56 protein-coding genes, 1 tRNA gene and 2 pseudogenes (1 of these 59 cut by a window edge) are annotated in these 55,083 nt (G+C 54.9%); 39 read left to right on the top strand and 20 right to left on the bottom strand.

The window, feature by feature from the left end; translation table 11 throughout:
* Positions 1 to 118 precede the first annotated feature (118 nt).
* Both ipdC and glk read left to right on the top strand, forming a co-directional pair.
* The gene (gene ipdC, locus ACMGGP_RS12390) at positions 119 to 1,771 is read left to right on the top strand and encodes an indolepyruvate decarboxylase (RefSeq protein WP_167430177.1); all 1,653 of its coding nucleotides are present in this window, start codon (positions 119 to 121) and stop codon (positions 1,769 to 1,771) included.
* A gap of 160 nt (positions 1,772 to 1,931) precedes the next feature.
* The gene (glk, locus tag ACMGGP_RS12385) at positions 1,932 to 2,897 is read left to right on the top strand and encodes a glucokinase (RefSeq protein WP_498798484.1); all 966 of its coding nucleotides are present in this window, start codon (positions 1,932 to 1,934) and stop codon (positions 2,895 to 2,897) included.
* Between the two features lie 159 nt (positions 2,898 to 3,056).
* On the opposite strand, the gene ACMGGP_RS12380 is transcribed toward glk, so the two are convergent.
* Both ACMGGP_RS12380 and ACMGGP_RS12375 read right to left on the bottom strand, forming a co-directional pair.
* Positions 3,057 to 3,785 carry a LytR/AlgR family response regulator transcription factor gene (locus ACMGGP_RS12380; protein WP_003848909.1) on the bottom strand — a complete coding sequence of 243 codons (729 nt, stop codon included), beginning with the start codon at positions 3,783 to 3,785 and terminating at the stop codon, positions 3,057 to 3,059.
* Positions 3,782 to 5,470 (bottom strand): LytS/YhcK type 5TM receptor domain-containing protein, encoded by a 1,689-nt coding sequence (locus ACMGGP_RS12375; protein ID WP_498798483.1) that lies wholly within the window; start codon positions 5,468 to 5,470, stop codon positions 3,782 to 3,784. The genes ACMGGP_RS12380 and ACMGGP_RS12375 overlap by 4 nt, the downstream gene beginning before the upstream one ends.
* 260 nt (positions 5,471 to 5,730) lie before the next feature.
* Between ACMGGP_RS12375 and ACMGGP_RS12370 the strand changes: the two genes are divergently transcribed.
* Positions 5,731 to 6,255 (top strand): GNAT family N-acetyltransferase, encoded by a 525-nt coding sequence (locus ACMGGP_RS12370; RefSeq protein ID WP_031292218.1) that lies wholly within the window; start codon positions 5,731 to 5,733, stop codon positions 6,253 to 6,255.
* Positions 6,256 to 6,372: 117 nt separating this feature from the next.
* On the top strand, positions 6,373 to 7,605 hold the full coding sequence (alaC, locus tag ACMGGP_RS12365; RefSeq protein WP_498798482.1) for an alanine transaminase: 1,233 nt from the start codon (positions 6,373 to 6,375) through the stop codon (positions 7,603 to 7,605).
* A 51-nt stretch (positions 7,606 to 7,656) separates the two neighbouring features.
* On the opposite strand, the gene ypdK is transcribed toward alaC, so the two are convergent.
* The 3 genes from ypdK to ACMGGP_RS12350 all read right to left on the bottom strand — a co-directional run bounded on the left by ypdK (position 7,657) and on the right by ACMGGP_RS12350 (position 10,563).
* The gene (ypdK, locus tag ACMGGP_RS12360; RefSeq protein WP_099257831.1) at positions 7,657 to 7,731 is read right to left on the bottom strand and encodes a membrane protein YpdK; all 75 of its coding nucleotides are present in this window, start codon (positions 7,729 to 7,731) and stop codon (positions 7,657 to 7,659) included.
* A gap of 202 nt (positions 7,732 to 7,933) precedes the next feature.
* On the bottom strand, positions 7,934 to 8,962 hold the full coding sequence (locus ACMGGP_RS12355) for an HlyD family secretion protein (RefSeq protein WP_010257869.1): 1,029 nt from the start codon (positions 8,960 to 8,962) through the stop codon (positions 7,934 to 7,936).
* Between the two features lie 2 nt (positions 8,963 to 8,964).
* Positions 8,965 to 10,563, bottom strand: a complete 1,599-nt coding sequence (locus ACMGGP_RS12350) for an MFS transporter (protein ID WP_498798481.1) — start codon at positions 10,561 to 10,563, stop codon at positions 8,965 to 8,967.
* Positions 10,564 to 10,712: 149 nt separating this feature from the next.
* On the opposite strand from ACMGGP_RS12350, the gene ACMGGP_RS12345 reads away from it, so the two are divergent.
* The 5 genes from ACMGGP_RS12345 to ACMGGP_RS12325 all read left to right on the top strand — a co-directional run bounded on the left by ACMGGP_RS12345 (position 10,713) and on the right by ACMGGP_RS12325 (position 14,718).
* Complete coding sequence (locus ACMGGP_RS12345; RefSeq protein ID WP_010257875.1) at positions 10,713 to 11,498, top strand: IclR family transcriptional regulator; 786 nt, start codon at positions 10,713 to 10,715, stop codon at positions 11,496 to 11,498.
* Positions 11,499 to 11,505: 7 nt separating this feature from the next.
* A complete protein-coding gene (locus ACMGGP_RS12340) occupies positions 11,506 to 11,958 on the top strand; it encodes a universal stress protein (protein ID WP_010257878.1) in 453 nt (150 codons plus the stop codon).
* 9 nt (positions 11,959 to 11,967) lie between these two features.
* Positions 11,968 to 12,774 (top strand): hypothetical protein, encoded by an 807-nt coding sequence (locus ACMGGP_RS12335; protein WP_010257881.1) that lies wholly within the window; start codon positions 11,968 to 11,970, stop codon positions 12,772 to 12,774.
* A gap of 274 nt (positions 12,775 to 13,048) precedes the next feature.
* Positions 13,049 to 13,330 carry a putative periplasmic lipoprotein gene (locus ACMGGP_RS12330; RefSeq protein ID WP_033758553.1) on the top strand — a complete coding sequence of 94 codons (282 nt, stop codon included), beginning with the start codon at positions 13,049 to 13,051 and terminating at the stop codon, positions 13,328 to 13,330.
* Between the two features lie 512 nt (positions 13,331 to 13,842).
* The gene (locus ACMGGP_RS12325; protein WP_187506597.1) at positions 13,843 to 14,718 is read left to right on the top strand and encodes an SMP-30/gluconolactonase/LRE family protein; all 876 of its coding nucleotides are present in this window, start codon (positions 13,843 to 13,845) and stop codon (positions 14,716 to 14,718) included.
* A gap of 38 nt (positions 14,719 to 14,756) precedes the next feature.
* On the opposite strand, the gene ACMGGP_RS12320 is transcribed toward ACMGGP_RS12325, so the two are convergent.
* Complete coding sequence (locus ACMGGP_RS12320; protein WP_498798480.1) at positions 14,757 to 15,983, bottom strand: L-lactate MFS transporter; 1,227 nt, start codon at positions 15,981 to 15,983, stop codon at positions 14,757 to 14,759.
* A gap of 285 nt (positions 15,984 to 16,268) precedes the next feature.
* Here ACMGGP_RS12320 and ACMGGP_RS12315 point away from each other — a divergent pair, with 285 nt between their 5' ends.
* Positions 16,269 to 16,502, top strand: a complete 234-nt coding sequence (locus ACMGGP_RS12315; protein WP_010257893.1) for a hypothetical protein — start codon at positions 16,269 to 16,271, stop codon at positions 16,500 to 16,502.
* 36 nt (positions 16,503 to 16,538) lie between these two features.
* On the opposite strand, the gene ACMGGP_RS12310 is transcribed toward ACMGGP_RS12315, so the two are convergent.
* Entirely contained in the window at positions 16,539 to 17,438 is a 900-nt protein-coding gene (locus tag ACMGGP_RS12310; protein WP_498798479.1) for a DMT family transporter, read from the bottom strand.
* Positions 17,439 to 17,615: 177 nt separating this feature from the next.
* On the opposite strand from ACMGGP_RS12310, the gene ACMGGP_RS12305 reads away from it, so the two are divergent.
* The gene (locus tag ACMGGP_RS12305) at positions 17,616 to 18,485 is read left to right on the top strand and encodes a helix-turn-helix domain-containing protein (RefSeq protein ID WP_498798478.1); all 870 of its coding nucleotides are present in this window, start codon (positions 17,616 to 17,618) and stop codon (positions 18,483 to 18,485) included.
* A gap of 311 nt (positions 18,486 to 18,796) precedes the next feature.
* Here ACMGGP_RS12305 and ACMGGP_RS12300 read toward each other — a convergent pair whose 3' ends face one another.
* Positions 18,797 to 19,279 (bottom strand): Hcp family type VI secretion system effector, encoded by a 483-nt coding sequence (locus tag ACMGGP_RS12300; RefSeq protein WP_086906201.1) that lies wholly within the window; start codon positions 19,277 to 19,279, stop codon positions 18,797 to 18,799.
* Positions 19,280 to 19,361: 82 nt separating this feature from the next.
* Here ACMGGP_RS12300 and ACMGGP_RS12295 point away from each other — a divergent pair, with 82 nt between their 5' ends.
* Positions 19,362 to 20,150: a DUF4225 domain-containing protein gene (locus ACMGGP_RS12295; protein WP_498798477.1), complete on the top strand. Its 789-nt coding sequence runs from the start codon at positions 19,362 to 19,364 to the stop codon at positions 20,148 to 20,150.
* A 1-nt stretch (position 20,151) separates the two neighbouring features.
* Here ACMGGP_RS12295 and ACMGGP_RS12290 read toward each other — a convergent pair whose 3' ends face one another.
* Positions 20,152 to 20,466, bottom strand: coding sequence for a hypothetical protein (locus tag ACMGGP_RS12290; RefSeq protein WP_033778703.1), 315 nt, complete (start codon positions 20,464 to 20,466; stop codon positions 20,152 to 20,154).
* Positions 20,467 to 20,851: 385 nt separating this feature from the next.
* Between ACMGGP_RS12290 and ACMGGP_RS12285 the strand changes: the two genes are divergently transcribed.
* The 3 genes from ACMGGP_RS12285 to ACMGGP_RS12275 all read left to right on the top strand — a co-directional run bounded on the left by ACMGGP_RS12285 (position 20,852) and on the right by ACMGGP_RS12275 (position 23,676).
* Positions 20,852 to 21,040, top strand: a complete 189-nt coding sequence (locus ACMGGP_RS12285; RefSeq protein WP_321166637.1) for an ogr/Delta-like zinc finger family protein — start codon at positions 20,852 to 20,854, stop codon at positions 21,038 to 21,040.
* Positions 21,041 to 21,749: 709 nt separating this feature from the next.
* Positions 21,750 to 22,745 carry a retron St85 family effector protein gene (locus tag ACMGGP_RS12280; protein ID WP_498798476.1) on the top strand — a complete coding sequence of 332 codons (996 nt, stop codon included), beginning with the start codon at positions 21,750 to 21,752 and terminating at the stop codon, positions 22,743 to 22,745.
* 1 nt (position 22,746) lies between these two features.
* Positions 22,747 to 23,676 (top strand): retron St85 family RNA-directed DNA polymerase, encoded by a 930-nt coding sequence (locus ACMGGP_RS12275; protein WP_498798475.1) that lies wholly within the window; start codon positions 22,747 to 22,749, stop codon positions 23,674 to 23,676.
* Here ACMGGP_RS12275 and ACMGGP_RS12270 read toward each other — a convergent pair.
* The 5 genes and pseudogenes from ACMGGP_RS12270 to ACMGGP_RS12250 form a co-directional block, all read right to left on the bottom strand.
* Positions 23,666 to 24,040, bottom strand: a complete 375-nt coding sequence (locus tag ACMGGP_RS12270; protein WP_498798474.1) for a tyrosine-type recombinase/integrase — start codon at positions 24,038 to 24,040, stop codon at positions 23,666 to 23,668. The two genes, ACMGGP_RS12275 and ACMGGP_RS12270, sit on opposite strands and share 11 nt — an antisense overlap.
* Positions 24,041 to 24,460 (bottom strand): annotated as a pseudogene (locus ACMGGP_RS12265) (tyrosine-type recombinase/integrase); the annotation flags it as partial.
* 230 nt (positions 24,461 to 24,690) lie between these two features.
* Positions 24,691 to 24,783: pseudogene (locus ACMGGP_RS12260) on the bottom strand (Arm DNA-binding domain-containing protein); the annotation flags it as partial.
* 216 nt (positions 24,784 to 24,999) lie between these two features.
* Positions 25,000 to 25,071 (bottom strand) — tRNA-Arg (locus ACMGGP_RS12255).
* Between the two features lie 304 nt (positions 25,072 to 25,375).
* Positions 25,376 to 26,311 (bottom strand): formate/nitrite transporter family protein, encoded by a 936-nt coding sequence (locus tag ACMGGP_RS12250; protein WP_010671426.1) that lies wholly within the window; start codon positions 26,309 to 26,311, stop codon positions 25,376 to 25,378.
* A 242-nt stretch (positions 26,312 to 26,553) separates the two neighbouring features.
* On the opposite strand from ACMGGP_RS12250, the gene ccmA reads away from it, so the two are divergent.
* The 10 genes from ccmA to mlaA all read left to right on the top strand — a co-directional run bounded on the left by ccmA (position 26,554) and on the right by mlaA (position 34,432).
* Positions 26,554 to 27,171 (top strand): cytochrome c biogenesis heme-transporting ATPase CcmA, encoded by a 618-nt coding sequence (gene ccmA / locus ACMGGP_RS12245; RefSeq protein ID WP_022625094.1) that lies wholly within the window; start codon positions 26,554 to 26,556, stop codon positions 27,169 to 27,171.
* Positions 27,171 to 27,830: a heme exporter protein CcmB gene (gene ccmB / locus ACMGGP_RS12240; RefSeq protein WP_010671428.1), complete on the top strand. Its 660-nt coding sequence runs from the start codon at positions 27,171 to 27,173 to the stop codon at positions 27,828 to 27,830. The genes ccmA and ccmB overlap by 1 nt, the downstream gene beginning before the upstream one ends.
* Positions 27,831 to 27,898: 68 nt before the next feature.
* Positions 27,899 to 28,639 carry a heme ABC transporter permease gene (locus ACMGGP_RS12235; protein WP_010257913.1) on the top strand — a complete coding sequence of 247 codons (741 nt, stop codon included), beginning with the start codon at positions 27,899 to 27,901 and terminating at the stop codon, positions 28,637 to 28,639.
* Complete coding sequence (ccmD, locus tag ACMGGP_RS12230; protein WP_010257916.1) at positions 28,636 to 28,869, top strand: heme exporter protein CcmD; 234 nt, start codon at positions 28,636 to 28,638, stop codon at positions 28,867 to 28,869. The genes ACMGGP_RS12235 and ccmD overlap by 4 nt, the downstream gene beginning before the upstream one ends.
* Positions 28,866 to 29,351 (top strand): cytochrome c maturation protein CcmE, encoded by a 486-nt coding sequence (ccmE, locus tag ACMGGP_RS12225; RefSeq protein WP_010671430.1) that lies wholly within the window; start codon positions 28,866 to 28,868, stop codon positions 29,349 to 29,351. The genes ccmD and ccmE overlap by 4 nt, the downstream gene beginning before the upstream one ends.
* Positions 29,348 to 31,306 (top strand): heme lyase CcmF/NrfE family subunit, encoded by a 1,959-nt coding sequence (locus tag ACMGGP_RS12220; protein ID WP_167430173.1) that lies wholly within the window; start codon positions 29,348 to 29,350, stop codon positions 31,304 to 31,306. Before ccmE ends, ACMGGP_RS12220 begins: the two co-directional genes overlap by 4 nt.
* Positions 31,303 to 31,860 (top strand): DsbE family thiol:disulfide interchange protein, encoded by a 558-nt coding sequence (locus ACMGGP_RS12215; protein ID WP_010257920.1) that lies wholly within the window; start codon positions 31,303 to 31,305, stop codon positions 31,858 to 31,860. Before ACMGGP_RS12220 ends, ACMGGP_RS12215 begins: the two co-directional genes overlap by 4 nt.
* Positions 31,857 to 32,309 carry a cytochrome c-type biogenesis protein gene (locus ACMGGP_RS12210; protein ID WP_031590568.1) on the top strand — a complete coding sequence of 151 codons (453 nt, stop codon included), beginning with the start codon at positions 31,857 to 31,859 and terminating at the stop codon, positions 32,307 to 32,309. The genes ACMGGP_RS12215 and ACMGGP_RS12210 overlap by 4 nt, the downstream gene beginning before the upstream one ends.
* Positions 32,309 to 33,517, top strand: a complete 1,209-nt coding sequence (gene ccmI / locus ACMGGP_RS12205) for a c-type cytochrome biogenesis protein CcmI (RefSeq protein WP_498798473.1) — start codon at positions 32,309 to 32,311, stop codon at positions 33,515 to 33,517. Before ACMGGP_RS12210 ends, ccmI begins: the two co-directional genes overlap by 1 nt.
* A 150-nt stretch (positions 33,518 to 33,667) precedes the next feature.
* The gene (gene mlaA, locus ACMGGP_RS12200) at positions 33,668 to 34,432 is read left to right on the top strand and encodes a phospholipid-binding lipoprotein MlaA (protein WP_022625091.1); all 765 of its coding nucleotides are present in this window, start codon (positions 33,668 to 33,670) and stop codon (positions 34,430 to 34,432) included.
* Between the two features lie 136 nt (positions 34,433 to 34,568).
* On the opposite strand, the gene fadL is transcribed toward mlaA, so the two are convergent.
* Positions 34,569 to 35,852, bottom strand: a complete 1,284-nt coding sequence (gene fadL / locus ACMGGP_RS12195; protein WP_010671434.1) for a long-chain fatty acid transporter FadL — start codon at positions 35,850 to 35,852, stop codon at positions 34,569 to 34,571.
* A gap of 358 nt (positions 35,853 to 36,210) precedes the next feature.
* On the opposite strand from fadL, the gene ACMGGP_RS12190 reads away from it, so the two are divergent.
* The 4 genes from ACMGGP_RS12190 to sixA all read left to right on the top strand — a co-directional run bounded on the left by ACMGGP_RS12190 (position 36,211) and on the right by sixA (position 40,779).
* Positions 36,211 to 36,507, top strand: coding sequence for a YfcZ/YiiS family protein (locus ACMGGP_RS12190; protein WP_010671435.1), 297 nt, complete (start codon positions 36,211 to 36,213; stop codon positions 36,505 to 36,507).
* Positions 36,508 to 36,665: 158 nt separating this feature from the next.
* Positions 36,666 to 37,976 (top strand): acetyl-CoA C-acyltransferase FadI, encoded by a 1,311-nt coding sequence (gene fadI, locus ACMGGP_RS12185; protein ID WP_311978326.1) that lies wholly within the window; start codon positions 36,666 to 36,668, stop codon positions 37,974 to 37,976.
* A complete protein-coding gene (gene fadJ / locus ACMGGP_RS12180; protein WP_311978327.1) occupies positions 37,976 to 40,072 on the top strand; it encodes a fatty acid oxidation complex subunit alpha FadJ in 2,097 nt (698 codons plus the stop codon). The genes fadI and fadJ overlap by 1 nt, the downstream gene beginning before the upstream one ends.
* A gap of 224 nt (positions 40,073 to 40,296) precedes the next feature.
* Positions 40,297 to 40,779, top strand: coding sequence for a phosphohistidine phosphatase SixA (gene sixA / locus ACMGGP_RS12175; protein ID WP_010257941.1), 483 nt, complete (start codon positions 40,297 to 40,299; stop codon positions 40,777 to 40,779).
* A 29-nt stretch (positions 40,780 to 40,808) separates the two neighbouring features.
* On the opposite strand, the gene smrB is transcribed toward sixA, so the two are convergent.
* On the bottom strand, positions 40,809 to 41,357 hold the full coding sequence (smrB, locus tag ACMGGP_RS12170) for an endonuclease SmrB (protein WP_311978328.1): 549 nt from the start codon (positions 41,355 to 41,357) through the stop codon (positions 40,809 to 40,811).
* A gap of 159 nt (positions 41,358 to 41,516) precedes the next feature.
* Between smrB and prmB the strand changes: the two genes are divergently transcribed.
* From prmB to ACMGGP_RS12140, 6 genes are read left to right on the top strand one after another with little or no spacing between them, the layout of a single operon-like run.
* The gene (gene prmB, locus ACMGGP_RS12165) at positions 41,517 to 42,449 is read left to right on the top strand and encodes a 50S ribosomal protein L3 N(5)-glutamine methyltransferase (RefSeq protein WP_010257947.1); all 933 of its coding nucleotides are present in this window, start codon (positions 41,517 to 41,519) and stop codon (positions 42,447 to 42,449) included.
* Positions 42,450 to 42,494: 45 nt separating this feature from the next.
* A complete protein-coding gene (gene aroC / locus ACMGGP_RS12160) occupies positions 42,495 to 43,580 on the top strand; it encodes a chorismate synthase (protein ID WP_010257950.1) in 1,086 nt (361 codons plus the stop codon).
* A gap of 4 nt (positions 43,581 to 43,584) precedes the next feature.
* Positions 43,585 to 44,409, top strand: coding sequence for a penicillin-insensitive murein endopeptidase (gene mepA / locus ACMGGP_RS12155; protein WP_010257953.1), 825 nt, complete (start codon positions 43,585 to 43,587; stop codon positions 44,407 to 44,409).
* Between the two features lie 8 nt (positions 44,410 to 44,417).
* Positions 44,418 to 45,221 carry a sulfite exporter TauE/SafE family protein gene (locus tag ACMGGP_RS12150; protein WP_033767494.1) on the top strand — a complete coding sequence of 268 codons (804 nt, stop codon included), beginning with the start codon at positions 44,418 to 44,420 and terminating at the stop codon, positions 45,219 to 45,221.
* Positions 45,222 to 45,240: 19 nt separating this feature from the next.
* Positions 45,241 to 45,786: an elongation factor P hydroxylase gene (locus ACMGGP_RS12145; protein ID WP_003854284.1), complete on the top strand. Its 546-nt coding sequence runs from the start codon at positions 45,241 to 45,243 to the stop codon at positions 45,784 to 45,786.
* A 32-nt stretch (positions 45,787 to 45,818) separates the two neighbouring features.
* A complete protein-coding gene (locus ACMGGP_RS12140) occupies positions 45,819 to 46,103 on the top strand; it encodes a YfcL family protein (RefSeq protein ID WP_010257960.1) in 285 nt (94 codons plus the stop codon).
* A gap of 33 nt (positions 46,104 to 46,136) precedes the next feature.
* On the opposite strand, the gene mnmC is transcribed toward ACMGGP_RS12140, so the two are convergent.
* Complete coding sequence (gene mnmC / locus ACMGGP_RS12135) at positions 46,137 to 48,143, bottom strand: bifunctional tRNA (5-methylaminomethyl-2-thiouridine)(34)-methyltransferase MnmC2/FAD-dependent 5-carboxymethylaminomethyl-2-thiouridine(34) oxidoreductase MnmC1 (protein WP_250488633.1); 2,007 nt, start codon at positions 48,141 to 48,143, stop codon at positions 46,137 to 46,139.
* Positions 48,144 to 48,297: 154 nt separating this feature from the next.
* Here mnmC and fabB point away from each other — a divergent pair, with 154 nt between their 5' ends.
* A complete protein-coding gene (fabB, locus tag ACMGGP_RS12130) occupies positions 48,298 to 49,518 on the top strand; it encodes a beta-ketoacyl-ACP synthase I (protein ID WP_010257968.1) in 1,221 nt (406 codons plus the stop codon).
* Positions 49,519 to 49,603: 85 nt separating this feature from the next.
* Here fabB and pdxR read toward each other — a convergent pair whose 3' ends face one another.
* Entirely contained in the window at positions 49,604 to 51,028 is a 1,425-nt protein-coding gene (gene pdxR, locus ACMGGP_RS12125) for a MocR-like pyridoxine biosynthesis transcription factor PdxR (RefSeq protein ID WP_163639990.1), read from the bottom strand.
* 87 nt (positions 51,029 to 51,115) lie between these two features.
* On the opposite strand from pdxR, the gene ACMGGP_RS12120 reads away from it, so the two are divergent.
* Positions 51,116 to 51,559 (top strand): rhodanese-like domain-containing protein, encoded by a 444-nt coding sequence (locus ACMGGP_RS12120; RefSeq protein ID WP_050679676.1) that lies wholly within the window; start codon positions 51,116 to 51,118, stop codon positions 51,557 to 51,559.
* Between the two features lies 1 nt (position 51,560).
* Here the strand turns inward: ACMGGP_RS12120 and flk are convergent, their stop codons facing one another.
* Together flk and ACMGGP_RS12110 are read right to left on the bottom strand one after the other, a co-directional pair.
* Positions 51,561 to 52,610, bottom strand: coding sequence for a flagella biosynthesis regulator Flk (gene flk / locus ACMGGP_RS12115; protein WP_010671443.1), 1,050 nt, complete (start codon positions 52,608 to 52,610; stop codon positions 51,561 to 51,563).
* Positions 52,611 to 52,792: 182 nt separating this feature from the next.
* Positions 52,793 to 53,692, bottom strand: a complete 900-nt coding sequence (locus ACMGGP_RS12110) for a DMT family transporter (RefSeq protein WP_010257979.1) — start codon at positions 53,690 to 53,692, stop codon at positions 52,793 to 52,795.
* A 97-nt stretch (positions 53,693 to 53,789) separates the two neighbouring features.
* Here ACMGGP_RS12110 and ACMGGP_RS12105 point away from each other — a divergent pair, with 97 nt between their 5' ends.
* On the top strand, positions 53,790 to 54,569 hold the full coding sequence (locus ACMGGP_RS12105; RefSeq protein WP_346438770.1) for an AraC family transcriptional regulator: 780 nt from the start codon (positions 53,790 to 53,792) through the stop codon (positions 54,567 to 54,569).
* 55 nt (positions 54,570 to 54,624) lie between these two features.
* A protein-coding gene (pdxB, locus tag ACMGGP_RS12100) for a 4-phosphoerythronate dehydrogenase PdxB (RefSeq protein WP_033778724.1) crosses the window boundary here: on the top strand, positions 54,625 to 55,083 show its 5' end (the start). Its footprint extends 675 nt past the window's final position; only the first 459 of its 1,134 coding nucleotides appear in the window; it begins with the start codon at positions 54,625 to 54,627; the stop codon falls past the right edge of the window.

Raw genomic sequence — 55,083 nt, 5'->3', positions numbered from 1 at the left:
TTCCGCCAGCGTAACGTCGCCTTTCCAGCCATTGCGGCTGGCTAAAATAGCGGCACGCCTCGCTAATTTCATCCTGTGTCAGATACTTAACCCGACTCTTCCCTGAAAGGAATGCGCAATGTCCACGTTCACTGTTGGAGATTACCTGCTGACCCGTCTGCAGGAGATTGGTGTAAAGCATCTGTTTGGCGTGCCGGGCGACTATAACCTGCAATTTCTTGACCACGTCATCGCCCATCCGGCCATCAGCTGGGTAGGCTGCGCTAATGAGCTTAACGCAGCCTATGCGGCAGACGGTTATGCACGCTGCAACGGCGCGGGAGCGCTTTTGACCACCTTTGGTGTGGGCGAGCTCAGCGCGATTAATGGCATTGCGGGCAGTTATGCCGAGTATCTGCCGGTGATCCATATCGTTGGCGCGCCTGCGACGCAGGCCCAGTTGCAGGGGGATTGTGTTCATCATTCGCTGGGCGATGGCGATTTCCAGCATTTTATTCGCATGGCCACAGAAGTCAGTGCGGCAACGGCACAGCTTACCGCCGACAACGCCACGGCTGAGATTGATCGGGTGATCGTCAGTGCGCTGCAGGCCCGTCGTCCCGGCTATTTGTCGCTGGCCGTCGACGTGGCGGCCATGGAGGTGCAGCCACCCGCGCAGCCCCTGAACAGTCATCAATCCTCTTCGCCCGCTGCGCGTCGCGCTTTCAGCGATGCGGCGGAACGTTTGCTGGCACCGGCGCAGCGGGTTTCACTGCTGGCCGATTTTCTTGCGCTGCGCTGGCAGCAGCAGTCCGCACTGGCCGCGCTGCGTGAACAGTGTGCGATTCCCTGTGCCAGCCTGCTGATGGGCAAGGGGGTTCTGGATGAACAGCAGCCGGGTTACGTCGGTACCTATGCCGGTGAGGCCAGCGCAGGTCAGGTGTGCGAACAGATCGAGCAGGTGGATGTGGCGATCTGCGTCGGGGTGCGATTTACCGACACCATTACTGCAGGCTTCACGCAGCAGTTTAACCCTGAGCGACTGATTGATCTGCAGCCCTTCAGCGCCAGCGTGGGCGGTGAAAATTTTGCGCCGCTGTCGATGGCGGATGCGCTGAGCGAGCTGCTGCCGCTGTTTGAACGCTATGGCCAGCAGTGGCAACCCGGCGCCACGCCGCCCGCCGCGCAGCCTGCAGAACCGGCGGCAGCGATCAGCCAGCAGGCGTTCTGGCAGGCGATGCAGGCATTCCTGCAACCCGGCGACCTTATTCTGGCCGAGCAGGGGACAGCCGCCTTTGGGGCCGCCGCGTTAAGATTGCCCTCGCAGGCGCAGCTGGTGGTTCAGCCATTATGGGGATCAATCGGCTATACTCTTCCGGCAGCATTTGGCGCGCAGACTGCCGATCCTGATCGCCGGGTTATCCTGATCATCGGAGACGGTTCGGCGCAGCTGACAATTCAGGAACTGGGTTCGATGCTGCGCGACCAGCAGCGGCTGATACTCTTTTTGCTGAATAATGAAGGCTATACCGTTGAACGGGCGATTCATGGCGCAACACAACGTTACAATGATATTGCCCAATGGAACTGGACGGCCTTACCGCACGCCCTTAGCCTGCAGGGCCAGGCGCAGAGCTGGCGTATCAGTGAAACGGTGCAGTTAGAGGAAGTGATGGCGCGACTCTCAGAGCCGAAGTGGCTCTCTCTGGTTGAAGTCGTCATGCAGAAAGAGGATTTGCCGCCACTGCTACGAAAAGTCACCGCCTGCCTGAATCAACGCAACGGCGGCTAAGATTCAGATAGTTGCCGCTGTGCAGGGTGGACTATCGCGGTTAGGCTGTAGCACACCTGAGTAAGACGCTCACCAATCGCACCGGTGAGCGTTGTTGTTTTATGGGCAGAATTTTATAGTGTCCTCCAACTCTTAAGACCCCAAGCGGAGCAACAGAAGAATGACAACCTATGCCTTGGTCGGCGATGTCGGCGGTACTAACGCACGCCTCGCCCTGTGTGAGGTGGAAAGCGGCAGCATCACCCAGGCCAAAACATTCTCAACATCAGAATACGACAGCCTCGAAGCCGTCATCCGCCACTATCTTGATGAACAACAGCAGGACGTTAAAGATGGCTGTATTGCCATTGCCTGCCCGATTACCGATGACTGGGTTGAAATGACCAACCATGACTGGGCGTTTTCCACGCGCAAGCTCAAAGAGAACATCGGTTTTGAACACCTGGAAATCATTAACGACTTCACTGCGGTATCCATGGCGATCCCGATGCTGACCGCCGAAAACGTGATTCAGTTTGGCGGTACAGAGCCAGTCAAAGATAAACCTATCGCGATTTATGGTGCCGGCACCGGATTAGGCGTCAGCCATCTGGTGCATGTGGACAAGCGCTGGGTCAGCCTGCCAGGTGAGGGCGGTCATGTCGACTTCGCTGCCAACAGCGAAGAAGAAGATCAGATCCTGGAAGTGCTGCGCGAAGAGCTGGGCCATGTTTCAGCGGAACGTGTGCTGTCAGGTGCCGGTCTGGTTAACCTCTATCGTGCGATTGTTAAAGTGGATAATCGCGTGCCGGAAAAACTGAAGCCGAAAGATGTCAGCCAGCGTGCGCTGGATGACAGCTGCACCGACTGCCGTCGCGCGCTGTCAATGTTCTGCGTCATCATGGGCCGTTTCGGCGGCAACCTGGCGCTGAATCTTGGCACCTTTGGTGGTGTCTATATTGCCGGTGGCATCGTGCCACGCTTCCTGGAGTTCTTTAAGTCGTCGGGTTTCCGTGCGGCGTTTGAAGATAAAGGCCGCTTCCGCGACTATGTTGCCAGCATCCCGGTTTATATGATTACGCACGACCAGCCTGGCCTGCTGGGCGCGGGCGCGCATCTGCGCCAGACGCTGGGTCGCGAAATCTGATTCTGCTTTACCTCGCGCGCGTACTGCCATTCTGCGCGCGAGCGATTTTCCCGATCGGCCTGCTTCAGCGGGGCAGGATCGGGAAAACCCCCCGGATTTTTTGCTGCTGCTCTCCTGCTTCGCCCCCCCCTTTCTGAACAGGCCTTTAACCCTCCTGCGCTACAGGCGCATCAGCTGTCGAAACTGCTTCACCTTACTGCGGCTGACCGGCACCTGAAACTCCAGATCGCGCAGCTTCAGCAGATAGGTATTGTTAAACCACGGCTCGATTTCACGAATCTTGCTGAGGCTGACGCAGTAAGAGCGGTGGCAGCGGAAAAATTGCTGTTCCGGCAGGCGTGAACAGAACTCGGTAATATTCATCGACATCACGTAGGATTCGCGCCGGGTATAAACAAACGTCAGCTTCTCATGCGCCTCAACGTAGTAAATATCATTCACGTCAGTGACGATAATGCGCTCATCTTTGATCAGGTTGACCGTCTGCGGCGCGGGCGTGGCGCTGAGATGGCTGACCGCCTGCTGCGCCTGCGCTGTGGCTTCGAGCTTGTTCAGCATGGTAACAATCCGCGACTCCTGGTAGGGCTTGAGAATGTAGTCAAACGCCTCCAGCTCAAACGCTTCTACCGCATGCTCTTTCCACGCGGTAATAAAGACAATCAGTGGCTTGTGGGCAAACTGATGGATATTCTGTGCCAGCAGCATGCCATCCAGTGAGGGGATGTTGATATCGAGGAAAATCACATCAACCCGATGCTGTTGCAGGTACTTCAGCACGTCCAGACCATCGTCAAAACAGGCTTCAATCTCGATTTTGCTGTGATGCTGAATCATCCAGCTCAGCTCCTGCTGCGCCAGGAATTCATCTTCCACAATAATGGCTTTCATAACAGATTCTCCGCCAGGCGCTGGCCATTCTTACTCAGCGTAAAGGAAATCTCGGTGCCCGGCTGATGCCGCACGATATTCAATCCCTGACCCGACAAAAGTTTTACCCGATGATGCACATTGAGCAGGCCGATTTTATTACCGGGCATTTCGTTACGCGCCACCCGTGCTATCACTTCGTCACTGATGCCCTGACCGGTGTCCCGCACCGAGATCCGTACCTGATCGCCCAGATCACGGACGCTCAGCGTCACCACGCCTTTGCCTTTACAGGGCTGGATGCCATGGACAATGGCATTCTCCACCAGAGGCTGGATCAGCAGACTCGGCAGCAGAAAATGGAGATCCTCATCGACGTCATAGATCATCGTCAGCTTATCGCCAAACCGGGCCTGCTCGATGGCGATGTAATCTTTCACCTGCCACAGCTCTTTACGGATGTCGATTAGCTCATCGTCGTTCAGTTCCAGGTTGTAGCGCAGATAGCGTGACAGATTTATCACCAGCTGACGGGCGGTATCGGGATTGAGCCGGATAGAAGAGGAGATAGCATTCAGGGCGTTGAACAGGAAATGAGGATTTATTTTACTTTGCAGCGCACGCAGTTCCGCTTTATTAGCCATCTCGCGTAACTGCTCGGCACGCGATACTTCAAGCTGGGTTGAGATGATTTGTGACAGGCCGATCGCCATCTCCTTCAGCGAGCCGGTAATACGGTGTGCGCGGCGATAGTAGATTTTCAGCGTGCCGGTGACTTTGCCTTTCTCCCACAGCGGGATCACGATCATGGAGTGAATATCTTTGGTGCGATGCGCTTCATCGTTGTTCTTAATGATAATTTTACCGCTGGCGATCGACTGCGCCGTGGTGGGGCTGATGCCATCATCCCCATGTTTATAATTATGTTCGCCATAGCCGACGTAGGCCAGAATCTGTTTTTTATCGGTCATCGCCACCGCATCGGCTTTGATCTCCCGTCGGATAATGTCACAGATGTTGCGCAGCGAGTCGCTGTTCACCTGACGGAACAGCGGCAGGGTTTTATTGGCGATCTCCAGCGCCAGCTTGGCCTGGCGGGCGGCAATCGCCTCTTTTTCCCCCTCGACGCTCTGCACCAGCAGCACAATGATGCCGATACTGGAGGCACCGAGGATCATCGGCAGAGCAATTTCTGACACAATCGCCAGCCCGAGTGAGGTGGGGTGCGCCCACACAACAATCAACAACATCGTCAGGGCTTCACAGAGCATGCCGCCGACGATACCGGCACGCCAGCGGTGCTCTTTCAGTACCCGGCGATTAATACCGCCCGCAACGATACCGGCAATGATGCTGGTAATCAGGCAGGGCACGGAGGTTACGCCGTGAATATCGATCAGAAAACGGTGCAGACCGGCAATAACCCCGGTGGCGATCCCGACCCAGGGACCAAACAGAATGCCACCCGCCATCACGGCGATGACCCGCACATTCAGCAGTGAACCATCGACATCGACACCCGACCAGGTACTGAACAGCGCAAACAGGGAAAAGATGGCAGTAACCGCCACTTTCTCCGCACGGGTGTGTTCATCTTTTTGCAGCAGCTGACGAAACGGGCGGGTGCGTGTCAGGAAGAACAGGCAGATCAGCATCAGGGCGGCGCGGTCAAATACTGCCAGTAACATCGTGAAGTGGGAGGACACAGGCGACTCGTCGGCAATGGAAAGTGCCTCTATGATAAAAAATGTGATCGCGAACCGCTAGCGTCCCGATCAATCACGGTGGGAGTTAGTGCTTCAGATCAATTTTTACGGCATATGGGCAAAAAGAGGAAAGGTTGAGTGCATTAAAGGGGAACAGTTTTTCGCCCTGCAGAGGCTGGTCGCTAAGGTGCCGTTTTGCTATGTTGCGCGATGAGGTGCGCCAGTGACCGCTGGAAAACCGCGCCCATCGGGAGCAGCAGATGCAACTAGTCACCGCCAGATTAACCCTGAGTAAATTACAGCCAGAAGACTGGCAACTGTTTCGTGCCGTCCATGAAGATCGCGACACCATGACCTGGGTGAGCGAAATCCCCGATGAAGCGGATATCCGCCAGCGCTTCACCGAGCGTCTGGCCCCCTGGCAGGCGAGCAGTTTTCATATGCTCTGCCTGGTTGCGCGACGTCGTGACAACGGTGAGCCGATTGGCCTGTTTGGCTGCAGCCCCGAATGGGAGCCATACCGTCAGGCGGAGGTGGGCTATATGCTGCTGCATCGTCACTGCGGTCAGGGGTATGGCAGCGAAGCCCTGGCGGCGCTGTGTCAGTTTTTGCTTGAAGCCGATTTCCACAAACTCAAAGCGATGGTGATTGAAGGGAACTGGGCGTCACGCCGTATTCTGGAGAAAAACGGCTTTCAGCTGGAGGGCACGCTACGGGATAATTATCTGCTGAACGGCTGCTGGGTGAACGATTGGCTGCTGGGGCGGCTGAATCCGCAAAAATAAAAATATTTTCCGCCACTCTCGACAAAATGATCCTCGCCACGTTATGTTCGTAACGGGTCACCACAGTGACCCGCGTCGCTCGGACGGTCCGGGCGCTTACGTAATCCAGAGGACATCATGGCTGATAACAGCACACCCCGTCGTTTCTCGCGTATCGAACGTTTACCCCCTTACGTTTTCAACATCACCGCTGAACTGAAGATGGCTGCGCGTCGGCGCGGCGAAGATATCATCGACTTTTCAATGGGCAACCCGGATGGTCCGACTCCGCCACACATCGTCGAAAAGTTATGCCAGGTGGCGCAGCGTGACGATACCCACGGTTATTCCACTTCTCGCGGTATTCCGCGCCTGCGCCGGGCGATCTCGCGCTGGTACGCCGATCGCTATCAGGTTGAGATCAATCCTGAATCAGAGGCGATTGTCACCATCGGTTCCAAAGAGGGGCTGGCGCACCTGATGCTGGCGACGCTGGATCACGGTGATACCGTGCTGGTGCCCAATCCCAGCTATCCGATCCATATCTACGGTGCGGTGATTGCCGGGGCGCAGGTACGCTCGGTGCCGCTGGTGGCGGGTGTCGACTTCTTCAATGAGCTGGAACGCGCCATTCGCGAGAGCTATCCCAAGCCAAAAATGATGATCCTCGGCTTCCCGTCCAACCCCACCGCACAGTGTGTGGAGCTCGACTTTTTCGAACGGGTGATTGCGCTGGCGAAGCAGTACAACGTGCTGGTGATCCACGATCTGGCCTATGCCGACATCGTCTACGATGGCTGGAAAGCGCCATCGATTATGCAGGTGCCGGGCGCGCGTGATGTCGCCGTCGAATTCTTTACCCTGTCAAAAAGCTACAACATGGCGGGCTGGCGTATCGGTTTCATGGTGGGCAACAAAGAGCTGGTCGCCGCGCTGGCGCGAATCAAAAGTTATCATGACTACGGCACCTTTACGCCACTGCAGGTGGCGGCGATTGCGGCGCTGGAAGGGGATCAACAGTGCGTGCGCGACATCGCAGAGCAGTACAAACGCCGCCGTGATGTGCTGGTCAAAGGATTGCATGAAGCGGGCTGGATGGTGGATAACCCGAAAGCCTCAATGTACGTCTGGGCAAAAATACCGGATCATTACGCACATCTTGGGTCGCTGGAGTTCGCTAAGCAACTGCTGCAGGAGGCGAAAGTCTGTGTCTCGCCCGGTATCGGGTTTGGCGACTATGGCGACACGCACGTGCGTTTTGCGCTGATAGAGAACAGCGATCGTATTCGTCAGGCGGTACGGGGAATTAAAGCGATGTTTCGTGCCGATGGCATATTGCCAGGCAGCATAAAAATGGAAGAAGAACGCTGACAGCCAGCAGGGGCGACTCAAGGGTCGCCCCGTGGCGGCACTGTCACGCCATTACTTCAGCAGCAGAACAAAGGTTCCGAACCAAAGTAACGCGAAAAAAGATATTCCCATCAAGGCATATTTCACAAAGCAACTCCTCTGAGCGGTTACGATGATGGCGATCCCAAACCAGTGCAACGCGAACAGATGTGGAAAAGAGATCGCCATTTACAGTCATGGTCTGCTCTTTTCCGGGTTGATCTGAATAACTCAGAACAGGATCGAGCGCTAATTTACGCGTAATCCTCCCCAAATGAAATAGGTCCGTTCTGAGATATTGCTCACAATTTTACGGCACTTCGATTTCAGGGATCGCCGACATGCCTACACGTAACTGAGCCAGATGCTGTTGGTCGCCATCCAGCACAATTTTCACCGGCAGACGTTGAACGACTTTAGTGTAGTTGCCGGTGGCGTTATCGGGAGAGATCGCCGAAAAAGTTGCGCCGGTGGCCGGTGCGATGCTGTCCACATGACCGGTAAAGGTCTCGCCCGGCAGGGCGTCCACCCGGATCCGCACCCGCTGGCCGGGACGCACATCGCTTAACTGCGTCTCAAGATAGTTAGCGGTAATGTAGGTTTGCTGCAGTGGCACCACCGCCAGCAGACGGGTGCCGGCTGATACGTACGCGCCGGTCCGCACCGAGCGCTGACCTACCATGCCGTCAACGGGCGCAGTAATGCGCGTGTAGGAGAGATTCAGCCTGGCCTGATCGACGCTGGCCTTCGCCGCTGCAACATCCGCTTCCGCAGAACGCACCGCCGCCTGTAACACCCCCACCTGTTTTACTGCCGACGCCAGCGCGGCCTGACTCTGATGCACGGCTGCCAGCGCCGAGCGCTGGTTTGAGCTGGCTTTCTGCTGATCGTCGGCTGCCACGGTACCGCTTTTATAGAGGCGGTTATAACGATCGGCGCTCTGACCGGCATACTGCGCAGAGGCTTCGCTGGCCGCGACGCTGGCTTTCTGTTGATCAATCACCGACTGCTGCTGCTCCAGCTGTGCCTGACTGCTCAGCAGTTTCGCCTGGCTCACCTGCAGGTCAGCCTCCGCACTTTCCAGCGCCACACGATAGTCACGATCGTCCAGCGTCGCCAGCAGCTGACCCGCTTTGACCTGCTGATTATCCTGCACCTGCACGTGGCTGATGTAGCCCGAGACTTTCGGTGCCACCAGGGTGTAGTCCGCATTGACGTAAGCGTCGTTGGTGCGGTGATCGTTGCCGGTCATCAGTGACCAGACCACAAAAGCGATGGCCAGTAACACCAGCAGCAACAGACTCAGCAGCAGGGTTCTTTTCATTTCGAAAGCACGCATATTCAGTTATTCCGGGAAGGGTTTTGAATCAAAGTTTGAGGCGGCCACACCCGTTTTGGCAGGATGGCGGTAAGCAATAACAGGCAGGCGGCAAAGCCGGTCAGCATCAGCCAGCTGTCGCTCAGACCAAGGATCGTGGCCTGATGCCTGACCAGGGAAGCGAATCCGCTGAGATTATCGGCGGCGCTGATGCTGCCATCCGGCAACAGCGGCAAGCTGCTGCTGGCCTGACTGGCCGTCGGCGCTGTCATCAGCCAGCTGCGACTGGCCGCCTGATTAATCAGCACACTGGAGTGAAACTGCTCACGATGCGAAAGGAAAACCTCAACCAGCGTAGAGGCAGCGATGCTGGAAAAGCCGCGCACCGTATTAAACATTGCCGAGGCAAACGGGCCTTCTGGCGGGGCCACAACGCTGGTGGCGCTCATCAGTATCGGCAAAATGATCATCGGTTGTCCGAACGCCTGCAGGATCTGCAGCAGCCAGAAATTCTGTCTTGCCCAGTCACTGGTGATCTGTGTGCCCAGCAGACAGGAGGTCACCAGCAAGCCGACGCCCGCCGTCAGCATCCAGCGGCAGTCGATCCAGCGGATATTCAGCAGGGCTGCAATCAGCGGTGCGATCAGCAGTTGCGGCAGACCCACCGCCAGCGCCAGCGGGGCAAACTCAAGGGTGCGAAAGCCGCTGACCTGAGCAAAATAGGCCGAAGGCAGCGCGGAGCCAGAAAGCCCAAGGATGAGCACGCAGGCCAGGCCCAGCAAGCCATGCGCCAGATTTGGCCGTCGGAGCATCTGCAATTTAAACAGCGGCAGCGGGTGAAACCACTCATTAATCAGGAAAACCAGCAGCAGCGGCAGCGCGGTGAGCAACATACCGGTAATCAGTGGCGAGTTCAGCCAGTCGAGGCGCTCACCCTGGGTCAGCACCAGAATCAGCAGCGCAACACCACTGCAGCCGGTCACCATGCCGAACAGATCGATCTGCTGAAAGCGTTCCGGTCGCAGCGGATCCTGGGGCAATCCCCATCCTGTCAGCAGCATAGCGATCAGCATCAACGGCACGACCTGCCAGAACACCATCATCCAGTTGACGTGATCGGTCCACAACGAGGCCAGCGAGGCCGCCATATTGGGACCAAACGTCGCAGTCAGGGCATAGCCCGCCAGGCCAAAAAGTTTAAAGGGCGGCGGCAGAAAGCGCAGGGCGACCGTCATCAGCATTGGCGGTAAGGCGCCGCCAAACAGGCCCTGCAATACGCGCAGGCTGATAAACAGCGTCGGATCCCGCACCAGCGGCAGCAGAATGCCGGTCAGCATAAATCCCGCCGACACGCCTAACGTAAAACGCCGCAGCGACAGGGTGACGGCAAACCAGGGCGCAATCATCATGGCGGCCACTTCTGCCGCCTGATAGCCAGAGATAATCCAGCTACCCTGATCGTAACTGATGCCGATCGCGGCACGGATATCGGCCAGCGCGATATCACTGACGCGATCGTTCAGCCCGGAGGTCAGGGCGGCGATGAGCACGCCGACTAATCCCAGTGCCAGTTGCAGTGTAAAAGGATGAGGGGCCGGCGCGGCGGCAGGCTTAGCGTTCATTGCAGGCGATCTCGTTATTATGATGCAGTGTACTGCGATGTGATACAGGTCGTAATATTACATCCCGGTATACTGTATTGCAATGTGGTACAGGCTGTAAAAAGTGCGGCATTCGCGCTACAGTAAGGCAGCTCAAACAGGACGACGCTATGGCACATCAACCCTCCAGCCGCGAGGATGAAAAAACGGGCGGTATACAGGTCATCGCCCGTGCGGCAAAAATTCTTAATGCGCTTGGCGAACAGCCCGGCGGCATGAGCCTCGGTGAGATCGCTCAGGCGGTCGAACTGCCGCGCTCAACGGTGCAGCGTATTGTTGCCGCGCTCGACAGCGCAGAGCTGGTGCGCAGCAGCGGGGCGGGCGGATTGCGTCTGGGGCCGGCGCTGTTAAAACTGATCTCCAGCGTACATACCGATGTGGTTGATCTGGTCAGTCCGCTGCTGGAAAAACTCTCTTCCGACACCAATGAAACCGTCTCGCTGGCGCGCGCCAGCGGCAGTCAGCTGGCGATTATTCACCACGTGGTGGCGTCGCGTGAGCTTCGGGTGGTTCCGCATATGGGACTCAATCTGCCGCTCTACAGCACCTCCGGTGGACGGGCGTTGCTGGCGCTGGAGTGTGAAAAAGATGTACGGACGATTGTTGGCGACGCCTGGCAGGAGTTAACCGATATGACGGTGAAAACGCTGCCTCAGTTGCTGCAACTTATCAGGGAAGTGCGCGAAACCGGTATCGCCGTGGATCGCGGTGAAACGCTGGAAGGTATCTCTACCATGGCGTTTGCGCTGGATACGCTGTTTGGTCGTTTTTCTGTCTCTTTGCTGGTGCCTTCTGCACGTTTTCTGCGACACGAAGCCCGTTTTCGTGACGAGATGCTGAAGTGTAAAGAGGCACTGGTGCGTGAAATCGGCAAAGTCGCCGCGATAGAAGGATAAGCATTCGATGAAAACCCTGCTGATGGCCATTGATCACTCTCCGGTAGCGGAAAAAGTGGTCGCCTTAACCATTGAAGAAGCGCTGGCGCATCGCGCCGAGGTGGTCGTGCTGTGCTGCGTCGATCCCGCTTACTCCTCCTGTAATCAGCCAATGGAAATTGATGCGGGTGAAGATCCGGCCGATTTTGTGGCTGCGCAGGATGAGCAGAATACGGCAGAAATGGTGGTGCGCCATGCACTGGCTCCGTTACTGCGTGCGGGCATTAATGCGCGGGGCATGATTCTGGCGGGTGACGCGGCAGATACTATCGTTGCCCAGTCGCAACAGCTTAAGGCCAGCATGATTATCATGGGACGTCGCCATCTCTCCTCTTTGAATCGGCTGTTAAAAGGCTCAGTCAGCGCATCGGTTATTGAGCGCGCTCACTGTCCTGTGCTGATCGATGTGCGTAAGGATTAATCCCGCCGCATGAATGCTCTGCTTTTTATTACGCTGGCCGCGTTTGCGCTGCTGGCGCTGATTGTAATTGTGCTGATCAAAACCACCCGGCTGCGTTTGTGGCAGGGGCTGATCATCTTTCTGCTGCCCCTGATACTGGCGAATCTGCTCTGGTTCAGCTGGGTTGCGCCGCATCAGTTGCAGGCCAGTCAGCGTGAGCAGGCGGTAAATCAACTGGCAAAGATGCCGGGTTATCGGGTGCTGCAGACTCAGGAACCGGCGTTATGGCTGTTGCTGACCCAGGAGTTGACCCGGCGCATCCGGGCGGGGGAACCAGCTGAGAAGGCGACGGGCGAGCTACGTGGCTGGCTGATTGAGGTGATTAATCAGCGTCTGATGCGCGGAACTGATGCGGCGGTCGTCAACTATATCAGCGTCTCGGTTGAAGAGATGCGGGCGCTGAACCAAATCGATCCGGGCCTCTGCTTCCGTTATCTCTATCCGCAGGTGAGTGGCGGCATCAATCTGCTGACCACACTGCCGCCGTCGCTGAATCGCAAAGAGGCGGATGCCATGGAGCAGCTGCTGCTGAACAGTCCATTGCCCGATCAGCCACTGGATAAGGCGCTGGCGCAGGATGATCTGCAAAAAATTGTCGCCCGGCTCTATCAGCAGTGGGGGGATAAGCTGCAGCAGCTGAATATGCCTGCCGACACGGCGGTTGATCGCTCATCGCTGTGTGCCATGTCGATTGATCTCTACAGCGCGATTCTGGCATTACCTGACAAGCGCGCCGCTAACCTGTTACGTAGAATGATTGCACTGACTGGCCAGTAAGCGGCAGCGGAGCAGCGGAATGGCGGGCGAAAAAAAGCCCGCTAAGCGCGGGCAGGGAAGAGAGGAACAGATTTTTATTTTTGGCATTTCCTGGTGTGGTGCAGTCTTCGTTTTGTCTGAATGCATCTTGTCACGCCGTGCATGATAGTGATAGCCGTTTAATCGTATTACATTAATCGGTAAAAGCTTCTCAAGTTTTGAACTTTCGCGCATTAATCCTATGGATGCGCGGCATGCTGCGTCATAAACTGCGCGGCAACGTGAGGATAACTAAATGAAAAAACTAATAACCGGCGCACTGGCGCTGATTTTGCTGAGTGGATGTACTGCCAGCAAACCCGGGGCATTTGAACGTGTAGATGAAGATCCAGGCTCAAATACCGTGCAGTACCGTTTTGACCCGGTAAAGGTCAATCGTGATGCAATGAATATTGATCTGGCGAATTACTGCAGTAATAAAGGCTTTGATAAAGTCGAGGCGTTACCTGCGCAGGAGAGTCATATTCCGGGACTGCAGAAAGCGTGGTTCCAGTGTAATTATGCTGTGAAAAGCTAAATAAAACGGGCGGGATAATTATCCCGCCCTTAAAGTTTAATGCTTTTATTTTATGCTGTGTGACATCTTTGCCCGTTAGCGGCGATGGTGACCGCCATGATACCCACCGTGATAACCTCCATAGTAGCCTCCATGATATCCGCCGCCACCCCCGCGGTGCCAGCCATTGTCGTGTCTGGGGCTGATGATACAACCACTTAATAAGGTCATCAGCGCAACCACCGAAGCGACTTTAATTAATCTCTTCATCGGAAGCTTCTCCTCTTTTCCAATGACTATGACACTACGCTGGAAAAGTGGAGTGAAGATGCAGGCTTTGTAGAGTTATTTAAGAAGGTATGACGGAATATTTCAGAGTGCTGTCGTTTACAGCGGAGAATAATAAAGAAATAAGAATGAACTGAATAGTAAATACTATCAAAGAGAATAGTCTCAAAATCAAGCGAAAATAATTCTCATTTGAAAGTTTTTACAACTACATTATTAGCATGTCAGTTCAACGGGAGAGAAACATGGTGCATGACGTTAAAAATATTCTGGCTTTACAGGCTGAACTGGGCGAATGCCCGCTCTGGTCAGTGGAAGAACAGGTGCTGTACTGTGTCGATATTCTGGCACCCGCCATTCACCGTTTTGATCCGGTCAGCGGTGAACTGCAAACCTTCCCGCAGGCGGAAGAGGTGGGATGCATCGGTCTGCGTGAGCAGGGCGGTCTGATAGCAGCATTACGTGGCGGTGTCTGGCTGCTGGATGCGCAGGGTAAGCAAGAGAGAAAGATCGCAGAGAATCCCGGTGTGGCTGCGCAAAGTCGCTTTAATGATGGCCGCGTTGATCCCTGGGGGAATTTCTGGTGCGGCAGCCTGTGGGAACCGCAGGACAAAAATGGCGGGCTGCTGTGCCGCGTGACGCCTGACATGAAGCTGGAGGTCAAGGCGCGTGACATTAAAATTTCCAACGGACTGGCCTTCTCTCCCGACCGGCGCTGGATGTATCACAGTGACACGCCGAATGAAGCGCTCTATCGCTATCCATTAAACGCGCAGGGCGAACCGGGCGAACGCACCCTGTTCCGCCGTTTCGACGCGAAAGGTGGATTGCCGGATGGTGCCGCAGTGGATAGCGAAGGATTTTACTGGTCCGCACAGTTTGATGGCGGTCGCGTAGTACGCATCGATCCCCAGAGCAGCGAAATCGTCGATGAGATCCTGCTGCCGGTGAAGTGGCCAACCATGGTGGCCTTTGGTGGCGCCGATCTTAAAACGCTGTTTATTACCAGTTCACGGGAAGATCGCACCGAAGAGGAGCTGGCGCGCTATCCGCAGTCAGGCGATATCTTTGCGGTGGACGTCTCTGTGGCGGGCATGGCAGAGCCACGATTCCGCGGCTAAACGTGAACGGGCCGCTCTGGCGCGGCCCGTCGTGATGGTTAATGACGTTGCAATACAGGTGTTGCTGTAACAGAACTCTGTGGTAAGCGGATGGTGAGTGACAGGAACAGGGAGATGACCAGCAGCGTCATAATCAGGCTGAAGGTGACGGTGAACCCGCCAAACAGCGAGGCGACCAGTGAGCCCAGCACGCTTCCGATACCAAATCCGAGATAGAGCAGACCATAGTTTTTTGTCAGGTTGTTAAGGCCGAAAAAGTCACTGACCAGCGACGGGAATACCGTGATGGTACCGCCAAAGCTGAAGGCTACACAGGCGAGTGACAGGAAGAAGGTGATCTCATTCATTCGGGTAAACAGCAGCACGCTCATCCCGATCAGCGACACGATTTGCGCCAGTGAAATAACCCGAATGCGCATCATTTTGTCAGACAGTATGCCCAGCACCAGACGGCCACTCAGGTTGGCAATCGCAATCACCGTTACCGCACTGGCAGCGGTCTGCGTAGTCAGATGCACCAGCCCTTCGCCGATATCTTTGGCCACGCCTATCACATAGAGACCGCTCATGCAGGCTGTCAGGAACATCAGCGCCAGCATCCAGTACTGAGGCAGACGCACCGACTGTGCCAGCGTGTAATCCCGCGCATGTTGCTGACCATTCGTGCTGCTCCCGGTATCCTGAAGGGGGGCATCACGCATCAGCAGTGCACCGAGGATAATCATCGACATCGCGAGCACGCCCCAGATCATAAAGGTCTGCTCCAGACCCACCGTTGCCAGCAGCGCCCCGCAGATAAATTTGAATCCCAGACTACCCAGACCGTAAGCGCCAATCGCACAGGCAGAGATCATCCCTTTGCGCTCCGGAAACCACTTCACGCAGTTTGAGAGCGTCATCAGGTAACCTGCGCCATCCGCCAGACCCACCAGCAGCCCGGCGCTTAAATAGAGCATCATCAGGTTATTAGCATGCGCGGTAAGCCAGAAACCCAGCGCCATCAGCACACCCGCCCCGATAGTGACGCGGCGTACGCCAAAACGTTCCTGTAATTTACCGGCCAGCGAGGAGGCAATAGCCAGCCCCAGACTCAGCAGACCAAACGAAAAAGCAACCTGACTGACCGTCGCATCCAGCTTCTGTGACAGCTGGCCGTTGAACAAACTCCATGTGTAGACTGACCCCAGTGCGAACTGAGTGATTACCGTTCCGAACAATGTAAGCCAGCGAGCACGCTGGTAAGAAGCCTGTTGAGTCTGGTTCATAATTTTTCTCTCCCATCCGGGAATCTGGAAACTGCGGTCAGAATAAAGCAGTGATTCGCGCGCGTGAGCAGTAAAGGCATGAACGGAACGGATCGGGGAATGAAATGCCATTCAGGCGGTATGAATGGCATCGGGAGAGGTTAGCGACGTCGCGTCAAAAGTAAGCAAAGCGGCAACTTAATAATTAAGCGTAATTAGCCGTAAGATAATGTTTCAATCAGATGATTCTGTGAGCAGGTTTACAGATTATTTGCCAGGCTAAGAGTTCACTTATCAGGAGGAAATATGAAAGACCGGACATATGAATCCAGCACCAGTGAGGATGAAGTTTGCTGCATCATCGGTCAGGCGGTGATTGAACTCAGTACAGAACAACAGCCTGTGACCAAATCGACGCTGGCATTAAAACTGCTGTCGATGGCCGATCGTGATAGTGACGATGAGCGTGTTCTGCTCTACTGGATTGCGCGTAAAGCGATCAATAAACCACAGAAACTCCTTCAGCAGCAGTGGGCATAACGCCCATCCGGACGCGGGCTTCAGCCCGCCTCCGCGTCAGATGATTATCCGGCGGTGACTTGCCGGCCAACGGGCAAACATCACGACATTGCCCAGTAAAATCATGACAAGGCCAGGGATGGCGCTGGCATGCCACTCATATCCTTCATAACGGGTAGAGAGTGCCAGCGCCACCAGCGGAAACAGCACCGTTGTATAGGCAGCCCGACTGGCTCCGATACGTCCCACCAGCGTAAAATAGGCCCCGAATCCCATCACCGATCCCACGATAGCCAGATAGATCAATGCCCCAAACCACTGTGTATTCCATGTCGGCTGCAGCGAAACACCCTGCAGCAGCGTGACCAGTGCCATGATCAGCGCACCGTATAACATGCCGTAACTGTTGGTTGTCAGCACGTCACGTTGCAGACGCTGATGCCGCTGACTGATCATATTGCCGAATGAAAATCCCAGGGTGCCCAGCGCACTTAACCCAATGCCCCACATCAAGCCGGCCGAGGCCTGAGTGCTGCGCAGATCGTGCCAGAACAACGCAACAATACCCGCCATGCCGAGCACTATCGCCGGAATCAGACGTGCTGAAGGGCGCTGACGGAAAAATATCCAGCTGTTAATGGCGTTATACATCACAGCCATAGAGAAAATGACCGACTCCAGTCCGCTGCTGATATAGCCAGAGGCGTAATAGAAGCAGACAAAGTTAAAGCCAAAAACGCAACAGCCCTGCAGCACACAGAAAAGGTGATCCTGCAGCGTCAGCCTGTGCAGACGCTTTATCAGCTTTAGCAGCAATAACATGACCAGTGAGGCCAGCAAAAAACGCCAGAAGACAGCGACAGTTACGGCGCTGATGCCTGCAGACTGTTGCGCATAAATCGCAATCCAGGTCGTGCCCCAGATCAGCACGACTGAGAGATACAAAAACAGGTTCATTACCAGATTCTCCACCGCAAAACGCCGAGTCTGCACCCGCAACGCTCTTTGGTCTTGCAGCGGATTGCGCAGGGTTTGCAAAATCTTGCGCATTTTTACTCTCTGTCCCGATGTGCTCTGTTTTCTGTCCCACGCAATCCGTAAACTGGCACTCTGTTTATCTGAACTGATACCCCGATGAGTCGCTTCCAGACCTTTGACATGCTGCAACGACACAAAGCACAACTGCGCGATCAGGTGCAGCTTCACAGCGGCATTCAGCTGGCAGCCTGGTTTAATAGTGGCGATCGCGTGACAAACCTCAGCGACCATCACACGCTGAGCCTTTACGTGGCGGGCGGCTACGATACCTGGCATAAAACCCCGAATGGCTGGCGTAACGGTGGCGCACCGGACCGCTTCTGTCTGATGCCGGCAGGCACGGAATCAACCTGGGATCTGCGTGCCGATCTCGCCTTTGTTCATCTCTATTGCAGCGAGAACCAGCTGCGGCAACTGGCCGAACGGGTCTGGGACCGCAGTCCGGCGCAGTTAAACCTGCATGAGAAAATCTTCTCTGTTGATGACCGCATTACCCAGCTCTATCGACACTTTCTGCTGAGCAGCGACTGGCAACAGCCCGCCAGCCAGCTGACGCTGAGCAGCGTATCAACACTCTTGCTGACCCATCTGCTGCAGCACTACAGCGAAGTTAAGTGGCAACTGCCCCAGGTACGGGGTGGACTGGCTCCCGCTGTATTACGGCGGGTTCTGGAATTTATTGAAACCCATCTCGATCAGCCTTTAACCCTGTCTGTGCTGGCGCAGGAAGCGGCATTGAGTGAGTTTCACTTTGCCCGCATGTTCCGTCACACCACTGGCGAGGCACCACACCAGTTCGTGATGCGCCGTCGTATGGATCGTGCAAGGATATTGCTTGAGCGGCCCGATCTTACGCTGACCGATATTGCCCTTCAGTGTGGTTACCACTCTTCAGCCCACTTCAGCCATCGTTTCCGGCAGGTTTATGGTATGACGCCCTCGGCGTGTCGTCGGGAAAGTCGCTGAAATTTCTGAAATTGCCTCTATAAATACTGGTATTAAGCCACATTGAGGATCTATCTTTGGATTACCGTTTAACTATTCTGCAGGTTTCTTTTTCTGATGAACATAATTTATGCGAATTCTGGCTTAATATGTGAGTCGTTATTTATCTTAATGCTTCATAAGTGTGTTTAAGATTGTATCATTGGATTAATTATCATAATTTGAGAGACATAATTACGGCTTAATAAAATAAGAAGGTGTCAGTTCTAATAGACACCTTAAATAAATAACAAGCTTCAGAACGTGCTAAAACATTCAGTGTTCGTGAGACATTACTGTTCTTTATTACCTTTAATATCCCACCCTGACTGAGTTTCCGCACCTTTGCCGCCACTCGCTGACTGTTCCCAATACTGTGTTTTAACTTTTGATGCCTGGAACTGATATGAGACTCCAATCAGATCACGATTTGTAGTGCCATTGAAAACCACATTGGTGATAAGAACGTCTTCAAGCGTAATGCGGCAATACTCGATTTGGCTCCCTCCTGCCTTACATACCGAAAGCTCCACCTTGCCAATATGCTTGCCGTTGGAGACGTAACGCATTATTGCTGGAGTAGCTTTGTCTATAAGCGCCTGAACAGTGAGATCACGATACTGAACTTTTCCTGCGCCACCGCCCCCACCAACCGTCATGTTACCAGGCTGGCTTGCACCCCAGGTGAATGATTCAATGCTGATGCAGCCTTTATGATTACTGTCCTGAGATTCGCCTGTAATGCCATCGATTTTTAAGAAGAGATCTGTACTCATAGCTGGTCCTTTTGCTTTCCCTGAGAAGAGGAATCTGATTAAATAACCTTAATGATACGTATAGTGACATAAAGGTACAGTCATGGACTACTGGAAACCAGACCGATTTAAGGATTACTTTCTGACAATGGCTAATGCTGAGGCTAATCAGCTACTTAGTACGTCAGGCCACCTCTCTTTAATTCACTTGTATGATGGCTACAACAGGGTTCAGTTTCAGGACGAAGTGAAGATTTTCATTAACGCTCAAATGGATACTATTCGATCAGGTGCCAGCGATGATGAATGCCAGCGATGTATACAAAATCTGAAAGAAGAACATCGTAATCTCATGAAACAAGATCAACTTCTGCGGACAGGTCAGGCGACATTGCATGCTTCAGTACAGTTTGTTCAGCAAGGTGATATTTGGGGATATGTTATCAATGGTGTAGGTGTAGTTCTGAGTGGATTACAGGTAGTGGCTGGGTTTGGAGTCATGGCCGCTTCAGCTGCAACCGGAAATATAATAGGGGTTGGGTTTGGTGCAATGCTCACACTTCATGGTGTGAATGGGGTCCAGGAGAGCGTGATGAATGTTATTACAGGAAAAAATGACGCCCAGGGTTTCTTAAAGGACGGCTATATTGGAGCAGCTAAGTTTTTAGGGTTCGATCAAAAAACAGGTGAAATTGCTTACAGCAGTATGGATCTTGCTCTCTCTGCTTACGGCATGTTTAGGCTGATTAGAAAACCCGAAACTTTTCGTCTTTTTTACTACATAAACTCCGATTTTGTTCGGGGTATTAAAGATATGAGCCGTTTTGAATTAGGGGTTGAAATATATAACGACTATTCCGCTCTTAAATCGATATACGATAATAAAAAATAAGTCAGTTTTTTCTTGTATATCGGAATGATTTGTAGCCTAACTTCATCGGTGTAAAAATGTAAAAAATTGGAGCTATGATTAGCATTGTGATTGAGTATGAGGTAATAGCGAGGCTATCCTTATATATAAACGTGTATATCCAAACCACAGCAAGAATGATTACAAGGAGCATTGAAGCAATAAAGCGTAGGCTAAGCTCTTTAAGTAAAGCTGGGTAAGTTGTTCCACTTTTTTCGGCTTGCATTCTTAAAGCAGCAATATCTTTCGCATTGAAACCGCTTTCAGCAAGTCTTCTTTCAATTTCAAAAACGTTCATATGGTCACCAGAGCTGTAAGTTTAGACCGATCATAACTCATGTGGACTGGTGGTTGCCAGAGAAAATTACATTATCTTTCAATAAGCTAGATATGAATTTTAGAGTATTCGGTATTGGTTTTTTCATTAGCCTATATTTCAATCCCCCATGGTTTAATTCAGTTTTCAGGCGTTTTTTTAAATGAAAAACCTGGTTTTAATTTTCTCATACAACAGGAGTCTGACTTATTCGTTTGTAAGATCATTGCCTCTAACACGGATTTAAGAATATAGAATAATTGAGGTTCACCGCCACAGTCTATAAGTAATTCTGCTAAAGACAAAAACTGAATAGTTATTATTCAAATCATACTGCTTTTGATCTGAAGTAGTGAGCTGTGACTAAATGACTTGCCCGGTTTGCCTGGCAAACGCAACGATACGCAAAACCAACAGAAAGCATCCTCAGCTGTCGGATGTTTATTGCAAGTGCACCTATCTGGAATGTAGGCACACCTTTGTAATGAAGATCTCGTTTTTACATACTATTACTCCCAGTTCGTTAGCTGGAGATGGAATGGTAGGGAGCTGCTAAACGCGCTTGGGCAGGATGAGCGTAAACAGGTGATTGAGTTACTTAGATAGGAAGAGATTAAGGGTTAACTACTATGTCGGGCAGAACGTGAGCATTCGGCTTACTTTTTGGATGAAAAAATTTCAATAGTCTTTCTGATAAAGTCATTAAATATCAATGGATTATATTTCAATAATTTTGACTGAGATTGATTTCTTTGGTCACGTAAAAATAGAATTACATTAAGTATCAATAAGTTGAATGAAAGTTTGATGACTTTAAGGTGTAGCGAAACTGAAAAAGAGTGAAATTCCTTTCAATGACTTCAGTTAGGGGTCTGAGTAGTAAACCCTCTGCTGCTGCGGGCGGAGATGGTGTTTTGTAGAAAAGCGAAACTGAAATAATTTCATGATACGGAAACCGCAGGCGGGTGCGCTTGCGCTGTAGCGCCGTTTTGGTGGGTTCTAGGATTATATTAGCTTCAGAGCTTGTACTATAAAAATGATTTGATATCATGCTGGTACTCTTTACGCGAAGGATACCAAACGGTTTATCCTTGTCGGGCGTTTCGCCAGACTCTAACTTATTGCGTGTGATTGGGTTGCGCTAAATACTTTTGGCACGATCCTGCGCAAGCTTAGGAGCGCACCAAAAGCATTTAGCGCATCCTCTAGGTAAAGAGAAAACAAGGTGGCTTAGCCGCCTTGTTTTTTTACATGGAGTGTTTTCATTGAGTGACTCTTCTTACGATTCAGGTTATTTAGATACCCTCTTAGCCGAGTGGGGTGAATTATCTATTGCCAATTTTACGGTTCAGTATATCCCACCAGTCGTATTTGTTTGCGGAGGGCCTACTGTACAGATAGGAGCAAGTTTAAGAGAAAGAGTATTTAGGTATTTTGCAGAACATAATCCTAAAATATCAAAATCATTAGTTATGGCGGAAGCTTTTAAGGACTATTTCAAAAGCGGAGCTTATTCTGATTTGATGCAGTTTGAGGAGGATATTGCAAATATATCCACCTTGATTGTTATCTTTCTTGAAAGTGCTGGATCTTTAGTTGAATTGGGTATGTTTGTCAATAAATCATCTATAGCTCATAGATTGCTGGTTTTTGTACCTGCGGAAGAATTATCTGGGGATGAAGAAAAAGAAATTCCGCCAAGATCCTCATTTATTTATTTAGGTCCCTTAGAAAGCCTCAGGCGAGCTTCTGCTGATTCTGTTAGTGTATATCCTTGGCCAGATAGTCAAAGTCTAAGATATTCAGAAATAGAACATGTCGCTAGCGATGTGATAACTAAACTTGAAGCTGTGCAAAAAACAGAAAAATTCTCGAAAACTAATTCAGGCCATATTGCTGCTCTAATATTAGAAGTGATACTTCTTTCTGAGCCAATTAAAATAACCGAAATAGAATGGGTTTTATCTTGTTTGGAAATTGATGAGTCACTGCCTAAAATATCAAAGTCTCTTTATTTACTTGAGGTTTTAAAATTAATAGATTCAATAGAGTATAGTGGATCTAGATATTACTTTGTGATTGATAGCAAGCTTAGTAAAATTCGATTTGGGCGTACTAAACAGGGGAGGATTAAAGATTCACCTAATATGAGAATGTCAATAATACAGTCTTATATAAAATTTGGTGATGAGTCTATGGATGAAACTGCAAAGAAACGCCGAAATGTTTTGACGCAAATAAGTAAGCGAAGAGGAGGTTAATATGGATATAGTAGAATATTTAGCACAGGGTGTTTTCTTGTCTGAGAAGGATTTCCTTAGTTATGTGAATACCATGCCTCGACGTTATAAACAATTCACCGTTAAAAAAAGAAATGGCGAAGATAGACTTATTGCTCAACCAGCGAGAACAGTTAAAACATTACAGATGGTTGTAGTGAGTCTACTTAAAAATCATTTGAATATTCATGAGGCTGCGATGGCCTATGTAAAGGGCAAGAGTATAAAAGATAATGCTAATGCTCATGTTCAAAATAAATTTATTTTAAAAATGGACTTTAGAAATTTCTTTTTATCCATAAAGCCTGATATTTTCTTGGCCTGCATTGAAAAACAAGGATTGATATTAAGCGATCAGGATAAGATGGTTTTGTCCAATCTATTCTTTTGGAAGTTAAGAAGGAACAGCTCTTTGCGTCTGAGTATAGGTGCACCCTCTTCGCCATTTGTATCAAATGTAACAATGTTTTTCTTTGATGAGCTTATTTCTAAAATATGCAAAGATAAAGGAATTGTATATACGCGTTATGCTGACGATCTTTCCTTCAGCACAAATCAGAAAGATATATTATTTTCAGTTCCTGCTCTAGTCAAAGAGTCTTTAAAAGTTGTTGGGCTGAAAAATATAAAAGTTAACAATGCAAAAACCGTTTTTTCATCCAAAAAGTTCAACCGTCATGTGACCGGTATAACGTTAAGTAATGAAGGAGTAGTGTCATTAGGACGTGAAAGAAAAAGAAGTATTAGCGCTATGGTACATCATTTTACTCTTGGTTTATTAGATAAAGAAAGTATATATAAGTTGAAGGGGTATTTAGGTTTTGCAAAATACATTGAGCCATCTTTTGTTTTGAGATTAAAAATTAAATATGGAGATGAAGTTGTCCTCAAAATACAGAAGTTTAATGATTAATAAATAATGAGTTTGCGTACAATTGCATCATTTTTTCTCTATCAACGATATATTGTGCATGGTTATAAATCCCACGTATCGTTTTTTTATCAACATGCGCAAGCTGAATTTCAATCGATGCGCTTTCAAAGCCATGTTCATGCAAGACCGTGCTCATCATATGGCGGAAACCGTGCCCCGTTAGCCGCCCATGATAGCCAAGCATCTTTATCACTTTATTAATACTGGCATCGCTCATCGGCTTTCTAACATCGTTTCTGCCCGGTAACACTAGCTGATATTTACCTGATATCACCTTCAGTTTATTTAAATTCTCAATTGCTTGAGACGATAGCGGCACCAAATGAGAGCGGCGCTTTTTCATTCATTCTTTCGGTGTTTCCCACAGAGCATTCTCGAGATCAAACTCACTCCATGAAACCTCACGGAGTCCAACGGTGCGGACACCAGTAAGCATGAGTAACGGAGTGGCGTATTTAGACAGTAAGCTACCCTGATACCTTTCAAGCGCTTCAACAAAAGCTGGAATCTCTTTCTCTGTCAGGAACGGGAAGTGATTCTGTTTAGGCTTGTTCAATGCGATAGCTAAATCGGGAGCAAAATTGTATTTTGCTCGGCCTGTTACCACAGCAAAACGGAGGACTTCACCACAGCGGCGTCGGATCTTGCTAGTCTGCTCTAACGTGCCACGCTTCTCTATTTTTTGCAGGACGGCCAATAGTTCAAGTGGCTTTATTTGCTCAATGGGGCGGTGATCAACGTAATGGAAAATATCACGCTCAAGGCACCCTAGAACTTCTTAAGCAAATCCATTCGACCAGGTTGACTTCGTACTGGCGTGCCATTATCTGGCAATGGCTTCAAATCTATTCTCATGAGAGAAACGCAGCGCTATTTTATCGGCTTTACGTGCGTCACTGAGGTTGATCCTCTTAGCGAGCAACACACGCGCCTCCTCACGTTTGCGGCGAGCCTCTGCAAGCGAAACTTCCCCGTTAATGCCAATGAAATCATTTAGGGTTTGCCAGCAAAGCGATAGCGGAAGAACCAGCCCTTAACACCATTGACATCAACCAACAGAGATAGCCCTGCGCCATCGTTGAGCGTATAAGGCTTGTCTTGCGTATAGTACGTTTAATTTGAATATCAGATAGAAGTACGTGTATAGAGAAAAGATCGAACTAAGATATACGCAATTTTATACACATCAGTGTATAGATTCCATTGTACTTTACAGGACAGTGCAGGACATGAATTATGATTTATATTCATGTTTTGTAAGGGTTTTTAGACTTTTTTAGACAAGTTCAGACTTGCAAAAATTGTCCCCTGCAGGAATCGAACCTGCAACTAGCCCTTAGGAGGGGCTCGTTATATCCATTTAACTAAGAGGACAGCGGCGCGCAGTATAGCGCAAACAGGCAGTGAGATTCACTACTTCGCCGTCCGTTTGCTCATTCCGCCAGCAATTCCGGTTTTCTGCACGCGCTAACGTTACGTGCAGAAAGCGGAAACAGCTGTACTGAAGTCCGGGATGTCATCCAGACTGAAGCGGCACCCCGACTCTTAAAGCTTCACTCCCTCTTTACAGCAGCCACTTCCAGTAAACGTTTTTCAGACGCCCGCCTGGCAAATCGCCTTCAGCAAACAGACCTGAAAAGCAGACAGAGCGGTTCAATCTGCTCGGTCTGCCCTGGATTTACTCAGCCTTTTCCTGCTCTTCACGCTGGCGACGTTTCTCCTGCTTCTTCTTCTCAGCCTTCGCTTTAGCCACAGCAGCTTCACTCATGTCGTTGCGGATCTGCGCGTGGCTGATCAGGGCAAAAATCAGCGTGCCGCCGGTAATGTTGCCGAGCAGCGTCGGCAGGGCAAACGGCCAGAAGAATTCATACCAGCTGATGCTGCCATTAAAGACCAGATAGAGCACTTCCACCGATCCCACCACGATATGCGCCAGATCACCCAGCGCAACCAGCCAGGTCATCATCACAATCACCAGCAGTTTGGCGCCGCCCGCCGAGGGGAACATCCAGACCATGGTGGCGATAATCCAGCCGGAGATCACTGCATTGGCAAACATCTCGCCGGGCGTATTTTCCATCACCTTCATACTGATGTTGGTAAACGCCTGACGGGTAGCTTCGTCAAATATCGGCATCTCATTAAACGCCAGCGCACCCAGCGCCGTCCCGATCAGGTTACCCAGCAAGACGATGCCCCATAAACGTAATAGCAGAGCGCCATTACTCCAGGTCGGTTTGTGCATAACCGGCAGGACTGCCGTGACGGTATTTTCGGTAAACAGCTGCTGACGCGCCATGATGACGATAACAAAACCAAAGGTATAACCCAGGTTTTCAAGCAGGAATGCCCCTGGTACGCCATCCAGATGCACCTGAAATATCCCCTTCGCCATCAGCGAGGCGCCCATGGATAAGCCCGCCGCAATGGCTGACCAGAGCAGCGCCATACCGTCGCGCTCCAGCTCCTTCTCCCCATCCTGGCGGATCTCTTCATGGATGGCGGCGGCGCGGGAGGGTAAAGCCTCCTCATCGACTTCGATGTCAGTGCCCTTATCCTTCTCTTCACTCTCGACGTCGTTAGGACCCTGTTCATTACCTGATGAAGGCTTCATATTTTCTCCTGGTGATAGTGCTGTCGCGTAATAAGCGTAGCCGTTTTTTATTTGCCGATAATGTAACGATCGATGCGAATAAGCGTAACAACGTTTTTCGGAACTGCATTTTTATTCAGACTGCGGGTGATACCGCACGAATAAACCCATGGCATCGAAACTGAGCGGTGGCTCACACTTCGGCCCACAGTAACATTGTGGTAATATCCCGGCCACTTTTAGCTGGTGCGATTCCCCCCTCGATGTTGGAAATCATTACGCTCACTTGTGCATACGACGAACGTGCGCTGTTCCGGCAGCTCTCATTTCGCGTCTCTGCAGGCGACATTGTGCAGATTGAAGGTCCCAATGGTGCCGGTAAGACCTCACTCTTGCGCCTGCTGGCTGGCCTGAGCCGTCCTGAACAGGGTGAAATACGCTGGCAGCAGCGGCCAATCCTGCGGCAGCGCGAAGCCTGGCATCAGGCGATGCTCTATCTGGGCCATCATCCCGGTGTCAAAGGCGTGCTTACACCGCTGGAAAATCTGCGTTTCTACCATCCTGATTGCAGTGATGCGCAGATCTTTGCTGCGCTGGAAAGCGTCGATCTCACGGGCGACGAAGAGGTGCCGGTTAGCCGGTTATCGGCGGGCCAGCAGCGGCGGGTAGCGCTGGCGCGTCTGTGGCTCAGCCAGGCCCGCATATGGATTCTCGACGAGCCGCTGACCGCCATCGACAAAGCGGGTGTTAAAAAATTAATGGCGAAATTCGCCCGGCATGCCGATAACGGTGGCGCAGTGATCCTGACAACCCATCAGGATTTGCCCGCGGATGCTGCGCGGGTGCGCAAAATTCGCCTCGGCGACGGGGAGGCAGGCTGATGCTGTTTCGCCTCATCCAGCGTGAATTACGCATCGCTTTTCGCGGCGGGGCTGATGTGGTCAATCCGCTCTGGTTTTTCCTGATTGTTATTACCCTGTTTCCGCTGGGCATCGGACCTGACCCGCAACAGCTGGCGCGCATTGCACCGGGCGTAGCCTGGGTTGCCGCGCTGCTGGCGTCGCTGCTGGCGCTGGAGCGGCTGTTTCGCGATGACTTCAGCGACGGTTCGCTGGAGCAACTGGTACTGCTGCCGACGCCGCTCCCGGTAACGGTTATCGGCAAAGTGGTGGCGCACTGGCTGGTCACAGGCGTGCCGCTGATTATCCTGTCGCCGCTGGCTGCGCTGCTGCTGTCGCTGGATTTTAATGGCTGGCGGGCGATGGCCCTGACGCTGCTGCTCGGCACGCCAACCCTGAGTTTTCTCGGTGCCATTGGTGTAGGTCTCACGGTGGGTTTACGGCGTGGTGGCGTACTGCTTAGCCTGCTGGTGCTGCCGCTGGCTATTCCGGTCTTGATCTTCGCCAGTGCGGCGATGGAGGCGGCTAGTCAGGGGTTGCCGATTAATGGCTATCTGGCGATTCTCGGCGCGATGCTGCTGGGCAGCGCCACGCTCTCCCCGTTTGCCACGGCGGCAGCGCTAAGAATTACTTTGCAATAACAGCCGTTGAAATAACCGCGCGTAAAAGACGCGGCAACACTCTTTTATCGTTAATGTGAGCATTTGATATGTGGAAAGCGTTACATCAGCTGGCCAGGCCCGAACGGCTCTATCAGTTTTCGGGGCGACTGGTGCCGTGGTTCGCCATCTCAGGGCTGGCGGCGTTGCTGCTGGGCTGGGCCTGGGGCTTTGGATTTGCTCCCGCTGACTATCAGCAGGGCGACAGTTTCCGCATCATGTACATTCATGTGCCCGCAGCGATGTGGTCGATGGGCATTTATGCCTCGATGGCCATCGCCGCCTTTATCGGTCTGGTGTGGCAGATGAAAATGGCCGATCTGGTTTCCGCCGCCATGGCACCGGTGGGCGCGGTCTTTACCTTTATTGCGCTGGTCACCGGATCCGCATGGGGCAAGCCGATGTGGGGGACTTGGTGGATCTGGGATGCACGCCTCACTTCGGAGCTGGTGCTGCTGTTCCTCTATATGGGCGTGATTGCGCTCTGGCACGCTTTTGATGACCGCCGCACCGCAGGGCGGGCCGCGGGTGTTCTCATCCTGGTCGGCGTAGTTAATCTGCCGATCATTCACTTCTCAGTGCAGTGGTGGAATACCCTGCATCAGGGCTCGTCGGGCATTCTCCAGCAGGCGATTGCGCCAGTGATGCGAACGCCGCTGCGCTGGGCAATCATCGGTTATCTGCTGGTGTTTATCACGCTGACCCTGATGCGGCTGCGCAACCTGATTCTGTTAACCGAACGTCATCGTCCCTGGGCGATTGATGTGGCGAAGCGGGGAGAGCAGGCATGACACCCGCCTTTTCCTCCTGGCACGCCTTCTTTGAGATGGGGGGCTACGCCTTCTATGTCTGGCTGGCAGTTGCCTGCACGCTGATTCCGCTTGTCGGGCTGACGCTGCATACCCTGTTGCTGCGCCGCCGCCTGCTGGCTGAGATCCGCCAGCGCGACGCGCGGGAACGCCGCATCCGGGCAGCGAAATCTAAAAAAGCCGCGGCTGAAGCGGCAGGAGAGACATTGTGAATACCCGTCGACGCAACCGCCTCTATGCGGCAGTGGCGATTCTGCTCGGCCTCGGCCTGGCCACCGCGCTGGTGATGTATGCGCTGCGCTCAAACATCGATCTGTTCTATACCCCAGGTGAAATCCTTTACGGCAAAGGCGAAGCGCACGAGAAGCCCGAAGCGGGTCAGCGGCTGCGCGTCGGCGGCATGGTGATGCCCGGCAGCGTCCGGCGCGATCCGAATACGCTTGCCGTGTCGTTCAAACTTTATGATGCCCGCGGCGTGGTCAGCGTCAGTTTTGAAGGCATCCTGCCGGATCTGTTCCGTGAAGGGCAGGGCGTCGTCGCGCAGGGCGTGCTGGCGGCGGGCAACCAGGTGATCGCCAAAGAAGTCCTGGCGAAACATGATGAGAAATATACGCCGCCGGAGATTGAAGACGCGATGAAGAGTAATCACACCGGCCCGCAGTCGCTGTATCAGGCGGGAAATAAATCATCATGATGCCCGAGATTGGTACTTTTCTGCTCTGCCTGGCGCTGGGGCTCTCCCTGCTGCTGAGCAGCTATCCACTGTGGGGCGCAGTGCGCCAGGATGCCCGCCTGATGGCGATGGCGCGTCCGCTGGCCTGCGGTCTGTTTATCTGCATCGCGGCGGCTTTTGCGCTGCTGGTCTGGGCCTTTATCAGCAACGATTTCACCGTTGCCTATGTCGTTACAAACTCCAACAGCCTGCTGCCGGTTTACTATCGCATTGCTGCCACCTGGGGCGCGCATGAAGGATCGCTGCTGCTGTGGGTGTTGCTGCTCAGCACCTGGACATTAGCGGTGGCGATATTCAGTCGCGGAATGCCGCAGGATGCGCTGGCACGCGTGCTGGCGGTCATGGGTATGATCAATCTCGGCTTCCTGCTGTTTATCCTGCTGACCTCGAATCCATTTGGCCGCACGCTGCCGGACTTCCCGATAGACGGGCATGACCTGAATCCGATGCTGCAGGATATCGGCCTGATCTTCCATCCGCCGCTGCTCTATATGGGCTATGTCGGCTTTTCGGTGGCGTTTGCCTTTGCTATCGCCTCGCTGATGGCCGGACGGCTGGATACGGCCTGGGCGCGCTGGTCGCGTCCCTGGACCACGGCGGCCTGGGTCTTTCTGACGATTGGTATTGTCCTTGGCTCGGCCTGGGCCTATTACGAGCTGGGCTGGGGCGGCTGGTGGTTCTGGGACCCGGTTGAAAATGCGTCGTTTATGCCGTGGCTGGCAGGTACCGCCCTGATGCACTCGCTGGCGGTCACGGAAAAGCGAGGCACCTTTAAGGCCTGGACCGTGCTGCTGGCGATTACCGCGTTTTCGCTGAGCCTGCTGGGGACGTTCCTGGTGCGATCCGGGGTGCTGGTGTCGGTGCATTCCTTCGCCTCGGATCCGGCACGCGGGATGTTTATCCTCGCGTTTCTGGTGATTGTTATCGGCAGTTCGCTCCTGCTCTACGCTATTAAAGGCGGGCAGGTACGTGGCCGGGTGCAGAATGAAACCTGGTCGCGCGAATCGTTTTTGCTGAGTAATAACGTGCTGCTGATTGCCGCGATGCTGGTGGTTCTGCTCGGCACGTTGTTGCCGCTGGTGCACAAGCAACTGGGCCTGGGCAGCATTTCGGTCGGTGAGCCGTTCTTCAACACCATGTTCAGCTGGCTGATGGCGCCGTTTGCGCTGCTGATGGGGATCGGGCCACTGGTGCGCTGGCGTCGCGATGAGCCGCAGAAGCTGGCAAAGCGGCTGGCGCTGGCGCTGATCGTGACCCTGGCCTGTTCCGTCATCATTCCCTGGTGGCTGCAGGATCGCATTGAGGCGATGACCGTGGTTGGCCTGCTGATGTCACTCTGGATTATCGTGCTGACGCTGCTGGAACTGCATGAGCGCGCCACTCACCGTCATCCGTTCTTTGCCGGTTTACGTCACCTGTCGCGCAGTCACTGGGGCATGGTACTGGGCCATCTTGGGGTAGGGGTGACGGTGATCGGTATTGCATTCAGCACCCAGTACAGCGTGGAACGCGATGTGCGGATGAAGGCGGGTGATAGCATCGATATTCATCACTATCACTTTGTCTTCCGCGGCGTGCAGAATCTGCAGGGGCCTAACTACAGCGGCGGCATGGGCATCATCGATGTCACGCGCAACGGCAAACATGAAGCGACGCTGCAGGCAGAGAAACGCTTTTATACGGCCGCCCGCACCATGATGACCGAAGCGGCGATTGATGGGGGTTTCAGCCGCGATCTCTATGCGGCGCTGGGCGAAGAGCTGGAGGATGGCGGCTGGGCCGTGCGCATCTATTACAAACCCTTTGTCCGCTGGATCTGGTTCGGTGGCGCGCTGATGGCGCTGGGTGGGCTGTTCTGCCTGTTTGATCCCCGTTATCGTTCGCGCAAAAAAGCGGGAATTGAGGAGCGGACATGAACAAGAAAATCCTGTTTATTCCCCTGATGCTGTTTCTGTTGCTGGCGGCGGCGCTGCTGTGGCAGCTGACACGTAATGCCGATGGCGACGATCCGACCCGTCTCGAATCCGCTCTGATCGGCAAGCCGGTGCCGCTGTTCCGGCTGGAAGCACTCGATCAGCCAGGCAAAACCTACGACCAGCGCGTGCTGACAGATGGTAAACCGATATTGCTGAACGTCTGGGCGACCTGGTGTCCGACCTGTCGCGCCGAGCATCAGTATCTGAATACGCTGGCGGAGCAGGGCATTCGCGTCGTCGGGCTGAACTACAAAGACGATCGTCACAAGGCGGTTAACTGGCTGAATACGCTGGGCAACCCCTACGCGCTGAGCCTCTATGATGGCAACGGCATGCTGGGACTGGATCTCGGCGTCTATGGCGCGCCGGAAACCTTTCTGATCGACGGTAAGGGGATCATCCGTTATCGCCACGCGGGCGATCTCAATGCGCGCGTCTGGGATCAGGAAGTGAAACCCTTGTGGGTGAAATACAGTGCGGAGGCGGGATCATGAGAACGCTGTTACTGCTCTGCGGCCTGCTGTTCAGCATCAACCTGTGGGCAGGCATCGACACGCTGCAATTTGACTCGGTGGCCCAGGAAGAACAATACCGCGACCTGACCGCTTCACTGCGCTGTCCGAAATGTCAGAACAACAGCATCGCCGACTCAAACGCCATGATTGCCGCCGATATGCGGCTGAAAGTCTATCAGCTGATGAAGCAGGGCCAGAGTCGCCAGCAGATCATCGACTACATGGTGGCGCGCTATGGCAACTTCGTCAGCTATTCGCCACCGGTCACGCCCTCAACCCTGGTTTTGTGGGCTGGTCCGGCGCTGTTTGCGCTACTGGGCGGTGCGGTGATTATCCTGCGCAGCCGTCAGCGAAAAACCCGCAGTGAGCTGGATGAAGATGAGCAACAGCGTCTTAATGCGCTACTGAAGTCAGACAGGAAGCCGTAATGAGTGCATTTTGGATCACCCTTTTTCTGTTACTGCTGGCGGCCTGTACGCTGTTTATGGCGGCGGGCTGGCGGCAACGTCAGGCCAGCACAGGCGATCGCGATCGCCTTAATCAGCGCTTCTACCACCAGCGGATAGATGAGCTGGCGCAGGATGAAGATCAGGGCGTCGTCGCTGAGCGTCCGCTGATGGAGCGGGAGTTACAGCAGACACTGCTGGCGGATATTCCGCCGGCACAGACGATGAAGTCACACAGCAGCAGCCGCTGGATTTTGCTGCCAGGCCTGATCGTGCTGATTGGGGTATCGCTGGGGACTTACCTGAAAACCGGTGGCCTGGCACAGCTCACGGGCTGGAAGCAGGTGCAGCAGGCGTATCCTGAGCTGCGTGCCCGACTGATGGACCCTGGCGCTAAACCGCTGAGCATGGAGGAGCTGGCGCGTTTACAGCTCGGATTGCGTACCGCGTTGCAAACGGAACCGGATAATCTGGCTGACTGGGCGATGCTGGGACGGCTCGGCATGGTGCTGAATAATGCCGACATCGCCAGCCAGGCATTTGAGCATGCGCTACAGCTTGCTCCCAACGATCTGGCGCTAAAACAGGATTATGCCGAAGTCCTGACGCGATCCCCCGACCCGCAGGATAACCGTCAGGCGTCACTGCTGCTGCAGGCATTGCTTAAAGCGGATCCGCAAAACCTGCGTACGCTGAGCCTGCTGGCATTTAATGCTTACGGACAGCAGCAATATGATCAGGCTATCGACGCATGGCAGACCCTGCTGGGTCTGTTGCCGGCCGGTGATTCGCGACAGGCGATGATCGCCCGCAGCATCGAAAAGGCCAGAAGTGCCGCCGGGCAACAGAGTCGTCAACTGGCACTGACCGTGACGCTGGCACCTAAGGCAGAAAAAATGTTACCGCAGGACGGAGTGTTGTATATTTCGGTTTCTGACGGTGCTTCACCGGTGCCGGTGGCTGTTAAGCGGATGCCGCTCAGTCACTTCCCGCTGTCGCTGACGCTGGATGACAGCAACGCCATGATGCCGGATCGCCTGCTTTCGGCGCAGCATCAGGTCGAGGTCCGGGTGCGTATCTCCCGTGACCCAGCCAATCCCCGGCCGGGTGACTGGCTGGGCCTGAGCGCAGTGACGCCCTGGGATGGGCATCAGCCGATCGCGGTAGAGATTAATCAGCAGCTTCCCTGAACGCATCAACTGACCGCGTTCAGGATGATGCGTGCCATTGCCTGCTGCCTCTGGCACAAAGTCAGCTATGCTCATCGGGTAAGTCGATTCGATACCGGGCTGTGACCTGAACGATGGGTAGACCTTTTTCATCCGCACAGGGAGATTGGAATGAATTATCGCCTGACCAGCCTGGCTGTCGCCAGCGTCCTTCTGGTAGGTTGTGCCAGTTCAAAGCCGGCGAATAGCGATCCTGCTCAGCGCAGCGATCCGTTCGAAGGCTTTAACCGCACGATGTTTAACTTTAACTACAACGTGCTGGATCCGTATGTATTGCGTCCGGTCGCTGTGGCCTGGCGTGATTATGTGCCGGTGCCGGCACGTACCGGCCTGAGCAACTTCCTCGGCAACCTGGAAGAACCTGCCAGCATGGTTAACGCCATCCTGGTCGGTAACGGGCGTGATGCGGGTGTGCACTTTACCCGTTTCTTCCTGAACAGCGTGCTGGGACTGGGCGGCTTCATTGACGTTGCCGGTAAAGCGAATCCGGAACTGGCGCGTGAAGAGCCGCATCGTTTCGGTACTACGCTCGGTCACTATGGCGTCGGCTACGGGCCTTATGTTGAGTTGCCTGCTTACGGCAGCTTCACGGTGCGTCAGGATGGCGGCGACTACGTTGATACGCTTTATCCGATCCTTGGCTGGCTGACCTGGCCAATGTCGATTGGTAAATGGACGCTTGAAGGGATTGAGACCCGCGCGCAGCTGCTGGACTCTGATGCAATCCTGAAACAGCAGAGCGATCCGTACGCCTTCATCCGTAACGCTTACTTCCAGCGTCACGACTTCCTGGCGCGCGGCGGCAAGCTCAAGCCGGAAGATAATCCTAACGCAGCCGCGATTCAGGATGACCTTAAGGATATTGACGCCGAGTAATCGCCTGCGCTGAGCCGCCAGGGATGGCTGTTTTTGCCTCTTTGCGCAGGGCGTATGCTCCCTGAGCCATTAAGCGATCCACGTCCACAAAAAAGGGCGACTCACCAGAGTCGCCCTTTTTGATCGTGCTATCCAATCAGAACTTGTAGTTAAAGTTCGCGCCGTAGAGCCAGGCCTTGCCTTCAGAGGTAAAGGTATAAGGACCTTCTTTCACCGTCACTTTCTGTCCGTGCATATAAGAGATGCCTAAATCCACCGAGGCATCATCGTTAAAGGCGTAAGAAGTACCGGCACTCAGCCATAAACGATCCTGGTCCGGGATGGAGATAGAGCGCTTATCGGCCGGAACCGGACTGTCATCAAACGCAATACCGGTACGGAACGTCCAGTTCTTGTCGTAGGAATAGGTCGTACCCAGTGCAATGCGGTAGGCATCGTGGAAGCTTTCATCTTTATAGAACAGTGTCTGGCCGTTAGAGCCAGTGGCTTTCAGCTCCTGGAACTGGCTCCAGCTGGTGTAAGCCATGCTGTAGTGAACCGCCCACTGCGGTGCCACTTTATGCCAGCCCGACACTTCCCACATCTCTGGCAGATTCAGCGTTAACGCGCCTGGAACGGTGGTGCCGTTGGTGCCAAAAGGTACGCCTGACACTTCCGGATTATTCACCGCATTCAGCCGGGATGAGAGATTACTTTTGTAATCGCCATCAAAATCAACTTTCACTTCTGAACGATAGGTAAAGCCGAAGCGGTTATTTTCATCCACTTCATACAGGATGCCAGCATTCCAGCCGTAGCCCCACTCATCGCCTTTCAGATGGGCAACCTGCGTATCAGCCGGAACCCCCAGACGCGCGCCTGACTCACCGGCATAACGCTCAATTTTGGCTTTAGCGTAAACCGCATCAAAACCGATGCCTGCACTAAAATGTTCATTAAACCGATAAGCGGTGCTGAGATTTAAATTGCCGGTCATCAGGTCAGTTTTACCGCCGTAACCGCCAGCGGTGTAGCCATTATTAAACTCTGTTGCTAAGCCGTAGTTTGAGGTTGCAGATGCGCCAATCCACCACTGATCGTTGATGGGCTGGACATAATGAATATTGGGTACCCACTGATTAGGGGCAATATTATTCGCATCCAGGCTGCGGCCACTGGGACTGCGACCACTGATATTTACATCCGGCGCAATATAGACAGCCCCGATAGAAAATTCCGGGCGATCCATTAACGCCATTGTCGCCGGGTTACGGCTGGCAGACGCCGCGGTATCACCCATTGCCCCTTCGCCTGAATATGCGCGACCTAAACCAATCGAAGAGAATTCATTTAACTGAAACCCAGCAGCGTAAACGTGGGAAGAGACAAGCGCCACTGCAGCCGCCACGGCTGACTTTGCAAACAGGTTTTTATGGTTCATGACCACAACCTCATGTGAATTATTATTTAACGCTATAACGTCGCGTAACAAAGGACGGCGGATTGTAGGGACTGATGTAAAGCGCACATATCAGACCAGTGCGGAGAGTATAGGTCCGACCTGTGTGCATGTTGCAATATTGTTTTTAAAATATTTCAGGTTTGATCGCTTAAAATTCGATCTGCATAACAAAAAGCCCCTGATCCTGGACAGCATAACCATTCCAGTTTGTTCTGGATCAATTTTTATTGTGATATTCGTCACTTAGCAACAGGTGCGTGGCGCATCTTTCAGCGAGCAGGTAAGATTTCGTCCATAAAATCGCTCAACCTATGCAATTGCTGGTCTGGAGAATGAAATGACTGATGCCATTAAAAAATGCAGTGCGACCGAAACCGCAGCCTGTTGTTGTGTTGATGTCGGCACGGTAATGGATAACACCGATTGCACCGCCAGCTGGTCAGAATGGTTTGCTCAGCGTGCCGATGCGGAAGCGAAATTAGCGCAACTGACCGAACGTGCCCGCGAGGTTGAATCAGAACCCTGTCTGATTGAATCGCGCTTCAGCGAAGTGGATCAGGGAGTGCAGCTGGATATCGATTTCACCTTCAGCTGCCAGGCTGAAACCATGATTTTTCAGCTCGGTTTGCGTTAAGTCCCATTACGCCGCGTCACTGCGGCGTTTTTCATTTTCGTGTTTCCCTTCGCACTTTTTCCCTTCCGATATTGGCGGCTCACCCGCTTGTGGTTAACACTGATCAGGTCAGACCTCTTCAGGCAATGATGCCACAGTCCCAGCCACAGGTGAGAACAATGAGCAAAGCGCAGCCGCTGCTGACGCGTGATGGTGAACGCATCGCAATAACCCACGGATTACGCACCCCTTTCTTACGCCAGGCGACCGGCTTCCATGGCATTCCCGCCATTGAGCTGGGACGTATGGTGGTCAGCGAATTAATGGCGCGCAGTGAACTGCCGGCTGAGGTGATCGAGCAACTGGTCTTTGGGCAGGTGGTGCAGATGCCGGAAGCGCCGAACATTGCGCGTGAAATTGTATTAAGCAGCGGGTTGAGTGTGCATACCGATGCCTACAGCGTCAGCCGTGCCTGCGCCACCAGCTTTCAGGCGGTAGCGAATGTGGCAGAAAGTCTGCTGGCGGGCACCATCTCTGCCGGTATTGCCGGTGGCGCAGACTCTTCGTCGGTGTTGCCGATTGGGGTCAGTAAAACGCTGGCCCGCGCGTTGGTGGATCTCAATAAAGCCCGCAGCTTCGGTCAAAAACTGCACATCCTGCGCCGTCTGCGTCCGCGTGATCTGCTGCCGGTCCCGCCCGCAGTGGCGGAGTATTCGACCGGCCTGCGCATGGGCGACACTGCGGAGCAGATGGCTAAGAGTCACGGCATCACGCGCGAAGCACAGGATGCGCTGGCGCTGCGATCCCATCAGCATGCCGCAAGGGCCTGGCAATCCGGGGTACTGAATCAGGAAGTCATGGCAGCCTTTGTGCCGCCGTGGAAAAGCGCCATCGATCAGGACAATAACGTGCGGATGAACGCCAAAGCGGAGGATTACGCCCGACTGCGTCCGGCATTTGATCGCCAGCACGGCAGCGTCACCGCGGCCAACAGCACGCCTCTCACCGACGGCGCGGCGGCAGTGATTCTGATGCGCGAGGGCCGCGCCCGTGAACTGGGCATCAGGCCGCTGGGCTATCTGCGCAGCTACGCCTTTACCGCCATTGGTGTGCAGCAGGATATGCTGCTGGGCCCGGCTTACGCTTCACCACTGGCACTGGATCGCGCCGGCATAACCCTGGCCGATCTGACGCTGATCGATATGCATGAAGCTTTTGCTGCCCAGACGCTGAGCAACCTGCACATGTTTCGCGACGAGCGCTTTGCCCGTGAGGTGCTGAATCGGCCACACGCGCTGGGCGAAGTGAATGAAGAGCACTTTAACGTGCTGGGCGGATCGATCGCCTATGGTCATCCTTTTGCCGCCACGGGCGCGCGCATGATCACCCAGACGCTGAATGAATTACGCCGTCGCGGTGGCGGGTTAGGACTGGTAACAGCCTGCGCGGCAGGCGGCCTGGGTGCGGCAATGATTCTGGAGGCCGAATAATGGAGCAGAATGCGTTTCATCTGAAGATGCGACTGGATCACGTCGGCATTATTACGATCGATGTCCCTGGTGAGAAGATGAACACCCTGAAAGCGGAATTTGCCGGGCAGATCACCGCCATCATTGCGGAAGCGCGACGCGATCCGCAACTGGCTGGCCTGGTGCTGATTTCCGGTAAAGCGGACAACTTCATCGCGGGCGCAGACATCAGCATGATTGACCGCTGTAAGAGCGCGCAGGAAGCCGAAGCGCTGGCAAAACAGGGCCAGGAAGTGATGGCTGCGCTCGACGCGCTGCCGTTCCCGGTGGTCGCGGCAATCCACGGCGCCTGCCTGGGTGGCGGGCTGGAACTGGCGCTGGCCTGTGATGCCCGTATCTGCTCGCTGGATGATAAAACCCGCCTCGGTTTGCCGGAGGTGCAACTCGGCTTACTGCCAGGCTCTGGCGGCACTCAGCGGCTGCCACGCTTAATCGGCGTGCAGCAGGCACTGCCACTGATTCTGACCGGCAAAGCCCTGCGGGCGAAACAGGCCCGTAAGCTGGGCGTGGTCGATGACGCGGTGCCGCAGGCGATTCTGCTGGAGACCGCCATTGCCCGGGTGAAAAAGGGCAAGGTTAGTGGACGAACGCTGACGCTGCGCGATCGTCTGCTGCAGGGTCCGGTTGGCCGTCAGGCGCTGTTTGCGCTGGCGACCCGACAGACCGCAGCCAAAACGCAGGGTAACTATCCGGCAGCAAAACGCATTATTGAGGTGGTGCGCATCGGGCTGGAGCAGGGCAGTCGGGCCGGACATGAGGCTGAAGCACGCGCTTTTGGTGAGCTGGCGATGACGCCAGAATCTGTTGCGCTGCGCGGGATCTTTTTCGCGACTACGGCTATGAAAAAGGAGCGGGGCGGTGAAGCGGAACCCGGCACCGTTAAGCGTGTTGGTATCCTCGGCGGCGGCCTGATGGGCGGCGGCATCGCCAGCGTCACTGCAATTAACGCCGGGTTGCCGGTACGCATTAAAGATATCAGCCTGGAAGGGGTGAACCATGCGCTGAAAACCAGCTGGGAGCTGCTGAGCAAAAAGGTTAAACGGCGCCAGTTCACTCCGGCACAGCGTCATCAGCAGATGGCACGTATCACGGGCGGCATCGATTATCAGGGCTTCTCACAGCGCGACGTGGTAATTGAAGCCGTATTCGAAGATTTAGCCCTGAAGCAGCAGATGGTCAGCGAAGTGGAGGCACACTGTCAGCCGCATACGCTGTTTGCCTCAAATACCTCTTCGCTGCCGATTGAGGCGATCGCCGCCGGCGCCCAGCATCCTGAGAACGTCATCGGGCTGCACTATTTCAGTCCGGTAGAGAAAATGCCGCTGGTGGAGGTGATTCCTCATCTGAATACCTCTACCGCGACGCTGGTGACGATTGTGGCGCTGGCGCGCAGCCAGGGTAAAACTCCGATTGTGGTGGCGGACAAGCCTGGCTTCTATGTTAACCGCATCCTGACGCCCTATATAAATGAAGCGATGCGCTGCCTGCTGGAGGGCGAACCGATTGACCATATTGATCGGGCGCTGGTGAAGTTTGGTTTCCCGGTCGGCCCGATTCAGCTGCTGGATGAGGTCGGTATCGACGTTGGCAGCAAAATCAGTCCCATCCTGTATCAGGCTTATGGTGAACGCTTTGCCGCGCCAGCCGCTTTTGATGCGGTGCTGAAAGATGGCCGCAAGGGACGTAAAAACAGCAAAGGCTTTTATCGCTATGACCAGCCGCGCTGGCAGCGTAAAAAACCGGACGCTTCGCTGTATACGTTGCTGAAAGTCTCGCCGCAGGCCAGGCAGAGTGAAGCGCAGATTGCTGAACGCTGCGTGATGATGATGTTGAACGAAGCGGCACGCTGTCTTGATGAGCAGGTGGTTCGCTGCGCCCGCGATGGGGATATCGGTGCGGTGTTTGGCATCGGCTTTCCGCCTTTCTTAGGCGGCCCGTTCCACTACATGGACAAACTGGGCGCGGCGGAAGTGGTCAACAGATTAACCCGGCTTGCGCAGCAGCATGGCGAACGATTCACACCCTGTGAGGCGCTGATTCAGGCGGCTGCAAAATAGACGAAATTTTACATTTCTGCTGAAAATGGAATAACCAATCCGATTCAGCGGCTTAGAAAAGCGCCGCCAGAGTGTGCGGCGCAGCATGATTCTGAGAAGTGCTTATTTAATAAACAACCGGTTGACTATACTAAAGCCATTAGGGTAAAACACAGCGTTCATTCGCAGAGTGAAGAGTCAGGCGCTACGCGTCGGGCGATGTCGACAAACAACAGCGGTGCTTTATGCAAGTTTTTATCATGCGTCACGGCGATGCGGCTCTGGAAGCAGCCAGTGATTCAGTCAGGCCTTTAACCTTATGTGGCTGCAATGAATCACGTCAGATGGCCAACTGGCTTAACAGCCAGACGCCGGACATTGAGCGTGTCCTGGTGAGTCCCTATTTACGCGCGCAGCAAACGCTCGCGACCGTGCGTGAAGCCTTTCCCCTGCCGGAAAGCCAGGACGTTCTGCCGGAATTAACGCCGGGCGGCGATCCGGAGATGGTCGGGTGTTATCTGCAGGCCCTGGCGAATGAAGGCGTGAAATCGGCTCTGGTGATCTCACATTTACCGTTGGTGGGGTATTTAGTCTCTGAACTGTGCCCGCAGGAAGCACCGCCAATGTTTGCCACTTCCGCTATTGCCTGCGTGGAATTTGATCCCGCAGCGAGTGCCGGTAAACTGCTGTGGCAGGTCAGTCCCAAAAAGCTGGCTAAAGCAATCTGACGTCTGTGGGCCGATCATTCCGGCCCCTCTCAGGGCAATTCAGGCGGTTGCCACTCCTCAATCTCAATCAAAACCAGCAGCGCGGCGTCACCGCCGAACGTTTTGGGTGCCTGATGAAAAGCCATCACCCACGGATGCTGGGCCAGCCACAGCGGCGTCTGCTGCTTCAGAATATGCTTTCCATGACCGGTCATGACGCTGGCGCAGAACAGATGTTCACGGCGGCAGGCGGCGATCAGTGCCCCCAGCTCCTGCTTGGCCTGCTGCTGCGTTAAGCCGTGCAGATCGAGGAAAATCTCTGGCGTATAGTCGCCACGACGTAATTTTTTCAGCTCAAAATGGCTGACATCGGCGCGCACGTAACGGGTGGCACCTTCCGTTGAGAGCAGTGGCTGAAACTCATCCGAAAAGTAATGACTGTTGTCCGCCTGCTCTGAAAGCAGACGTTTTACCGGGATGTGGCGGGTTTTAACCGGCGCTTTGTGGACAAACGTGTCCTGTTTTAACTGGCGTGTACCCGTCATCAACTGGCGAAACAGCGCCTGGTCATCCGGGCTTAGTGGTGTTTTTTTACTCATGGCAGGTCAGTCATATCAGAAAAGGCTGTCACACAGCAGAGCCGATACCTTACCGTTAAGCGTCATTAAATGTCAGCTTTTTCACCTCGCTGCGCTGAATTCTCCCCGGCTTCATGGCACACTACTGGCCGATTTAGCAAAAGGCCTGCGGAGGGCTACGTGGACAAAATTTTCGTCGATGAGGCAGTGAACGAACTGCACACCATTCAGGACATGCTGCGCTGGGCGGTCAGCCGCTTTTCCGCTGCCGGAATCTGGTACGGACATGGCACAGACAATCCCTGGGACGAAGCCGTTCAACTGGTCCTGCCGTCACTCTGGCTGCCGCTGGATATTCCTGAAGATATGCGCAATGCGCGTCTGACCGCCAGCGAACGTCTTCTGATCGTTGAGCGCGTCATTCGACGCGTTAACGAGCGCATTCCGGTCGCCTATCTGACCAATAAAGCCTGGTTCTGCGGCCACGAGTTCTTTGTTGATGAGCGCGTGCTGGTGCCGCGTTCACCGATTGGCGAACTGATTGAGAACCGCTTTGCCGGTCTGGTCAGCACGCCACCTCATCATATTCTGGATATGTGTACCGGCAGCGGCTGCATCGCGATTGCCTGCGCCTATGCCTTCCCGGAAGCGGAAGTGGACGCGGTGGATATCTCCACCGGTGCGCTGGCGGTTGCCGAGCAGAACATTGAAGAACATGGCCTGATTCATCAGGTTACGCCGATTCGCGCTGACCTGTTCCGCGAATTGCCACCGCTGAAATATGATCTGATCGTCACCAATCCGCCGTATGTTGATGCGGAAGATATGGATGATCTGCCGAACGAATATCGCCACGAACCGGAGCTGGGGCTGGCGGCAGGCAGCGACGGCCTGAAGCTGGTACGCCGCATTCTGGCCTGTGCACCAGATTATCTCAGCGAGCAGGGCGTCCTGGTCTGCGAAGTGGGCAACAGCATGGTGCACATGATCGAACAGTATCCCGACGTGCCCTTTACCTGGCTGGAATTCGACAACGGCGGCGATGGCGTCTTTACGCTGACGCGCCAGCAGATTGTCGACGCAAAACACCATTTCTCTTTTTACAAAGACTAAAAGTGGGGCGAAGCATCGCCCGCCGAACCCTGAGAAGGAAACAGCATGGCCGGAAACAGCATCGGGCAATTTTTTCGAGTAACTACCTTTGGCGAGTCCCATGGGCTTGCGCTGGGCTGTATCGTTGATGGTGTGCCGCCAGGTATTCCGCTGACCGAAGCGGATATTCAGCATGATCTTGATCGCCGCCGTCCTGGCACATCGCGCTATACCACGCAGCGCCGCGAGCCGGATCAGGTGAAAATTTTGTCCGGCGTCTTTGAGGGTGTGACTACCGGTACTTCGATTGGCCTGCTGATTGAAAATACCGATCAGCGTTCGCAGGATTACGGCGCTATCAAAGATCTCTTCCGTCCGGGCCATGCTGATTACACCTACGAGCAGAAATATGGTCAGCGCGACTACCGTGGCGGTGGACGCTCGTCGGCGCGCGAAACCGCGATGCGCGTGGCGGCCGGTGCGATTGCCAAGAAATACCTGCAGATGAAACACGGTGTCGTGGTGCGCGGCTATCTGTCACAGATTGGTGACATCGCCTGTGAGCTGAAAGACTGGAGCATCGTGGAAGAGAATCCATTCTTCTGCCCGGATGCGGACAAGCTGGAGGCGCTGGATGAACTGATGCGCGGCCTGAAAAAAGAGGGCGACTCCATTGGCGCTAAAGTCACGGTCATGGCAGATCACGTGCCGCCAGGCCTGGGCGAGCCGGTATTTGACCGGCTGGATGCCGATCTGGCACATGCGCTGATGAGCATCAATGCCGTTAAAGGCGTTGAAATCGGCGACGGCTTTGCGGTGGTTAACCAGCGCGGCAGCCAGCATCGCGACGAGATCCGCCACGATGGTTTCCAGAGCAACCACGCCGGGGGGATTCTGGGCGGCATCAGCAGCGGCCAGACCATCAGCGCCAATCTGGCGATGAAACCAACCTCCAGCATCACCGTGCCGGGTAAAACTATTACCCGCGACGGCGAAGAAGTGGAGATGATCACCAAAGGCCGCCACGATCCCTGCGTCGGGATCCGCGCAGTGCCGATCGCCGAGGCGATGATGGCGATCGTCCTGATGGATCATCTGCTGCGCCAGCGGGCGCAGAACGGTGACGTTAACAGCTCCGTACCGCGCTGGTGATGCCATGAAGGCTCTTCTGCTTACCCTGAGTGCGCTGTTGATCAGCGCCTCCAGCCTGGCGGCGACGCCGTGGCAACGCATCCAGCAGCCGATCACCGGCGCACCGCAGTCAATCGGCGGCTTTGCCAACGGCTGTATTGTTGGCGCCGAGGCGCTGCCGCTGAATTCACCGCACTATCAGGTAATGCGTCAGGATCAGCGGCGCTACTTTGGTCATCCCGATCTGATTCAGTTTATTCAGCGGCTCAGTACGCAGGTGCATAACCTGCAACTGGGCAACGTGCTGATTGGTGACATGGGCATGGCAGCAGGCGGACGTTTCAGCAGCGGTCACGCCAGCCATCAGACCGGGCTGGATGTCGATATCTGGCTGCAACTGCCGAAAACCCGCTGGAGCGCCCAGCAACTGCTGAAGCCGCAGCCGCTCGATCTGGTCGGGCCGGGTGACAAAAATGTGATTGCGCGTCACTGGCAGCCAGAAATTGATAGCCTGATTAAACTGGCCGCCAAAGATGATGATGTGACACGGATCTTCGTCAATCCGGCGATTAAAAAGCAGCTTTGTGCCGATGCAGGTAACGATCGTGACTGGCTGCGTAAAGTGCGCCCGTGGTTTGCTCACCGTGCCCATATGCATGTGCGCCTGCGCTGCCCGGCGGGCAGTATTGGCTGTGAAGATCAGCCTGCACCGCCTGCTGGTGATGGCTGTGGCGCAGAGCTGCAGAGCTGGTTCCTGCCGAAACAGCCTGGTTCGGGCGCACCGGTGAAACGTGAGCCGCCGCCATTACCGCCTGCCTGTCAGGCCCTGCTGGATAAACATCTACTGTAAGGGATTCCATGGATTGGTTTGTGGTCAGCCCGCTGCTCGTCGGGCTGCTGTTTTTAATCGCCATGCTCGCCGGTTTTATTGATTCAATCGCGGGTGGCGGGGGATTACTTACGGTACCTTCGTTGCTGGCGGCGGGCCTCTCTCCGGCCCAGGCGCTGGCGACCAATAAACTGCAATCGGTCGGCGGATCGTTTTCCGCCAGTCTCTACTTTATCCGGCGTGGTGCGGTCAATCTGAATGAACAGTGGCTGAACATTGCCATGACGCTGCTGGGTTCCGTGCTGGGCGCGATACTGATTCAGCGCTTGCAGGCAGACTTCCTGCGCCAGATGTTGCCGCTGTTTTTAATCGCTATCGGTCTGTGGTTCCTGCTGATGCCGCGACTCGGCGAAGTGGATCAGGCGCGTCGTCTGCATGGTCTGGCCTATGCGCTGATCGGCGGCGGGGCTGTGGGATTCTATGACGGATTTTTCGGACCGGGCGCAGGATCTTTTTATGCGCTGGCTTTCGTCACGCTCTGCGGCTACAACCTTGCCAAAGCGACCGCCCATGCCAAGGTCCTCAACTTCACCTCGAACCTCGGCAGCCTGCTGTTCTTTATGTTCGGCGGCAAAGTGGTGTGGGGAACCGGCCTGATCATGATGCTCGGCGCTTTCTGCGGCGCGCGTCTGGGCGCAAGACTGGTGCTGAGCCGCGGACAGAAGCTGATCCGCCCGATGGTGGTGATTGTGTCTGCCGTCATGAGCATTAAATTACTGTGGGACAGCCATGGCAGCGCCGTTATGGCCTGGCTTGCCACGCTGCAATCGTAACCTAAAACCTGATACCGTCATGAACCCGACTCATCATTATGAACAGCTGATCACGCTGTTTGATCGCTGTTTCAGCGATGAATTTCAGACCCGTCTAATTAAAGGCGATGATGAACCGATCTATCTTCCTGCTGATGCTGAATCGCCGTGGAATCGTGTGGTCTTTGCTCACGGCTTCTACGCCAGCGCCCTGCATGAGATCTCTCACTGGTGCATCGCCGGTGAAGCGCGCCGCAAACTGGTCGATTTTGGCTACTGGTACTGTCCGGATGGCCGCGATGCGCTGACCCAGAGTCAGTTTGAAGCGGTGGAAGTGAAGCCACAGGCGCTGGAGTGGATGTTTTGTACGGCGGCAGGCTTTCCCTTCAACGTGAGTTGTGACAATCTCGACGGGGATTGTGAGCCGGATCGCATTGCGTTCCAGCGTAAAGTGCATGCTCAGGTCATGAGCTATCTGACGTCGGGCATTCCCGACCGTCCCGCGCGTTTTATTACCGCCCTGGCGGAATTTTATGGCAGGCCTTCATTAACAGCATCGCAGTTTCCCTGGCCGGACGATCTGTGATGCAGAAAGGCATTATTAAAAGAGGAATTGAGATGATCGCAGAATTTGAAGCGCGTATTCTGGCCCTGATTGACGACATGGTCGAGCATGCCAGTGACGATGAGCTGTTCGCCAGCGGTTATCTGCGCGGGCATCTGACACTGGCCGTCGCTGAAGTGGAGCAACTGGGCGAACATACGCCAGAAGCGCTGCAGATTCAGGTGACCCGCAGTCTGCAAAATGCCATTGCTGCCGGAGAACTCTCGCCGCGCGATCAGGCATTAGTGGTCGGGATGTGGGATAACCTGTTTGTTCAGGCACGCCAGCTCTCCGCGTAATGGTGCAGGGCGGCATGCCGCCCTTAGCGTCCGCTAAACGGCTTTTCCCTTCAGTAATTTCCTCACCCAGTAACGATTCGGATTGAGTGCTGCCAGGGTACTGGCATCCAGAGGCTGCGGCTCGCCCGCCAGCTGAGCTGCCAGCACTTCGGCCGCCAGCGGCGCACTGCACAGGCCGCGCGATCCCAGCGCCCCAAACAGATACAAGCCCGCAAGATCGGGTGCGTCAGCGATATCGCTGCCTGCCGCCTGCTGTGCCGGTAAATCAGCATACTGCGCCAGCGTAGCAGCATAATCCGGCACGCCGCCCACCATCGGCAGGTGATCCCGGGTGGCGCAGCGCACCCCCATTCTTGCCTCTCCGTCACTGACATCCACCGTTTCGGCCCAGCTGCTGTCAGGCAGGCAATGCAGCAGGCGGCTGCGGTTCTCCTGCTGATCCTCTTCCCGATACGCGGTTGCGGTATCGCCACGGTGATAGCTGGCCCCGATACAGTGCGTACCAAACTGCGGGCTGACAGGCGTCAGATAGCCGTCGTAACAGAGCACCGTTTGCAGCGCGTTGAGGCCCGGCGTGGAGGGAACATGGCTTACCTGACCGGCCACCGGATAGGTCGGCAGCGGGGCGCTTTGCGCAAAGTCGGCAATCGCATGACCGTTTGCCAGTACGACGGTCGGATGACGTACCGCCGGACGATCGCTGAACGTCAGCGTCCAGTGATCATCCTCCCGGGAAAGCGCGCTCACCCGGTGCAGCCAGTGAATGCGCAATCCCTGGGTCTCGCCATGCGCCAGCATCGCGGTGGTCAGCTCTGCCGGTGAGAGCCAGCCGCCTTGCGGATAGAAAATGCCGCCACAGCCATGTTCAACATTTGCCCGTTTTTCAGCTTCTGCCACATCGACGCCACAGGCGATGATTTCAGGCAGGTCCATCGCCAGCATCTGATCGATCTTCTTACGGCTTTTCTCATCCCAGCCCAGCTGCAGCACACCGCTCCAGTGATGCTCATAGGTGACGGTTAATTGATCATAGAGCCGCCGGGCAAAGCTGAAGGCCGAGGGGAAAAAAGTGGCAAGTGCCGGGTCGTGCTGATTTAGCAGCGGATAGAGCGCTCCCTGACGGTTGCCGGATGCGCCCAGCGCGGGCGCCTCATCGGCGCAATAAAGCGTTACCCGCCAGCCGCGACGCAGCAGCGCCAGCGCCAGGGTGGCACTGGCGACGCCGCCGCCAATCAGGGCTACATCACGCTGCTCCGCAGCCTGACGATGATACCAGGGCTGTGCGGCGGGCAGCGGAGGCGCATCCTGCAACGGCCCGCATAGCATTTCGCGCTTCGGACCAAATCCTTTGCGGCGGATTACCGCAAAGCCCGCCTGCTGCAGACCGCGCCGGACAATGCCTGCGGCGGTAAAGGTCGCGAAGGTCCCCTGCGGCCGCGCCAGTTTTGCCATCATGCCGAACAGCTCCGGCGTCCACATATCCGGGTTCTTTGAGGGCGCGAACCCATCCAGGAACCAGGCATCTACCTGACGATTCAGGCTCTCATCCAGCTGGCCCATCAGCAGGTTAATATCGCCCAGCCACAGGTCGAGCGTGATGCGGCCGCCATCAAACAGCAGACGCTGACAGCCGGGCAGGGCAGCGGGCCACTGCGCCTGCAGCGCCTCCGCCCAGGGGGCCAGTTCGGGCCAGTGCTGCTGCGCCGCAGTTAAATCTTCACGGGTTAACGGAAATTTCTCAAAGCTGATGAAATGCAGACGTTTTAAAGTGGCGTCGGGCTGTTCGCGCTGAAACGCATCGAACGCCTGCCACAGCGTCAGGAAATTAAGACCGGTGCCAAAACCGCTCTCCGCCACGATCAGCAGATCGCGCGGATGCTCAGTAAAACGCTGGGGAAAACCGTTGCCGCCAAGGAAGACATAGCGTGTCTCTTCCAGACCGTTGTCATTAGAGAAATAGACATCGCCAAACGCTCGGGAAACAGGTGTACCCTGTTCATTCCAGTTTAGCTTTGCATGTTCAACCGGGGTCAATTTCACGGTAAAGGCTCGTTTTTCAGGCAGTGGCGCGATTCTAGCGACCCGCGTGACATGACGCAAATTTACAAAAGGAAATAGCTGATCGGACTTGTTCGGCGTACAAGTGTACGCTAGAGTGCATGCCAATTAAGAAGAAGTGGATGAGGAAGATTGAATGAAACGTGCTGTGATTACTGGCTTAGGGATCGTTTCCAGTATTGGTAATAACCAGCAGGAGGTGCTGTCATCTCTGCGTGAAGGACGCTCTGGCATCACCTTTTCTGAAGAGATGAAAGATTCCGGCATGCGTAGTCACGTCTGGGGTAACGTTAAATTAGATACCACCGGCCTCATCGATCGCAAAGTTGTGCGCTTTATGAGTGATGCGTCCATCTATGCTTATCTTTCCATGGAAGAAGCGATTAAAGATTCTGGCCTTAGCGCTGAAGCGTATCAGAGCAACCCACGTGTGGGTCTGATTGCGGGTTCAGGCGGCGGCTCCCCACGTTTCCAGGTATTTGGTGCTGACGCAATGCGCAGCCCACGCGGCCTGAAAGCGGTTGGCCCTTATGTTGTCACCAAAGCGATGGCCTCTGGCGTCTCTGCCTGCCTCGCAACGCCATTCAAAATTCATGGCGTAAACTACTCGATTAGCTCCGCCTGTGCCACCTCTGCGCACTGTATCGGTAACGCCGTTGAGCAGATCCAGCTTGGCAAACAGGATATCGTTTTTGCGGGCGGCGGCGAAGAGCTGTGCTGGGAAATGGCCTGTGAGTTCGACGCCATGGGCGCGCTCTCTACCCGTTACAACGACACGCCAGAAAAAGCGTCACGCACTTATGACAATGAGCGCGACGGCTTTGTTATCGCCGGTGGCGGTGGCATGGTCGTCGTTGAAGAACTGGAGCATGCGCTGGCACGTGGTGCGCATATCTATGCCGAAATCGTCGGTTATGGTGCCACTTCAGACGGTGCAGACATGGTTGCTCCATCAGGTGAAGGCGCAGTGCGCTGCATGAAGATGGCGATGCACGGTGTCGATACCCCGATTGACTATCTGAACAGCCACGGAACCTCTACCCCGGTGGGTGATGTGAAAGAGCTGGGTGCGATTCGTGAAGTGTTTGGCGATAACACGCCATACATCTCAGCAACGAAAGCGATGACCGGCCACTCTCTGGGTGCGGCTGGCGTGCAGGAAGCGATCTACTCGCTGCTGATGCTGGAGCATGGCTTTATCGCGCCAAGCATCAACATCACCTCGCTTGATGCGGCAGCAACCGGTATGAACATCGTCACTGAGCCGATGGAAAAAGAGCTGACTACCGTGATGTCTAACAGCTTTGGTTTTGGCGGTACCAACGCCACATTGACCATGCGTAAATATCAGGCGTAATTATTACGTCAGCACTCTGAAGGGCCGGCTTGCCGGCCCTTTTTGTTTTACAGCCCATCCGCTTTACCTCGTTCAACCCTCCGTTTTAGCCCTCCCGCTGCAGCAGCCGCAGCAATGTATCGCATCCCGCCACAATCTCGTCAGGCGTCAGTGCGGCAAAGCCCAGCATCCAGCCTTGCTGAGACGAAGGCCCGGCATAGAGCGGACTCAGACGCGGCAGCAGCAAACCCTGTTGAGCCGCCAATGCGCTTAATCGCGCTTCATCCTGTTGCAGTCTGACAGTTACCTGTAATCCGCCGCTGCTGACAATCGGCGTGATCCACGGCGACAGTTGCTGAGCGATTAGCGTCAGCAGCAGATCGCGACGGCTGTGATAGAGCTGACGCATCAGCCGCAGATGGCTGGCGAAATGTCCCTGTTGCAGAAAGGCGGCGGTGACAGCCTGCGGCAGCAGGGCGCTGTGTCCATCCAGCACGCTGCGTGCCTGGCCTATGGGGGTAATCAGCGCAGGCGGGACCACCATCCAGGCCAGCCGCAGGGAGGGAAACAGCGACTTCGAGAAGGTGCCCAGCGTAATCACCCGCTGATGGCGATCCAGTCCCTGTAGCGCAGGGACAGGACGTTCGTCGTAGTGAAATTCGCTGTCATAATCGTCTTCGATCAGCCAGCACCGGTTGCGCTGCGCCCAGTCCAGCCACGCCAGGCGTCGCGTCAGGCTCAGCGTCACGCCGGTAGGATAATGATGCGATGGCGTCAGATACATCAGTTTTGCACTGCCGCTGGCGGGGATGGCACCTTCGGCATCGACCTCAATCCCGCGCACCTGTGCGCCGGCAGCCAGAAAGGCGTTACGCGCACCAGGATAGCCCGGCTCCTCCATCCATACCTCATCACCGGGATCGACGAACATCATTGCCAGTAACTGCAGTGCCTGTTGTGAACTGGTCAGAATGATCACCTGTTCCGGCTGGCATGCCACGCCCCGGGAAAGTGCCAGATAATCCGCGAGTGCGCTGCGTAACGGCAGGTAGCCGCAGGGATCGCCGTATCCCATTGCGGCACTGCCCAGTGAACGCTGCACGCTGCTGCCGAGGCGTCGCCACGTGTCATGGGGAAAAGCGCGTAACTCCGGTGAACCGGCGGCGAATGCATGGGGAAAAGGGGGATCCTGACAGCCACCGGTTGCCAGTACCTGCTGGCCCCGCGCCGAGAAACGGACGGGCTGAGGCCGGGCTGGAAATGATGATGAGTGGGTGGGGATGATGATGGCAACAAAAGTACCGCGACCGGTCTCGCGTCGCAGATAGCCTTCACTTTCCAGCTGTCCGTAGGCCGCTTCCACCGTCACACGTGACAGACGCAGATCCTGCGCCAGCTGACGACTGGACGGCAACTGCTGACCAGCATGCAGATGGTGCCGGTTGATCGCCAGTCGCAGGGTAGAGCAGAGCCGCTCGCGCACGCCGCCACTGGTCTGATGCTGAAAAAGTTGTAATAACGGTGAAGACATATGGGTCTTATACCTGATGGGGAATGGGTATCAGTAAGCAGTCCACTTTGCCGTAAACTGCAGACTCACCACAACAGGAGAATCGCTATGTCATCGGTTTTACGAATTCCGGCCGCCACCCCGCAGCAAAGCCTCGACTATCTGCAGGCAAAACTCGCTTTTTACACCGACGCCTGGGATCTGGCGGAAGATCTGGAACGGCAAATCCCGGATATCGTGGTAATCGATGCTCGCGCGCCGGAGGCTTATCGCGCCGGGCATATTTGCGGCGCGATCAACTTTCCGCATCGCGAGATGGATACCACTACGACGGCCCGGCTTGATCGCAGTAAAGTTTATGTCACGTATTGTGACGGCATTGGCTGTAACGGCTCGACGAAAGCGGCCTGGAAACTGGCCTCGCTGGGATTTCAGGTGAAGGAGTTGATTGGCGGGCTGGATTTCTGGAAACGTGACGGTCATCCGCTGACCTGGGGTGATGCACCGGGCGAATGGCCAGTCGCCGCGCCCAAAGCATTCTGTGGCTGTTAACTCAGAGGACCAGCCAGAGTAAAAGGGTGATGACAACCAGAGCGACAAAGAAGCCCAGCAGGGGGCGCTCTGCCAGAGGCTGAATCGCGGGCGGCAGCGACGCAACAAAGGGCGACCAGATCGGCTGGGGTTTAATCTCGCTGGCTGCCAGAGGCTGTTCGAGAAGTTTTTCTGCCCGGTCGGCGCGACGGCTGAACAGGAAGTTCAGCAGATCCTGGGTCTGCGTTACGGTGAGCACCGTCTGCGGTGTCGCCTGGAAACGCTGCTGGCTGTAATCCTCCAGTTGCTGCCGCTCCTGCTGATCAAGCGGCTGTTTCAGGGACGCTTCCAGCAATTGCAGCGTCGGTGCGCTGTGCTGACTCAGCGTCTGGCGCACCTGCAGATACTGGGTCAGCAGCGGGAAGTGGCGCGACGGGATGGGATCACCGCTGGTCAGATTCACCAGTTTCAGCGCAGCCGTCCACAGCTTACCGGTGGATTCGCCCGTGGCAGCGGCCAGGCGTACCACCTGCTGATTCAGCGTATGGTGCTCGGCAGGCAGCAGCGTGCGATCGCTGACGCGGATCTGCTGCGGCTGAGGAATCGTCATCTGCCCGTTCTGCAGCATCGTCAGCACCTGGCGCAGCTGATCCTGGCTCAGCGCGCTCAGTACGGTCTGACCAAATTGCTGACGGATAAAGTCGCTGACGGCCTGACGGTTATTCCCTTTCGGCAGCAGATCGGTGAGCTGGGTCATCAGCTGGCGTGTGGCATGCCCATTTTGCGTCTGCGTAAGGCGGCCATTAAGGTACTGTTCCGCTGCCGGAAAATGACGCGACTGTAATTCCGCTTCACTCTTTACGCCCACTTCATGGCGTACGCCCGCCCACAGTTCAGGCGCTTTAAGATTACTGAGCGATGAGATACGCACGATCAGGCGTTCTAACGTTGTGCGCTGCGCAGGGGAGAGGGGCTGTTCACCGGCCACTGAACCGTGACGCGTTACGCCAGTTTGCGGATTGACAGATGAACGATCGCCGACCGGCACACCGGGGCCGCTGAGTGGTTGCATGGCGGATTCCTTGGGAAAACAGAACAGCGTGGGGTGCGCCGGAAAATGAATAGGCCATGATAGCAAAAGCCCCCGGGAAATCCCACGGGGGACATGCGTTTCGGCGCGAGATTTACGCTTCAGCTGTAGCCTTTCTTCACTGCCATCCTCAACAGCACCCTCACTCGCCACTGCCGCGCTATTCAGGCCTGTGGGTGGCTCACCGGTTTACGGCGGGATAAGGGGGTACGCAGCCGCTGCGCCAGTATCACACCGCCAAGCGTCAGACCGCCGCCAATCCAGTGGTAACTGTGTAGTTGCTCATGCAGAAAAATCACCGCGATCACCGCGGTAAATACCGGGATCAGATTCATAAAGATACTGGTGGTGCTGGCACCCAGACGCTGCACACCGTGGATCCACAGGAACGGCGCGATGATCGAAGCAAACAGACCGGCAAAGGCCACCAGCGGCAGGTTGTGCCGGTTAAGCGCCACCTCGGGGGCCAGCAGAAAACCAGGCAGCAGCAGAACGACGCCAAATAAAATCTGCACATACAGGCTTTGCCAGATCGGCAGCGGCAGTGCCCAGCGGCGTGTCAGCACGCCATACAGCGCATAGGCGGCAGAGGCGGCCAGCATCAGCAGTTCACCTTTGCCCAGACCGTGATTCAGCAGCTGCATCACGTTGCCCTCACTGACCAGCCACACCAGACCGGTAAAGGAGATGATGCTGCCAAGCAGGATGCCCAGCGTCGGCGCAATCCGCAGGATCACCACGCTCAGCAGTACGGTGAGCAGGGGGATGAGGGCGCCGATAATGCCCATAAAGAGTGCGCTGACACTTTGTGCTGCGTAGTAGGCGAGACTCTGATAGAGCACCATGCCGAGCAGGCCAAGGATCGCCAGCCGCCAGAGGTGCGGTTTAATGACCTGACGCGTGCGCCACACGCCGGGCAGCACAAAGGGCGTCAGCACCAGTAGCGCCAGTAACCAGCGGTAGAATGAGATCGCCGCCGGATCGATCGCATCCGCCGAGAGTTTGCTGACAATTGAGTTGATCGACCAGATTATTACCGCAAAGAGCGGGTACAGGAAAAACATGCTGACTCTCCACACGCCATAATGAGGCGCAGTGTACGCTTGTCCGGATTTATTCAGATAGTTAATATCGGACAAAATTAGTTGTGGAGCGGACAGAATGACCCTGAAAGTGATCTACCAGCCGCCCCTTGACGCGCCGCAACTGCGCTACTTTATGCGTTATGAGCAGGCCAATGCCCGCACCGAATATCTGCCGCATGCGCATGCCTGGGGTCAGCTCATTATGGTGAAAAGCCACGTACTGGAGATGCAGGTCGAGGGTGAGCGATTGCTGACACCGGCAGATATTCCGGTCTGGATCCCACCGGGTCAGCTTCATAGTAGCTATAACCATCGTCAGGCACAGTTCCGTACCTTTAATCTGGCGGCCCCGTTATGCGCCGATCTGCCCCGGCGCGCCTGCCTGCTGCTGGTCGATCCCATTGCACATGCCATTATGGATGAGTTTGCTGAGCAGCAAATCGAGCAACCCGAAACGGATGCGCAGTGGCGGCTGTGCGAGGTGCTGCGCGATCGCCTGCAGCTGGCGCAGGTACAGGAGAGTTATCTGCCCACCTCTGACGATAAATTTCTGGCGCCGGTGTTACATGCGCTGGAAGCGCATCCGGGCGATAACACCACGCTGGCAGGCTGGGCGGCGCGGGTCTTTACCACCGAACGGACGCTGGCGCGGCGCTGCCAGCAGCAGCTTCATATGACCTTTGGCGAGTGGCGGCAGCGGCTGCGGTTTCTGCGCGCCATTGTGCTGCTGGAGCAGGGGGAAAGCGTGCAGAGCATCGCCCATGGGCTGGGGTACAGTTCAGCTTCGGCGCTGATTGTGATGTTCCAGCAACAGGCGGGAACCACGCCCGAACGCTACCGTGCGCGGTTAGGCTAACGCGTCGCTTTGTGCCAGAATAATTGCCTGATATGTAACTGACAGGAAAGCCGTGGTGAAAATTCTGGTCGATGAAAATATGCCTTATGCCCGTGAGCTATTCAGCCGTACCGGCGACGTGGTCGCGGTGCCGGGGCGTCCGCTGCCGGTGGCTGAACTGGCCGATGCCGATGGCCTGATGGTGCGCTCAGTCACCCAGGTTAATGAGGCCCTGCTGGCAGGAAAGCCGGTGAAATTTGTCGGAACCGCCACGGCGGGCACCGATCATATCGACGAGAACTGGCTGCAGCAGGCGGGCATTGCGTTCTCTGCCGCACCCGGCTGTAACGCCATTGCGGTGGTGGAGTATGTTTTTTCTGCGCTGTTGCTGCTGGCGGAACGCGATGGTTTCCAGCTGCGTGACCGCACTGTCGGCATCGTTGGCGTCGGTAACGTCGGTGGGCGACTGCAAAAGCGTCTTGAGGCCTGGGGCATCAAAACCCTGCTGTGCGATCCGCCGCGCGCCGATCGCGGT

It is taken from the genome of Curtobacterium sp. BNK-1 (assembly GCF_048685235.1).
In the GTDB taxonomy this organism is placed as follows: Bacteria; Pseudomonadota; Gammaproteobacteria; order Enterobacterales; family Enterobacteriaceae; genus Pantoea; species Pantoea agglomerans.
The sequence above is the reverse complement of the archived record's forward strand: the minus strand, read 5'-3'. Positions and strand labels throughout refer to the sequence as shown.

Excerpts from the sequence above, each read along its gene's own strand:
- ipdC (WP_167430177.1), top strand. The coding sequence starts at position 119 with ATGTCCACGTTCACTGTTGGAGATTACCTGCTGACCCGTCTGCAGGAG.
- glk (WP_498798484.1), top strand. The coding sequence starts at position 1,932 with ATGACAACCTATGCCTTGGTCGGCGATGTCGGCGGTACTAACGCACGC.
- ACMGGP_RS12380 (WP_003848909.1), bottom strand. The coding sequence starts at position 3,785 with ATGAAAGCCATTATTGTGGAAGATGAATTCCTGGCGCAGCAGGAGCTG.
- ACMGGP_RS12370 (WP_031292218.1), top strand. The coding sequence starts at position 5,731 with ATGCAACTAGTCACCGCCAGATTAACCCTGAGTAAATTACAGCCAGAA.
- alaC (WP_498798482.1), top strand. The coding sequence starts at position 6,373 with ATGGCTGATAACAGCACACCCCGTCGTTTCTCGCGTATCGAACGTTTA.
- ACMGGP_RS12355 (WP_010257869.1), bottom strand. The coding sequence starts at position 8,962 with ATGCGTGCTTTCGAAATGAAAAGAACCCTGCTGCTGAGTCTGTTGCTG.
- ACMGGP_RS12350 (WP_498798481.1), bottom strand. The coding sequence starts at position 10,563 with ATGAACGCTAAGCCTGCCGCCGCGCCGGCCCCTCATCCTTTTACACTG.
- ACMGGP_RS12345 (WP_010257875.1), top strand. The coding sequence starts at position 10,713 with ATGGCACATCAACCCTCCAGCCGCGAGGATGAAAAAACGGGCGGTATA.
- ACMGGP_RS12340 (WP_010257878.1), top strand. The coding sequence starts at position 11,506 with ATGAAAACCCTGCTGATGGCCATTGATCACTCTCCGGTAGCGGAAAAA.
- ACMGGP_RS12335 (WP_010257881.1), top strand. The coding sequence starts at position 11,968 with ATGAATGCTCTGCTTTTTATTACGCTGGCCGCGTTTGCGCTGCTGGCG.
- ACMGGP_RS12330 (WP_033758553.1), top strand. The coding sequence starts at position 13,049 with ATGAAAAAACTAATAACCGGCGCACTGGCGCTGATTTTGCTGAGTGGA.
- ACMGGP_RS12325 (WP_187506597.1), top strand. The coding sequence starts at position 13,843 with ATGGTGCATGACGTTAAAAATATTCTGGCTTTACAGGCTGAACTGGGC.
- ACMGGP_RS12320 (WP_498798480.1), bottom strand. The coding sequence starts at position 15,983 with ATGAACCAGACTCAACAGGCTTCTTACCAGCGTGCTCGCTGGCTTACA.
- ACMGGP_RS12315 (WP_010257893.1), top strand. The coding sequence starts at position 16,269 with ATGAAAGACCGGACATATGAATCCAGCACCAGTGAGGATGAAGTTTGC.
- ACMGGP_RS12310 (WP_498798479.1), bottom strand. The coding sequence starts at position 17,438 with ATGAACCTGTTTTTGTATCTCTCAGTCGTGCTGATCTGGGGCACGACC.
- ACMGGP_RS12305 (WP_498798478.1), top strand. The coding sequence starts at position 17,616 with ATGAGTCGCTTCCAGACCTTTGACATGCTGCAACGACACAAAGCACAA.
- ACMGGP_RS12300 (WP_086906201.1), bottom strand. The coding sequence starts at position 19,279 with ATGAGTACAGATCTCTTCTTAAAAATCGATGGCATTACAGGCGAATCT.
- ACMGGP_RS12295 (WP_498798477.1), top strand. The coding sequence starts at position 19,362 with ATGGACTACTGGAAACCAGACCGATTTAAGGATTACTTTCTGACAATG.
- ACMGGP_RS12290 (WP_033778703.1), bottom strand. The coding sequence starts at position 20,466 with ATGAACGTTTTTGAAATTGAAAGAAGACTTGCTGAAAGCGGTTTCAAT.
- ACMGGP_RS12285 (WP_321166637.1), top strand. The coding sequence starts at position 20,852 with ATGACTTGCCCGGTTTGCCTGGCAAACGCAACGATACGCAAAACCAAC.
- ACMGGP_RS12275 (WP_498798475.1), top strand. The coding sequence starts at position 22,747 with ATGGATATAGTAGAATATTTAGCACAGGGTGTTTTCTTGTCTGAGAAG.
- ACMGGP_RS12270 (WP_498798474.1), bottom strand. The coding sequence starts at position 24,040 with ATGAAAAAGCGCCGCTCTCATTTGGTGCCGCTATCGTCTCAAGCAATT.
- ACMGGP_RS12250 (WP_010671426.1), bottom strand. The coding sequence starts at position 26,311 with ATGAAGCCTTCATCAGGTAATGAACAGGGTCCTAACGACGTCGAGAGT.
- ccmA (WP_022625094.1), top strand. The coding sequence starts at position 26,554 with ATGTTGGAAATCATTACGCTCACTTGTGCATACGACGAACGTGCGCTG.
- ccmB (WP_010671428.1), top strand. The coding sequence starts at position 27,171 with ATGCTGTTTCGCCTCATCCAGCGTGAATTACGCATCGCTTTTCGCGGC.
- ACMGGP_RS12235 (WP_010257913.1), top strand. The coding sequence starts at position 27,899 with ATGTGGAAAGCGTTACATCAGCTGGCCAGGCCCGAACGGCTCTATCAG.
- ccmD (WP_010257916.1), top strand. The coding sequence starts at position 28,636 with ATGACACCCGCCTTTTCCTCCTGGCACGCCTTCTTTGAGATGGGGGGC.
- ACMGGP_RS12220 (WP_167430173.1), top strand. The coding sequence starts at position 29,348 with ATGATGCCCGAGATTGGTACTTTTCTGCTCTGCCTGGCGCTGGGGCTC.
- ACMGGP_RS12215 (WP_010257920.1), top strand. The coding sequence starts at position 31,303 with ATGAACAAGAAAATCCTGTTTATTCCCCTGATGCTGTTTCTGTTGCTG.
- ACMGGP_RS12210 (WP_031590568.1), top strand. The coding sequence starts at position 31,857 with ATGAGAACGCTGTTACTGCTCTGCGGCCTGCTGTTCAGCATCAACCTG.
- ccmI (WP_498798473.1), top strand. The coding sequence starts at position 32,309 with ATGAGTGCATTTTGGATCACCCTTTTTCTGTTACTGCTGGCGGCCTGT.
- mlaA (WP_022625091.1), top strand. The coding sequence starts at position 33,668 with ATGAATTATCGCCTGACCAGCCTGGCTGTCGCCAGCGTCCTTCTGGTA.
- fadL (WP_010671434.1), bottom strand. The coding sequence starts at position 35,852 with ATGAACCATAAAAACCTGTTTGCAAAGTCAGCCGTGGCGGCTGCAGTG.
- ACMGGP_RS12190 (WP_010671435.1), top strand. The coding sequence starts at position 36,211 with ATGACTGATGCCATTAAAAAATGCAGTGCGACCGAAACCGCAGCCTGT.
- fadI (WP_311978326.1), top strand. The coding sequence starts at position 36,666 with ATGAGCAAAGCGCAGCCGCTGCTGACGCGTGATGGTGAACGCATCGCA.
- fadJ (WP_311978327.1), top strand. The coding sequence starts at position 37,976 with ATGGAGCAGAATGCGTTTCATCTGAAGATGCGACTGGATCACGTCGGC.
- sixA (WP_010257941.1), top strand. The coding sequence starts at position 40,297 with ATGCAAGTTTTTATCATGCGTCACGGCGATGCGGCTCTGGAAGCAGCC.
- smrB (WP_311978328.1), bottom strand. The coding sequence starts at position 41,357 with ATGAGTAAAAAAACACCACTAAGCCCGGATGACCAGGCGCTGTTTCGC.
- aroC (WP_010257950.1), top strand. The coding sequence starts at position 42,495 with ATGGCCGGAAACAGCATCGGGCAATTTTTTCGAGTAACTACCTTTGGC.
- mepA (WP_010257953.1), top strand. The coding sequence starts at position 43,585 with ATGAAGGCTCTTCTGCTTACCCTGAGTGCGCTGTTGATCAGCGCCTCC.
- ACMGGP_RS12150 (WP_033767494.1), top strand. The coding sequence starts at position 44,418 with ATGGATTGGTTTGTGGTCAGCCCGCTGCTCGTCGGGCTGCTGTTTTTA.
- ACMGGP_RS12145 (WP_003854284.1), top strand. The coding sequence starts at position 45,241 with ATGAACCCGACTCATCATTATGAACAGCTGATCACGCTGTTTGATCGC.
- ACMGGP_RS12140 (WP_010257960.1), top strand. The coding sequence starts at position 45,819 with ATGATCGCAGAATTTGAAGCGCGTATTCTGGCCCTGATTGACGACATG.
- fabB (WP_010257968.1), top strand. The coding sequence starts at position 48,298 with ATGAAACGTGCTGTGATTACTGGCTTAGGGATCGTTTCCAGTATTGGT.
- pdxR (WP_163639990.1), bottom strand. The coding sequence starts at position 51,028 with ATGTCTTCACCGTTATTACAACTTTTTCAGCATCAGACCAGTGGCGGC.
- ACMGGP_RS12120 (WP_050679676.1), top strand. The coding sequence starts at position 51,116 with ATGTCATCGGTTTTACGAATTCCGGCCGCCACCCCGCAGCAAAGCCTC.
- flk (WP_010671443.1), bottom strand. The coding sequence starts at position 52,610 with ATGCAACCACTCAGCGGCCCCGGTGTGCCGGTCGGCGATCGTTCATCT.
- ACMGGP_RS12110 (WP_010257979.1), bottom strand. The coding sequence starts at position 53,692 with ATGTTTTTCCTGTACCCGCTCTTTGCGGTAATAATCTGGTCGATCAAC.
- ACMGGP_RS12105 (WP_346438770.1), top strand. The coding sequence starts at position 53,790 with ATGACCCTGAAAGTGATCTACCAGCCGCCCCTTGACGCGCCGCAACTG.